Origin of the sequence: Pseudomonas sp. CFBP13508 (assembly GCF_005233515.1) — a bacterium.
Lineage (GTDB): Bacteria > Pseudomonadota > Gammaproteobacteria > Pseudomonadales > Pseudomonadaceae > Aquipseudomonas > Aquipseudomonas mercuritolerans.
On the sequence record NZ_QFZZ01000008.1, the window covers coordinates 56438 to 114108 of the forward strand.

Sequence of the window (57671 nt, forward strand, 5' to 3'; positions counted from 1 at the left end):
GTTGATGTGCGCCATGTGCACGCGGATCTGGTGGGTCCGACCGGTTTCCAGTTTCACCCGAACGTGGGTGTGCGAACGGAAACGCTCGAGCACGCGGTAGTGGCTGACGGCAGGCTTGCCGCCTTCCATCACTGCCATGCGCTGGCGTTGCTGGCCGTGACGACCGATCGGCGCATTGATCTTGCCACCGGCGGTGACCACGCCAATGACGATGCACTCGTAGATACGGCTGACGCTGCGGCTCTGCAATTGTGCGACCAGCTTGGTCTGCGCCTGAATGGTCTTGGCCACCACCATCAGACCGGTGGTGTCCTTGTCCAGACGATGCACGATACCGGCGCGCGGGACATTGATGATGTCCGGCACATGGTGCAACAAAGCGTTGAGCAGGGTGCCATCGGCATGACCGGCAGCCGGGTGCACCACCAGGCCCGCAGGCTTGTTGATGACCAGGATGTCGTCGTCTTCATAGACGATGTCGAGCTCGATGTCCTGGGCGATCCACTCGCCCTGGGCTTCCTGCTCGGCAGTCAGCTCAAGGACGGCACCGCCATGCACAATGTCGCGCGGGCGGATCACCGCCCCGTCCACAGTCAGGCGACCTTCTTTGATCCAGGCGGAAAGGCGCGAGCGTGAGTGCTCAGCGAAGAGTTGGGCGGCGACTTGATCGAGGCGTTGGCCGCCCAATTCGGACGGCACCTCTGCGCGAAGTTCAATTTTATCGGACATGCTCGGACTGGGCGTCGGCACAGCCTTTGGTTTCGGCTGCGCGCTTGTGGTTAAATACGGCGTCTTTTGCCCCGAGGCTTTTCAACGGGGCGCTCATCATAACAGGACGGCCCCGCCCAAGACAGCGGCCGTCATAGGGACGCAAGCCGCCATGCAAGTGAAACACCTGCTGCTGATCGCCATCCTCGCATTGACCGCTGCTTGCTCATCGAAGGAAGTCGTAGACGAAAACCTCAGCGAAGCCGAGCTGTATCAGCAGGCTCAGACTGATCTGGACAACAACAGCTACACCAGCGCCACAGCCAAGCTGAAGGCTCTGGAGTCGCGTTATCCGTTCGGTCGCTACGCCGATCAGGCTCAGCTGGAGTTGATCTACGCCAACTACAAGAACGCCGAGCCGGAAGCTGCAAAGTCTGCCGCCGAGCGTTTCATTCGTTTGCATCCGCAGCATCCGAACGTGGATTACGCGTACTACCTCAAGGGTCTGACCTCGTTCGACCAGGACGTCGGCCTGCTGGCGCGCTTCCTGCCGCTGGACATGACCAAGCGCGACCCGGGCGCCGCCCGTGACTCGTACAACGAGTTCGCGCAGCTGACCAGCCGCTACCCGAACAGCCGCTACGCGCCGGACGCCAAGCAGCGCATGATCTACCTGCGCAACCTGCTGGCGGCCTACGAAATCCACGTCGCTGACTACTACCTGACCCGTCAGGCTTACGTAGCCGCTGCCAACCGTGGCAAGTACGTGGTCGAGAACTTCCAGGAAACCCCATCGGTCGGCGACGGCCTGGCGGTGATGACCGAGGCTTACCAGCGTCTGCATCTCGACGATCTGGCGGCCACCAGCCTGGAAACCCTGAAACTCAACTACCCGGATCATCCGAGCCTGCAAGATGGCCAGTTCGTGCCACGCGTAGCCGAGGCCGACAACCGTTCGTTCCTGAGCAAGGCGACTTTGGGCCTGATCGAATCGCGTCCACCGCTGCCGCCGGGCGAAACCCGCGCCAACCAGGACGTGCAGAAGCAGTTCCAGGACGCGAAAGATGCAATCCCGAACGAGCTCAAGCCTAAGGACGAGAACGGCGACGTTATCGAAGAGCCAGAGCCGGAATCCAGCGACACCGATCGCTCGTGGTTCAGCTACATGACCTTCGGCGTGTTCGACTGATCACACCGGCTGTACGAAAAAGGGAGATCTGCGGATCTCCCTTTTTTATTGCCGCGCTTTAATAGGCTGTGCGCTGATCGGGTCCTTGGCTAAACTGCCGGATCATCAGTCGAAAAGCCGCTCATCATGCTTCGTTTATTGTTCTGGATTGCCCTGATCTTCGCCGCCATCTGGCTCTGGCGCAAATTCAAGGCCCCCGCCTCGTCCACCCGATCGCCGCGCGAACAGGACGCGCCGCCGATGGTGCGCTGCGCCCACTGCGGTGTGCACCTGCCCCGCGACCGCGCGCTGGGCAACCAGCAACTGTGGTATTGCAGCCAGGCTCATCTCGAGCAAGGCCCGGGCGCCAGTGGTCGCTGAGACCGACCAAAAACAGGCTCAGCGTCTGCTGCGCCTTTATCACCTGTACCGGTTAAGTGTCGGCATCACCCTGGTGCTGCTGATCTCCAGCAACATGGACAACAGCCTGCTGACGTCGGCCAACGACGATCTGCTGCGCGGCGGCAGCTGGCTGTACCTGATCATCAACATGCTGCTGGTGGTGTTCCTCGAAAACACCCGGCGCCCGGCGCAGTTGTTCTCCCTGGCGCTTGTCGATGTGCTGCTGTTGTGCGGCCTGTTCTACGCGGCGGGCGGCGTGGCCAGTGCGCTGGGCAATTTGCTGGTGGTCTCGGTGGCGATCAGCAACACCCTGCTGCGCCGACGCATCGGCCTGCTGATTGCCGCCATTGCGGCGATCGGCATTGTCGGCCTGAGCTTTCTGCTGGGGCTCAGCCGCCCTTTGAGCGCCAATGCCTACTTGCAAGCCGGCACCCTCGGCGCGCTGTGCTTTGCCGCCTCGCTGCTGGTACAAGGGTTGATTCGTCGCCTCGAAGTCAGCGAGACCCTGGCCGAACAGCGCGCCAGCGAGGTGGTCAGCCTGGAGGCGCTGAACGCGTTGATCCTGCAACGCATGCGCACGGGGATTCTGGTGCTCGATGAGCAACGCCGGGTGCAACTGGCCAATCACAGCGCGCAGAGTCTGCTCGCCCATAGTCACCTGCAAGGTCATTTGATCGACGAATATTCGCCAGCACTGGTCGAGCGTCTGCAACTGTGGCGCAACAACCCGACCTTGCGCCCGCAGAGCCTGAAAATCCCCGGCAATGGCCTTGAGCTGCAACCCAGCTTCATCGCTCTCGAGCAGAGTCCGAACCAGCAGACGCTGGTGTTTCTCGAAGACCTGGCGCAAATCACCCAACAAGCCCAGCAACTCAAGCTCGCTGCGCTCGGGCGTTTGACCGCCGGCATCTCCCATGAAATTCGCAATCCACTGGGCGCGATCAGTCATGCCGCGCAGCTGTTGGCCGAGTCCGAGGAACTCGATAGCGCAGATCGGCGTCTGACGCAGATTATTCAAGACCACTCCCAGCGCATGAACCGAGTCATCGAAAACGTCCTGCAACTGTCCCGCCGCCAGCAAAGCGCGCCGCAACGGCTGGACCTCAAGCCGTGGCTGGAAGACTTCGTCGGCGAAACCCGCGAGCAGGCCAATGAGCGCCAGCACATTCATCTGCGAATCAATTCCGGCGATTTCACCACGCTGATGGACCCCAACCAGCTGCGGCAGATTCTCGACAATCTGATCCGCAACGCCTGGCGTCACAGTGCCCAACTGCACGAGCAGGCCGACGTCTGGCTGGCACTGTTTGTCGACCCCGAAAGCCAATTGGCAGTGCTCGAAGTGCAGGACAACGGCCCCGGCGTGTCGGCCGATGAACAGGCGCATCTGTTTGAGCCGTTCTTCACTACCAGCAGCCAGGGCACCGGCCTTGGCCTTTATCTGTCCCGTGAGCTGTGCGAAAGCAATCAGGCACGCCTAGACTTCAAATCACGCCAAGGCGGCGGCTGCTTTCGCATCACTTTTGCTCACGGACGGAAACAAAGTTGAATACAAGCCCACGGCAAAAAATTCTAATCGTCGACGACGAACCGGATATCCGCGAGCTCCTGGAAATCACCCTGGGACGGATGAAACTCGAGACCTTCAGCGCACGCAATCTGGGCGAAGCTCAGGCGCTGTTGCAGCGCGAGCACTTTGACCTGTGCCTGACCGACATGCGCCTGCCCGACGGCACCGGGCTGGAGCTTGTGCAACACATCCAGCAACGCGCCCCACACTTGCCGGTGGCGATGATCACTGCGTACGGCAGCCTGGAAACTGCAATCAATGCGCTGAAGGCTGGCGCGTTCGACTTCCTCACCAAACCGGTGGAACTGCCGCGCTTGCGCGAACTGGTCAGCTCGGCGCTGCGAATGCCGACAGCGGGCGGCTTGAGCACGGCAATCGAGCGACGCTTGCTGGGCGACTCGCCGCCGATGGCCAATCTGCGCAAGCAGATCGACAAGCTCGCACGCAGTCAGGCGCCGGTGTACATCAGTGGTGAATCCGGCAGCGGCAAAGAACTGGTCGCGCGTCTGATCCACGAACAAGGTCCGCGCGCCAGCCAACCCTTTGTGCCGGTGAACTGCGGGGCAATTCCATCGGAACTGATGGAAAGCGAATTTTTCGGCCACCGCAAAGGCAGTTTCACTGGAGCCGTCGAAGACAAGCCGGGGCTGTTTCAAGCGGCCCATGGCGGCACCCTGTTTCTCGATGAAGTCGCCGACCTGCCACTGTCGATGCAGGTGAAGCTGCTGCGGGCGATTCAGGAAAAAGCCGTGCGCAGCGTCGGCGGCCAGCAGGAAACGGTGGTGGATGTGCGCATCCTTTGCGCCACCCACAAAGACCTTGAAGCCGAAGTTTCAGCCGAGCGTTTCCGCCAGGATCTGTATTACCGGCTCAACGTCATCGAACTGCGCGTACCGTCCCTGCGCGAACGCCGCGACGACATCGAGGCGCTTGCCATGCACGTGCTCAAGCGCCTGGCCAAAGACACCGGACAACCCGAAGCACGCCTGCACCCGCAGGCGCTGGAGGCGCTGAAGAACTATCGCTTTCCCGGCAATGTGCGCGAACTGGAGAACGTCCTCGAACGCGCGCACACCCTGTGTGAAAACCGCACGATCGAGGCGCAGGATCTGCGTTTGAGCGAAGGTAATTGCTCGGCGGATGGCACACCGGCCGACCTGACGCAGATCGACAATCTCGAGGATTATCTGGAGAGCGTCGAGCGCAAACTCATTCTGCAGGCATTGGAGGAAACCCGCTGGAACCGCACGGCGGCGGCGCAGCGGTTGAGTCTGTCGTTTCGGTCAATGCGCTATCGGCTGAAGAAGTTGGGCCTGGATTAAAGGCCCCTTCGCGAGCAGGCTCGCTCCCACATTTGGAATGAGTATTCCTGTGGGAGCGAGCCTGCTCGCGAAGGCAGTCTACCAGCCTCTGACTAAATACGACCCTCAGGCGCATACGGCGCCGGATCAATGATCGGCGCCCGCCCCAGCATCACGTCGGCAAACAACTGACACGACGCCGGCGCCAGCACCAGCCCGTTGCGGTAATGTCCGCAGTTCAGCCACAACCCCTCGAACCCGGGCACTCGGCCAATAAACGGAATGCCTTCCGGCGACCCCGGCCGCAGCCCCGCCCAGTGCCCGACCACTTCGGCATCCGCCAGTGCCGGCAACAATTCGATCGCCGAGGCCTTGAGGCTTTGCAGCGCTACATCGGTCGGCGTCTTGTCGTAGCCTTCGTGCTCCAGCGTGCTGCCGATCAAAATATGACCGTCACGGCGGGGGATCGCATATCGTCCCTTGGCCAGCACCATGCTCGGTAAAAAATCAGCCGCGCACTTATAAAGAATCATCTGGCCTTTGACCGGCTCGACCGGCAGCGACAGGTTCAGCGTCTTGAGCAGATCACCGCTCCACGCCCCCGCTGTCAGCACAATCTGGTCGCCGTTGATCACGCCCGTCGGAGTCTGCACGCCGACCACGCGCTCGCCCTCGCGGACGAAGCCACTGACTTCGCATTGTTCATGAATCGTCACGTTCGGCAGCGCCAGCAGCGCGGCTTTCAGCGATTTGACCAGCCGTGGATTGCGCACGTTGGCGACATCGGCCATGTAGATCGCCCGGCTGAAACCGCTGCCGAGCACCCGCACCGCGTCATGCGCCGCCGAGATATCCACAGCCCGCAGCGGGCGGTTTTCCCGCTCGGCCCAGGCCAGGGCTTCGGCTTCATCGTCCAGGTCGAGCCAGTACAGACCGGTGGTGTGCACTTCAGGATCAACCTCGGTGTCAGCAAACAAGCGCTGGCCAAGCTGTGGATAAAAATCCTGCGACCAATGCGCCAGTGCGGTGACTGCCGGACTGTAGCGCCACGGGTACAACGGCGAAACGATGCCGCCGCCAGCCCAGGATGATTCCTGGCCGACATTCGAGCGATCCAGCAGCACTACGCTGCGCACTTCGGAGGCAAGATTGTAGGCAGTGAGCAGGCCAATCACCCCGCCACCGACAATCACCACTTGCTGTTGCCTGGTCATGTTTGATCCAACCGTAAAAAAGACAGTGGGCGCAAAAGGCGCCCGAAAAAGAATGCGTCAGCGGCCCCAGCAATCCTTGGCGGTCACTCCGGTGGTCGCGTTGTTCATGCTTCGCACGCCAGTGTTGGTCAGGGTGAAATCCCCGCACTTGTCGGTCGCCATGGCCGAGCCGGTTTTACGCACCGCAGTCAGCACAAAGGTCTGGTCGGTCAGCGTCGGGGTGATGGTGTAGAAATCATTGCCCGTGCTCAGCCCGGTGACGCCGGTGTAGACATTGTTGCGGGTATAGAAGCGTTCGAGGGTCTGCGCCTGCTCCGAGAGCAGCGAGACTACTTCGGCGCGACGGCCCTTCTTCACGTATTCGTTGTAGCTGGGAATGCTGATGGTGAGGATGATCCCGATAATCGCGATGACGATCATGATCTCGATCAGGGTAAAGCCTCGGCTGGATCTGCGCATGCCTCAAATTCTCGCTTACTGGATTTGTCGCCACATGATACGACGGCTGCCGCCGCCACCCTTTTCCACAATGACCGTGACCGCGCCGCTGGTGTCAGTCGTGCCCTTGCGCTCGCCGTTAGCGGAGATGAAGTTCAGGGTCGGAATGCCGCCGGTAAAAATCACGCCGCTGGATATCGTATCGTTGCTGTCGACTAAACGGTCGCCGGTGGTGTCGATCACGGCATAGTTGAGCATCTTACCGTTGAACGCATCCAGTTCGACCAACCTGCCCGTACCAAAGCTCGAACAAGGGTCAGTGGTATCGACGCTGGCAGTGGTGAAAACAACTCGCCCTAAAACAATACTGGCTTGGTTGATCACGCGCTCACCAGTCAGCACGTTGTTATACACCAGCGGCAGATACCAGCCTTTCTCTGCCGGATAGGTCGTTTCATTCTGGCTGGTGGTCAGGAACTGCCCGGAACTGCCGGAGAACGAGCCGGTTATCGCCTGCGCCTGCAAACTGCTGACGGTGATTTGCCCGGCACCACCCTCTGCATCCCAGATCGAATAGAACGCCTGCAGATCCTTGTTGCTCTTGTCGGCAGTCTCGTTGAACTTGCCGGTGCCAAAGAACACTTGCTTGCCGCCCTGCGGATTATCCGCCAGCAGCGGTTGCGCAGTAATCGGCTGCGTTGCCCCACCCGGGGCTGTAAACAAAGGCTTGCCGGCAAACGCCACGCCCCAGCTTTCTGCCCCGGGTGCGCTCAAGTCGAATTTCCACATACGCCCCTTCAGGTCACCAGCGTAGGCAGCCTGCACCACGTTCGAGGAATTGACCCTGAGTTTTACCGAAGACAGACCGTTGCTGGTTTCCGTGCTGTCGATGACGATTTTCCTGATCAGCGAACCATCCATTGCATCCAGTACATACAAAGCCGCAACCCCCGAATTGCTGCCGTAGCCGTTGGCGATGAATGTCGCCCAGCGACCATTGGCCAAGCGTGCCACTTCCGGACGGGCGTAGGCGTAACCCAGATCATTGAAAGCATTCGACGCATTGGCCGTGGCCGGCGCACTGACTTCCCACAGTGCCTTGATCACGTTACCTGCCGAGGCATCGAACAGCTGCAACCCATAGAAGGTTTTGCCACCCGCCCCCGTTCCGCCAATGGCCAGGGTTTTCCAGGTAGTGCCGGCCTGCGCATCGAACACGCCGACCTGACCGTCCACGAGAAACTTGTGGCTGACGCCGTTGACGTAGTTGGTGTCCGCGATCAGACGCAAGGAAGGCAGCACGCTGGAGGGCATGTAGGCATAACGGCGAGTGCCGTTCGCCGAATTGATCACGTTGACGAAACCGTCGTTGGCGTTCACCACCAGGCTGGTATTCATGTTCGCAGCCTTGGTGGTCAGGTAGTTGGTGTAACTGCTGTCACCCGTCAGATCGGATGCGGTCTTGTCCGAAGGCGACGCGAGTACCAGCGGCGAATTGATGATGTCGCCGAGCAGCGCAGTGCGCACTTTGAGCCCGGCCTTGTTGGTCCCCTTGCTCCACTCCACCAGATCATTGCCGTTGATTCCGGTAGGCAATCCCTGATTCAGCGTAGTCTGCTGTGTCGGGGAAAAGTTGAGGAGTGCCAGGGCAATTGGCGTATTGCTCAACGTGTTCCATGACTGAAAAGTCGGCGCGGTGGCAGAGGGCACGATAGTGGTGTCGGTCGACCATTGCGCCGCCGAGGTATTCACCGTGCCTGTCGAGGTAAAGCCGAACGACCTGATCGTGCCGCGCCAATCCTTGGGATCGTAAGTGGTCTGGTAAAAACTGCTGCCACTGGTCAAGGTGCTGCTGCTGGCGACGCCGGCACCACCGGAGCCGGCCTTGGAAGTGATATCGCTCAGTGCTGACGATAACGCCGCATTGAGCCCGGAGCTGTCGGTCGCCTGGTAATACCTGCCCTGCCCGTAACTGGCGGCGTCGGACAACATGTCATTATCCGCAGCGAAGCCAACCGTATAGGTGTTCATGTACTGCCTGGGAAAATCCACTGCGTTCCAGCTTTTGCCGGCGGCGTCGGTGCCGGTCGAGCGCATGTCGATGTCGAAGGCGAATTTGGCAATGTCATCCAGATACAGCGTGTCACCTTCGCCGTCACCGTTGAGGTTGTCGCCATCGTTATTCACGCCATCCCAGTTCGGTAAGCGACTGCCTCCCAGCGGATCGTTGGTCGGGAAGGTACGGTCATAGGTCGGCAAGCCATCGGTAATCACCACGCCGTAGTTTTTCTGGCAGCGATATTGAATCGGGCTGCTATAGGTCGCCGGCGTGCCGTTGTAGTAAGGCGCCAGACCACGCATGTAGCGGGTGACTTCGTAGTAGCTCTCGGCCAACGGCGTATTGGCGACTGCGTTCAAGCCATTGATCGATGAAATCAGCGCGTTGTAGTTCGTGTCCGCCTGGGCTTGGGTCACGCTGCCGGTCACCGGCGACAGGTCGGTGATCGAGCGGGCAATGAAGCCGCCATTGCCCGGGTTGGTGCTGGTGGCCGGATTGAACGTCGACAGGCCCATGCGCAAGGTGCGGTTGCTGCTCACCAGTGCGGTGGAAACGTTGCGCGCGACGTTCATCCGGTAATCGTTGGGAATCGCCCCGGTGGTGAAGTCGCGGGTGCCGTTGCTGATGGCCAGGCTGACTATGTAGGAAATGTAATCGGCGGAATACCGAGTGTTCTCGTTGCCTACGGGGTCGGGGAGCTTGAGGCACAACGGCGCCACGCTGTTGTTGTAGAACGCATAGGCGCCTCCCGAGCAACCGGAAGTCGGCAGGCTCGATAGAAACACCAAGTCGCCGGTAATCTGCGGCGCATTGAGTGCAGAGCACAAGCCGAGGAACGCATTGCACTGCCGGGCGGGAGTGCGGTTGACGTTAGGGTTGAATTCGGCGGCGTAGATGATGCTGTTCATGCTCCCCGAATCATCGATCAGCAGCATCACGTTCGGCGCCACCGCTGCCGCGCTCAGCAATGGCGAATCAGACGGCGTGAAGGCCCAGGCCGGCGCCGCCAGATAGAAACTCAGCAGCATGCCGACCAGCAACGAGGCGCCGTGCTCAATACTTCGCATAGACACTCTCCACCACGCTACGCGAATTGCCGGCGATGCCGACCGCAGTGACTCGATACAAGGTTGCCGAGGTGTTGCTCGGCACGTTCACCGCCGTCAGGGTCGTGCCGATGTTCTGCACGCCATAAAAGCCATTACCGGCAGCGATCCAGGTCACCCCGGAGGTCGAATTGAAACCTGCCGAGCTGACCGATAACGATTCCGCCGGCGGCAGACATTGGCTCGTGCCGCTGCACACCGCCAACGAATAACTGTCCAGTTGCACCGCGCTTTCGCCGATCCGCAATGCTGCTTCGGCCGCCTGAAACGATTGATTGCGCAGGCTGACGCTGCCGGCCATTTTCTCTTGCAGGTTGGCGCTCTGCATCGAGGACAAACCGATCAATGTCAGCAACAGCAGAAACACTAGGCTGACCAACAAGACCATGCCGCGCTGGGCCTGACGTTGCTGCAAGGAAATCCTCATCGCCGCCCCCCTCATGGCAAGCGATTGCGCAATGCCGCAACCACGTTGAAGGTTTGATTGCGCACCCGATTGTTCGGGTCGGTGAGGGTCAGGCTCAGGCGCACACTGCGGATGCGCGCGGGATCGCCAGGGTTGCTGCTGTAGGTCGAGGCTGCGACGTCGGTCGCCGAGCTGGCCAGGCCGAAGGTGACGTTGAAGGCGCTGACATTGTTCACCAGCACTTGCTGCGCCGGATTGCCGCTGCCGGTGCCCATGAGAATCTGGTTGTGACTGAAGCTGTAGATCAGACGCCGGATCGGGAACGCGATCTGCCCCGTGGTCGGGCTGCGCAATCCGCTGTAGGCGACCGCGCTGTTGCGGCAATCGGAAATCACCGTCCAGGTCGGCGTTCCCCCGCCGCTGCCGACATCGGCGGTGACCAGGGTCAGCTTGAGACTGGCGTTGTCCCAGTTGATCGGAGTGAGTTGCGCAGTGTTGAAATCCCCTGCTGAGCTGGAGTCGACGATGGTGCCGAGGCAGCCGAACATGCCGACCATACGGATTTCCTGAATCATTTTGCTGAGGACGAAGCGCGCGTCTTCCTGCATCGCCGCGGCGCTGTTCTGACTGACGTAAGTGTTTTTTGCGGCGATGAAAATCTGCACCACACCGAGTACGAAGATCAACCCTAAAGCCAGAGCAATCAGCAACTCGATCAGGCCGAAACCACGGTTGCAGCGCTTCATGGTGTCGCCACCGGATCGACCGCCGCCCGGCTGGTCAGGACGAAACTGCGCTGGGCACTTGCAGCGTTCGCCGCGCGCGCGTCGCTCCAGGTAATGGTGATTGTGTAGACCCGTTGATTGAGGGTGATGCTGCCTGTCGCGGTCGGGCCGCCGAAGTTGGCGATGTTGGTGGTGAAGTCGTAGAGGTCCTGGTCCCGCGCATTACTGAGATTGCCCGAGGTCGGTGGCGTGACGGTGTAGTTGGCGCCGGAATTGGCGCGGATGCGATCCATCATGTCATAGGCGATGAAGCTGGCCTGACTGGTCATCCGCGAACTGTCGGTGTACTTCAGCGCATTGAGCTGCACCGCCGCTGCACCCAACAGCCCGACGGTCAGAATCAGCAGCGCGACCAGCACTTCGATCAGCGTCATGCCCTCCTGTGCGTTTTTGCTCCCTGCCCTCATCCGCAATTTCCACCCAGTTGAATGCGTCCGTTCAAACACACGTTCAGCGTCCTGCTTTGCGTGCCCAGCGTGTAACCGATGACCACCGCCGTCGACGGTGCCGCCAGACCGCCGAGGTTGTTGAAATCCAGTGCGGTCACTCCTGAGGGTAGTGTCAGAATCGCGCCGCTGCTCATCTCTGGAACAACCCGCAACACATTGGCCGGATTGCCAGTGCTGTCGTAGACCGCCAGCTCACCGGTCCAGACACTGCCGCCAGCGGTCGGACGCAATCGCGTGGTCACGCCGCGATTGATCGCCTCGAGGCGGGCGAAATTGATCGCCCGCTGCAAGTCGCCGACTTCGGTATCTGCCTTGCTGCTCTGGATCGTACGGGTAAAGGCCGGCACCGCCAGCGTGATCAGTATCAGGAACACCGCAATGGCGACCAGCAACTCGACCAGCGTGAAACCTTTTGTACGAAGATCCATCGGTGCCCTCCGTTGCCGTCGGCTATACCTGCTCTTACACGCTAGAACATTCGCTCGGCACCCGCCGACTGATTTGCCCTGCGCGGCGCACGGAATGCGCCGCTCACACCATTCCACGGAGGGATTTTTCATGCCGCAACACGGTTTCAGCCTGATTGAACTGCTTATGGGACTGGCGATTGGCGCAATTGTTCTGCTGCTGGTCAGCCCGGCGTTCGCCACGCTCAGGCAAGCGACTCAACGCGATCACGCCGCGCAGTCGCTGCTCGAAGGCATCCGCCACGCTCGCACACTGGCGATCACACACAATCAGAGCGTGGTGATCCATGGCATCGACGGCGACTGGAGTCAGGGTTGGCGGATCATTCTGGATCGAAGCGGCAAGGGGCCGGAGGACAGCAGCAATCCGCTGCTGGTTGAACGCGCCAGAGAGGCGAAGGTGCCGATTGTCGGCAACTGGTGGGTGAGCCGCTATGTGCGGTTCAGTCATTTGGGGCAGCCGCTGATGCCGGGGCGGCGATTTCAGGCGGGGACGATACACGTCTGCTCGCCGCGCGAACCGGTCAGCCAGCGGCAGATCGTGCTGGCGGCGACCGGTCGCGTGCGCCTGAACAGTCAGGAAACCGAGCAGGCGCTGTGCGACAAAGGCAGAAGCGTCAGATCGAACGGACGCGCAGCTCTTTCGGCATCGAGAACGTGATGTTCTCCTCACGGCCAGCCAGCTCGTCGGCACCAGTCGCGCCCCAGGCCTGCAATTGCTGAATCACGCCCCGGACCAGCACTTCCGGCGCCGAGGCGCCAGCGGTAATGCCGATGCGCTCGACGCCGTCGAACCAGCTCTGTTGCAGGTCCTCGGCACCGTCGATCAGGTACGCCGGGGTCGCCATGCGCTCAGCCAGTTCACGCAGACGGTTGGAGTTGGAGCTGTTCGGGCTGCCCACCACCAGTACCACGTCGCACTCGTCGGCCAGCTGCTTGACGGCGTCCTGGCGGTTTTGTGTGGCGTAGCAGATGTCGTCCTTGCGCGGACCACCAATGGCCGGGAAGCGCGTGCGCAGGGCATCGATAACGCGGCTGGTGTCGTCCATCGACAACGTGGTCTGGGTGACGAAGGCGAGTCTTTCCGGATCGCGCACCTGCAATTCGGCCACGTCCTTCTCGTCTTCGACAAGGTAGATCGCGCCGCCATTGCTCGCATCGTACTGGCCCATGGTGCCTTCGACTTCCGGGTGACCGGCGTGGCCGATCAGGATGCACTCGCGACCGTCGCGGCTGTATTTGGCGACTTCGATGTGCACCTTGGTGACCAGCGGGCAGGTTGCATCGAAGACTTTCAGGCCACGACCGGCGGCTTCGTTGCGCACGGCTTGCGAAACACCGTGGGCGCTGAAGATGACGATCACGTCATCGGGTACCTGATCGAGCTCTTCGACGAAAATCGCGCCACGGCTGCGCAGGTCTTCGACGACGAACTTGTTGTGCACCACTTCGTGACGCACATAGATCGGCGGCCCGAAGACTTCCAGGGCGCGGTTGACGATTTCGATCGCCCGGTCCACACCGGCGCAGAAGCCACGGGGGTTGGCGAGTTTGATTTGCATGCTGTGCCTCGTGTCTTGCGCGCGAAAACAATGGAAAACAGACTGTGGGAGCGAGCCTGCTCGCGAAGGGGCCATCACCTGCAACATTTCTGTTGGTTGACACACCGCTTTCGCGAGCAGGCTCGCTCCCACATTTGACCTTATACAGTCAGTTATAGCGCTTTGACGGAAATGATTTCCACATCAAAGGTCAGCGTCTTGCCGGCCAGCGGGTGGTTGAAGTCGACGGTCACTTGCGTGTCGTCGAACTCTTTCACCACACCTGGCAATTCAGTATTGGCCGCATCGTTGAAGATCACCAGCAGACCCGGCGACAACTCCATGTCGGTGAACTGCGAACGCGGGATGGTCTGCACGTTCTGCGGGTTCGGCTGACCGAAAGCGTTTTCCGGCTCGACGGTCAGAGTGCGCTTGTCGCCGGCCTTGAAGCCGAACAGGGCGGCTTCGAAACCCGGCAGCAGGTTGCCGTCGCCGACCTTGAAGGTTGCCGGCGCCTTGTCGAAGGTACTGTCGACGGTGTCACCGTTTTCCAGGCGCAAGGCAAAGTGCAGCGTAACTTCGGTGTTCTGGCCGATGCGTTGCTCAGTCGATAGCGGTTCAGTCATGAGCAGCCTCTTCGGTTTTCTTCGATTTGAACATGTCCAGTGCCAGCATGATCGCGCCAACGGTGATCGCGCTGTCGGCAATGTTGAACGCGGGGAAATACCAGCGGTTCTGCCAGTGCACCAGGATGAAGTCGATCACATGGCCCAGGGCAACGCGGTCATACAGGTTGCCCAGCGCGCCACCCAGCACCAGTGCCAGGGCGACGGCCAGCCAGGTGTCGTTGCGGCCCAGACGCTTGAGCCAGACCACCAGCACGGCACTGACGACAATGGCGATCAGGGCAAACAGCCAGCGCTGCCAGCCGGAGCTGTCGGCGAGGAAGCTGAAAGCAGCGCCAGTGTTGTAGGCCAGGGTCCAGCTGAACAGATCGGGAATGATCACGATCTGCTGGAACATTTCGAGCTTGCTTTCGAAGTAGAACTTGCTGGCCTGGTCAATGACCAGGACCAGCAGGCTCAACCACAGCCAGCTCAGCCGTCCGAAACGGCCAACGGCATCAGGCATAGTGACGAACCTCGCCAGCGCCGCTGATGTTGTCGACGCAACGCCCGCAGATTTCCGGATGTTCCGGGTTCACGCCGACGTCTTCACGGCAATGCCAGCAACGTGCGCATTTCGGGAACGCCGACTTGACGATCTTCAGTTTCAGACCGCTGACTTCGGTAGCCACTGCATCGGCCGGAGCCTGCACGAATGGTGCGACGCTGGCAGTCGAGGTGATCAGGACAAAGCGCAATTCGTTGCTCAGCTTGGCCAGATCGGCGCTCAGCGCCTCTTCGGCAAACAGCGTCACTTCGGCCTGCAGGTTGCCACCGACGGCTTTCGCCGCGCGCTGGATTTCCATCTCTTTGTTGACCGCAACCTTCACTTCCATGATGCGATCCCAGTAGGCGCGACCCAGCTCGAAGCCTTCCGGCAGCTCGGTCAGGCCTTCGTACCAGGTGTTGAGCATGACCGACTCGTTACGCTCGCCCGGCAGGTATTGCCACAGTTCGTCAGCAGTGAAGGCGAGGATCGGCGCGATCCAGCGCACCAGCGCTTCGGAGATGTGGAACAGCGCGGTCTGGCACGAGCGACGGGCCTTGCTGTCGGCGCCGGTGGTGTACTGGCGGTCCTTGATGATGTCGAGGTAGAAACCACCCAGCTCCTGCACGCAGAAGTTGTGGATCTTCGAGTACACATTCCAGAAACGGTATTCGCCGTAGTGCTCTTGCAACTCGCGTTGCAGCAGCAGCGTGCGATCCACCGCCCAGCGATCCAGCGCCAGCATGTCTTCAGCCGGCAGCAGGTCGGTGGCCGGGTTGAAACCGGTCAGGTTGGAAAGCAGGAAGCGCGCGGTGTTACGGATACGACGGTAGGCATCGGCGCTGCGCTGCAGGATCTGCTCGGACACCGCCATTTCGCCGGAGTAGTCGGTCGAAGCGACCCACAGACGCATGATGTCGGCGCCCAGGGTGTCGTTGACCTTCTGCGGCGCGATCACGTTGCCCAGCGATTTGGACATCTTGCGCCCGGACTCGTCGACGGTGAAGCCGTGAGTCAGCAGTTCGCGGTACGGCGCGTGGTTGTCGATGGCGCAACCGGTCAGCAACGAGGAGTGGAACCAGCCACGGTGCTGGTCGGAACCTTCCAGGTACAGGTCGGCGCGCGGGCCGCTCTCGTGGCCCATCGGGTGCGAACCGCGCAGAACGTGCCAGTGCGTGGTGCCCGAGTCGAACCAGACGTCGAGGGTGTCGCTGATCTTGTCGTACTGCGGCGCTTCATCACCGAGCAGTTCGGCAGCGTCGAGTTTGAACCAGGCTTCGATACCTTCGACTTCAACGCGTTTGGCGACTTCCTCCATCAGCTCGACGGTACGCGGGTGCAGCTCGCCGCTTTCCTTGTTGAGGAAGAACGGGATCGGCACGCCCCAGTTGCGCTGACGCGAGATGCACCAGTCCGGACGATTGGCGATCATCGAGTGCAGACGCGCCTGGCCCCAGGCCGGAACGAACTTGGTGTCCTCGATGGCTTTGAGCGAGCGCACGCGCAGGGTGTCGCCGCTGGTTGGCTCCTTGTCCATGCCGATGAACCACTGCGCGGTGGCGCGGTAGATCAGCGGGGTCTTGTGGCGCCAGCAGTGCATGTAGCTGTGTTCGATGACGGTGGTGTGCATCAGCGCACCGACTTCGGTCAGTTTTTCCACGATGGCCGGGTTGGCCTTCCAGATGAACTGGCCGCCGAAGAATTCCAGCGACGGCACGTACACGCCGTTGCTCTGCACCGGGTTGAGGATGTCGTCATTGACCATGCCGTATTTCTTGCAGGTCACGAAGTCGTCCACACCGTAGGCCGGGGCGGAGTGAACCACGCCGGTGCCAGCGCCCAGTTCGACGTAGTCAGCCAGGTACACCGGCGACAGACGGTCGTAGAACGGGTGACGGAAGTTGATCAGCTCAAGTTCTTTACCGGTGGTGGTGGCGATGACCGAACCTTCCACGCCGTAGCGCGCCAGGCAGGCCTCGACCAGCTCTTCAGCCAGCACCAGCAGCTTGTCGCCGATATCGACCAGGGCGTAGTTGAATTCCGGGTGCACGTTCAGCGCCTGGTTGGCCGGGATGGTCCACGGGGTGGTGGTCCAGATCACGATCGCAGCAGGTTTGCTCAGCGAGGCCAGACCGAACGCGGCAGCCAATTTGGCTTCATCAGCGATCGGGAACGCGACATCGATGGTCGAGGACTTCTTGTTCTCGTACTCGACTTCCGCTTCAGCCAGAGCCGAACCGCAATCGAAGCACCAGTTCACCGGCTTGAGGCCCTTGAAGACAAAGCCACCCTTGACGATTTCGGCGAGGGCGCGGATTTCACCGGCCTCGTTCGTAAAGTTCATGGTCTTGTACGGGTTGGCGAAGTCGCCCAGCACGCCGAGACGGATGAACTCGGACTTCTGCCCTTCGATCTGCTCGGTGGCGTAGGCACGGCACAGCTCGCGGGTCTTATCCGCGCCGAGGTTCTTGCCGTGGGTCACTTCAACCTTGTGCTCGATCGGCAGGCCATGGCAATCCCAGCCCGGGACATACGGCGCGTCGAAACCCGACAGGGTTTTCGAGCGGATGATCATGTCCTTGAGAATCTTGTTCAGTGCGTGACCGATGTGGATCGTGCCGTTGGCGTACGGAGGGCCGTCGTGCAGGACGAACTTCGGACGATCCTTGCCAATCTCGCGCAACTTTCCGTACAGGCCAATACTGTCCCAGCGCTGCAGGATCTGCGGTTCGCGCTGTGGCAGGCCGGCCTTCATTGGGAAGGCGGTGTCCGGAAGGTTTAGCGTGGCTTTATAGTCGGTCATTTAAGGCTCTTCATTAGCGATGGGCGCTAGGTGCGGCTAGTGCACGGGCGGTGGCGACATCCGCATTGATCGCCGTTTTCAATGCCTCCAGAGAGGCGAAGCGCTGCTCTTCACGCAGCTTTTGGTGGAAAACCACCGTCAAACGCCGGTCATACAGATCGCCGGCAAAATCTAACAGATGGACCTCGAGGTGGGCTTTGCCATCTCCTTGCACCGTGGGGCGCACGCCGATATTGGCGACGCCGGGCCAGGTCTTGCCGTCGATGTCGACATTCACCAGATACACCCCGGTAAACGGCACGCGACGACGCTTGAGTTGAATGTTGGCAGTGGGCGTGCCCAGTTGCCGGGCCAGTTTCTGACCATGCAGCACGCGACCGGCGATGCGGTACGGACGGCCGAGCAAGCGTTCGGCCAAGGCAAAATCGGCCGCAGCCAAGGCGTTGCGCACCTGCGTGCTGCTGACGCGAATGCCGTCCAGCTCAACGGTTTGCGCAGCTTCGACAGTGAAACCGTGAACCTGCCCGGCCTGCATCAGAAAATCGAAATCGCCGAGGCGGTCGCAACCGAAACGGAAATCGTCACCGACCTCCAGATGCTGCACGCCAAGGCCATCGACCAGAATGGTATCGACGAACTCACTGGCGCTGAGCTTGCTCAGCCGCTGGTTGAACGCCAGGCACAAGACCCGGTCGACGCCTTCAGCGGCCAGCAATTGCAGCTTGTCGCGCAACCGCGCCAGACGTGCCGGTGCGGTGTCGGGAGCAAAGAACTCCCGTGGCTGCGGCTCGAAAATCACCACGCAGCTGGGTACGCCCAACTCGAGCGCACGCTCACGCAGCCGGGCCAGGATAGCCTGGTGACCACGGTGAACACCGTCAAAGTTGCCAATAGTGGCGACGCAGCCCCGATGCTGGGGGCGCAAGTTGTGGAGGCCTCGAACCAGCTGCATAACGCGCTTCTTGCTCATAAAGTGGTCGATTATAACCACACCCGACGGCCGACGACAGGCAACACCGTAACGCAAAGTGAACGAGCCGACAAAACCGCCGGCTCATGCCTGCTCATGAAGGCTGAAACCTCAGCTCAAGGCCTTGCGATTGAAGTCGCGCAGACGGAAACCCAGCAGCAGCAACATACCGAAATACGCCACCACGCCAGCAACCACCAGCGCGCCCAGCCGCAAGAAGCGCTCAAGCATATGCCCCTCATCCCACGCGGGCATGAAATGCATGCCGGCCAGCAACACCGCCGACATCACGGTCACTGCAACGACCAGCTTGAAACCGAATTTGCCCCAGCCCGGCTGCGGTTGATACATCTTTTGCTTGCGCAGCTGATAGAACAGCAGCCCGGCGTTCAGGCAAGCACCGGCACTGATCGCCAAGGCAAGGCCGGCATGGGCCAGTGGGCCGATCAACGCCAGGTTGAACAACTGCGTGCAGACCAGCGTGAAAATTGCGATTTTCACCGGGGTGCGAATGTTCTGTTGCGCATAAAAGCCCGGCGCCAGCACTTTGATCACGATAATCCCGAGCAGGCCGACCGAATAGGCAATCAGCGCACGCTGGGTCATCTCGGCATCGAAGCCGCTGAACTGGCCATACTGGAACAACGAAACGGTCAGCGGTTCGGCAAGAATCCCCAATGCGAGCGCACACGGCAGCACCAGCACAAAGCACAGGCGCAGGCCCCAGTCGAGGATCCGTGAGTATTCGTGGCGATCCTTGCTGGCGTAGGTCTTGGCCAGTGTCGGCAGCAGAATCGTGCCGAGCGCCACACCCAGCACACCCGACGGCAATTCCATCAAACGGTCGGCGTAATACATCCACGACACCGAACCTGCGACCAGAAACGAGGCGAAAATGGTGTTGATGATCAATGAAATCTGACTCACCGAAACACCGAGAATCGCCGGCAGCATCTGCTTCATCACCCGCCACACGCCGCTGTCGCGCAAGTTCAGGCGTGGCAGCACGAGCATGCCGATCTTTTTCAGGTGCGGCAGCTGATACAGCAACTGCGCCAGCCCCCCGACCAGCACCGCCCAGCCAAGGGCCATGACCGGTGGATCGAAGTACGGCGTGAGGAACAGCGAAAACACGATCATGCTGACGTTGAGCAGAGTCGGCACGAAGGCCGGCACCGAGAAGCGGTTCCAGGTATTCAGAATCGCGCCGGCCAGCGACGACAGCGAGATCAGCAATATATAAGGAAAGGTCACCCGCAACAGATCGGAAGTGAGCTGGAATTTCTCCGGGGTATCGGTAAAACCGGGGGCCGTGGCCCAGATCACCCAAGGCGCAGCGATCATGCCCAGCGCCGTCACAACCGCCAATACCAGTGTCAACAGTCCCGACACATAGGCAATAAAGGTGCGCGTCGCCTCTTCGCCCTGCTGGCTTTTGTATTCGGCCAGGATCGGCACGAACGCCTGGGAAAAAGCCCCTTCGGCAAAGATGCGCCGCAACAGGTTGGGCAGTTTGAACGCAATAAAGAAGGCATCCGTGGCCATCCCGGCGCCGAATGTCCGCGCGATCAGCGTGTCACGAACAAAACCCAGAATCCGGGAAAGCATCGTGATAGAGCTGACGGCGGCCAACGATTTGAGCAGATTCATTGAGAGAGTTTGTGCCTGTCGATAAACAGCAGGCGAACAATGCGCCTACTTGTGCGATACTCCGCGCCGCAACAGCACAGAGCCAAAGCTCGCGAGTTTACAGGTCAAGCGCCGGAAATAAATATCCCGCCTCTTTATACCTACCACTTAGCGGAACGATTCAAGTGCCCTTGACAAGACAAGTCTTCATCGGCATGATTCGCGGCCTATTTTGTTTGCTATTTCCTAAAAAGTCTTTCGAGGAGCTCGACGGTGGCCAACTCACCTTCCGCCAAAAAACGTGCAAAACAGGCTGAGAAGCGTCGCAGCCACAACGCCAGCCTGCGTTCCATGGTTCGTACCTACATCAAGAATGTAGTTAAGGCCATCGACGCAAAAGACGCTGAAAAAGCTCAAGCTGCATACGTTCTGGCTGTGCCAGTTATCGACCGTATGGCCGATAAAGGCATCATCCACAAGAACAAGGCTGCTCGCCATAAGAGCCGTCTGAATGGCCACGTCAAAGCGCTGAAAGAAGCCGCTTAATCGACGTAGTCATTAAAAAACCGACCTCAGGGTCGGTTTTTTATTGCCTGTGATTTAACAAGCAACAGGCAAAAAAATGTGGGAGCGAGCCTGCTCGCGAATGCGATCTGTCAGTTGATATTTCTATCGACCGACATGACCTCTTCGCGAGCAGGCTCGCCCCCACAGTTCGGATTGGTGACGCTTATTGCTGGACCGGCACCCATGGCAGGATCGGGATGGCAGTCACGGCATTCTGCGGGCTACCCTCGATCAAGCGATCGCTGTAGACCAGATACACCAGCGTGTTGCGCTTCTTGTCGAGGAAACGCACCACCTGCATGGTCTTGAACACCAGCGAGGTGCGCTCCTTGAATACCTCATCGCCGTCCTTCAACTCACCCTTGAACTTGATCGGCCCGACCTGACGACAAGCGATCGAGGCTTCGGCACGATCCTCGGCCAGACCGAGACCACCCTTCACTCCACCAGTCTTGGCGCGCGACAGGTAGCAGGTCACGCCTTCGACTTTCGGATCGTCGAACGCCTCGACCACGATCCGGTCATTCGGCCCGACAAACTTGAACACCGTCGACACCTGACCGATTTCCTCGGCCGAGGCCAGCAATGGCATGGCCATCAGCAGGCCCAACAATCCTTTCGCTACACGCATCGAATTTTCCTTAGACCAGAATCAGGTTGTCACGGTGAACCAGTTCCGGCTCCGCCATGTAACCGAGCAAACCGACAATCGCATCCGACGACTGACCGATGATTTTTTGCGCTTCCAGGGCGCTGTAATTGGCCAGACCCCGAGCGATCTCCCGACCATCCGGCGCTACGCAGACGACCATCTCACCGCGACGGAAACTGCCTTGGACCAGTTTCACCCCCACCGGCAGTAGACTTTTATTGCCCTTGGACAACGCCGACACCGCCCCCTCATCCAGCACCAGAGTGCCACGGGTTTGCAGATGACCGGCCAGCCACTGCTTGCGCGCCGCGAGCATGCCGCGCTCCGGCGATAGCAGCGTGCCGATGCGCTCGCCCGCCTTCAGGCGATCGAGCACGCGCTCAAGGCGCCCGCCGACAATGATGGTGTGCGCACCGGAACGCGCTGCCAGGCGCGCCGCGCGCAGCTTGGTCTGCATGCCGCCACGCCCCAGCGCACCGCCGGTACCGCCGGCGACCGCATCAAGCGTCGGATCATCGGCGCGCGCTTCATAAATCAGCTGCGCTTCGGGATTGTTGCGCGGATCGGCGTCGAACATGCCGTCGCGATCGGTAAGGATCACCAGCAGATCGGCCTCGACCAGATTGGCCACCAGCGCCGCCAGCGTGTCGTTGTCGCCGAAACGGATTTCGTCAGTGACCACAGTGTCGTTTTCGTTGATCACCGGAATGACTTTCAGCTCGACCAGCGCACGCAAGGTACTGCGGGCGTTCAGGTAGCGCTTGCGGTCGGAGAGGTCGTCGTGGGTCAGGAGAATCTGCGCAGTGTGCCGGCCATGCTCGGCGAAGCTCGACTCCCACGCCTGCACCAGCCCCATCTGACCGATTGCAGCGGCCGCCTGCAGCTCGTGCATGGCACTGGGTCGCGCAGTCCAGCCCAAGCGGCTCATGCCGGCCGCTACCGCCCCGGAGGACACCAGCACCAGCTCGACGCCCGCTTCATGCAGCGCCACCATCTGCTCGACCCAGACACTCATTGCCGCGCGATCCAGCCCCTTGCCGTCAGCTGTCAGCAAAGCGCTGCCGATCTTCACGACCCAACGCTGCGCACCTGTCACCTTGCTCCGCATCATCTTCAACCTTAGCTTGAGGGCAGCGCGACCTGGCACTGCCCGTGACGTTAATCGTGGCGATTGCTGACCAACGATCGATTTCCGGATACTAAAACGCCGCTCGATTGAGCGGCGTTCAAGTTTATCGCAACGGATCAGTCACGCACGTAAATGATTTCCGGACCGTCTTCGTCATCCACATCTTCTTCATCCCAGTCATCGTCGCCGATGTCATGGACCGACTTCACGCCGCTGCGACGCAGGGCACGCTTGTCGTCCAGCGCCTGCAACTGCGCACGGGCTTCGTCTTCGATACGCTGGTCGAGATCGGCCAGTTCTTCCTTGTACGCAGGATCTGCGGCGAGGCGATCGGCACGGTCTTCCATGTAACGCATGATGTCGTGGCACAGACGCTCAGTACCGATCTTGGCGATGGCCGAGATCACGTACACCGGACCAGTCCATTCCAGGCGATCGACGATTTCCTTGACCCGAGCATCGTGCTCTTCTTCAAGGATCTGGTCGCACTTGTTCAGCACCAGCCAGCGATCACGCTCGGCCAGCGACGGGCTGAATTTGATCAGCTCGTTGACGATCACTTCAGCCGCGTCCGGAGCACTGGAATCATCCAGTGGCGCCATGTCGACGAGGTGCAGCAGCAGACGCGTGCGCGCCAGGTGCTTGAGGAAGCGAATGCCCAGGCCGGCACCGTCGGAAGCGCCTTCGATCAGTCCCGGAATGTCGGCAATGACGAAGCTCTTCCAGCGATCGACGCTGACCACACCCAGGTTCGGCACCAGCGTGGTGAACGGGTAGTCGGCGACTTTCGGCTTGGCGGCCGAGACCGAACGGATAAAGGTACTTTTACCGGCGTTCGGCAAGCCCAGCAGACCGACGTCGGCCAGCACTTTCATTTCCAGCTTGAGGTCGCGCTGCTCGCCCGGCTTGCCTGGCGTGGTCTGACGCGGTGCACGGTTGGTACTGGATTTGAAACGGGTGTTGCCCAGACCGTGCCAGCCGCCCTGCACTACCATCAGTTTCTGACCGGCCTTGGTCAGGTCGCCGATGACTTCCTGAGTGGCAGAGTCGATCACGGTGGTGCCGACCGGCACGCGCAGGATCAGGTCTTCGCCCTTCTTGCCGGTGCAGTCGGTGCTGCCACCGTTGGAGCCACGCTCGGCATCGAAGTGACGGGTGTAACGGTAGTCGACCAGAGTGTTGAGGTTTTCGTCGGCCATCATGTAGATGGAACCGCCGTCACCGCCATCACCGCCGTTCGGGCCGCCGTTTTCAATGAATTTTTCCCGGCGGAAACTCATGGCACCGTTGCCACCGTCACCGGCCTTTACGCGAATCGATACTTCATCAACAAACTTCATAACCAACGCCTCTCGCCGTACGGACGAGCCGAAAAACAATCAAGACATAAGACTCTTGCAAAAATGAGCGCAGCGACCCCAAGACACGACCTGCATCGCACGCCGACAGCCCATACAAACAGCTTTGCAAGAGACTCACCCCACAAACGAAAAAGCCCCGTCGCAAGACAGGGCTTCTCCAGCGATCTCGCGATTAAGCCGCGATTACGCTCACGTAACGACGACCGAAGGCGCCCTTTACTTCGAACTTGATCACGCCTTCGATTTTAGCGAAGAGAGTGTGATCCTTGCCCATGCCAACGCCGTAGCCAGCGTGGAATTGGGTGCCGCGCTGACGCACGATGATGTTGCCGGCCTTGATGACCTGGCCGCCATACATCTTCACGCCAAGGCGTTTGGCTTCTGAGTCGCGACCGTTACGGGTACTACCACCAGCTTTTTTGTGTGCCATGAGTTCAATTCTCCTAGTGAGGAATTAGGCTGTAATTAAGCCTGAATACCGGTGATTTTGATCTCGGTGAACCACTGGCGGTGGCCCATACGCTTCATGTGGTGCTTACGGCGACGGAACTTGATGATGCGGACTTTATCGTGACGACCTTGGGAGATCACTTCAGCCTTGACGGTTGCGCCAGCAACAACTGGTGCGCCGATGTTCACGTCGTCGCCGTTGGCGACCAGCAGAACGCGATCAAAAGTCACGGATTCGCCAGTAGCGATTTCCAGTTTTTCGATCTTCAGGTATTCACCTTCAGCGACCTTGTATTGCTTACCGCCGGTAACGATTACTGCGTACATGGTATTTCTCCGATAATCCTGCTCACCCAGCTCTTTATAAGAAGAGGTATTGGCTGGCATGGCTGCATGGGGCTGGAACGGCCCAAGTGCAATTGCGTAAGGCAGGTGCTGCCCAGGAAGTTCAGGGTGCGCGATTGTACGCAAGCAATCTGCCTCGCGCAAGTGGCCGTCCATCGCGCCTTGACAGGTCTGGACGGGGGTCCTAGCATGCCGCGCAACCCTTCTGGAGCGACTCTCGCTGATGCAACCCCAAGCTTTCTACCGCGCGGTGGCGGACGATTTTAGCGCCGTCGACGGCATCATCAAGAAGCAGCTGACGTCTCGAGTGCCGCTGGTATCGAAAATCGGCGATTACATCACGTCGGCCGGCGGCAAACGCCTGCGTCCTTTATTAGTGTTGCTGTGTGGCAAGGCTCTGGGTCGCGAAGGCGACGACATGCGCCTGCTGGCCGCCACCATCGAATTCCTGCACACCGCGACCTTGCTGCATGACGACGTCGTCGACATGTCCGGCATGCGCCGTGGCCGCTCGACCGCCAACGCCATGTGGGGCAATGCCCCGAGCGTGCTGGTCGGCGACTTCCTGTATTCGCGCTCGTTCGAAATGATGGTCGAACTCGGCTCGATGCCGGTGATGAAGATTCTCTCGCAGGCCACGCGGATCATCGCTGAAGGCGAAGTGTTGCAACTGTCCAAGGTGCGTGACGCCAGCACCAGCGAAGAAACCTACATGGAAGTCATCCGCGGCAAGACCGCGATGCTCTTCGAAGCTTCGACCCACAGCGCCGCCGCACTCGCCGGCGCCACCGCCGAGCAGAGCGAAGCCCTGCGCACGTTTGGCGATCATTTGGGTGTGGCCTTCCAGCTGGTTGATGATCTGCTCGACTACAAAGGCGACGCGGAAACCCTGGGCAAGAACGTCGGTGACGATCTGGCCGAAGGCAAGCCGACCCTGCCGCTGATCTACACCATGCGCGAAGGTACGGCCGAACAGGCGGCACTGGTGCGTCAGGCGATCCAGAAAGGCGGGATCGAAGACCTGGAAAGCATCCGCATCGCCGTCGAAGCGTCCGGCTCGCTGGAGTACACCGCGCAACTGGCCCGCGATTACGTGGCCCGCGCGATCAAGTGCCTCGAGGCGCTGCCGGCCAGCGAATACCGCGATGCCTTGGTTGAATTGAGCGAGTTCGCGGTAGCCCGCACGCACTGATTCATCCCCTGTGGGAGCGAGCCTGCTCGCGAAAGCAATCTGCCAATCGACTCAATGTTGACTGACACAGCGCTTTCGCGAGCAGGCTCGCTCCCACAGTTGTTTCTGCGCTATGCCCTCCTCCGCGTAAAACCCTATACAATGTGCGCCCTTTAGTCCTCCTGATACCCAAGGAACCTTAGTGAGCACGTTGCCACCCTGCCCGAAATGCAATTCCGAATACACCTACGAAGACGGCACCCAACTGGTCTGCCCCGAGTGCGCCCACGAGTGGTCTGCCAGCGGCGAAGCCGAAGTGGCGGCCGATGATGCCGTGAAGAAAGATTCGGTCGGCAACGCCCTGCAGGACGGCGACACCATCACCGTGATCAAGGACCTCAAGGTCAAGGGCACATCGCTGGTGGTCAAGGTCGGCACCAAGGTCAAGAACATTCGCCTGTGCGATGGCGATCACGATATCGACTGCAAGATCGACGGCATCGGCCCGATGAAGCTCAAATCCGAGTTCGTCAGAAAAGTCTGAGCCTTGCGTCATCCATCCCGCGCCAGCCGTGGGATGGAGCTTTGCCCTCCCCGCTTCGGCTCAATGAATCCGCGCATGGCCATCAGCCAGCCATTTTGACCTGACACAACCTTTACCCGAAAAACTCCACGATCCGCCAATAGGCACTTGCTATTTGATGAATAAGAATTATTCTCATTGAAACCTTTCAAGGAGATGAGACCCATGACTTATTTGATCGACGCCTGGCTGGATCGCCCACACCCGTACCTCAGAATCCTCCATCGGGAAACCGGCGAAGTCTGTGCGGTGCTTGAAGAAGAAGCCTTGCATGAGCTGCAGGATCAAGGCGATCTGGACGTCAGCAGCCTCAATTCCAGCGAGCCGCTGGTACTCAAGGAGCTGGTGCGCAATCTGTTCCTGTTCTGCTATGCCCGGGCGTTGCGCCCGACCAATGAGCTGCACAACAAGATCGAAATATGAGCGGTAGTACAAAACCTGTGGGAGCGAGCCTGCTCGTGAAGACGGATTTGCAGTCGACGATTGAGTTGACTGACACACCGCCTTCGCGAACAGACTCGCTCCCACAGGGTTAGCCCGCCATCAAGGCAGGCTCGGTATTACAGAACGTCCAGCAGCTCGACGTCGAACACCAGAACGCTGTGCGGCGGGATGCTGCCGACGCCTTGGGCGCCGTAAGCCAGTTCGCTCGGCACGTACAGGCGCCATTTGCTGCCGGCATTCATCAGTTGCAGCGCTTCGGTCCAGCCAGCGATCACGCCGCCAACCGGGAATTCGGCAGGCTGGCCGCGCTCGTAGGAGCTGTCGAACACAGTGCCGTCGATCAGCGTGCCGTGGTAGTGCGTACGCACCTGGTCTTCACGGGTCGGCTTGGCGCCGTCGCCTTGAGTCAGCACTTCGAATTGCAGGCCGGAGGCCAGAGTAGTGATGCCTTCACGCTTGGCGTTTTCGGCGAGGAAGGCCAGGCCTTCGCCAGCCGCGGCTTCAGCCTTGGCCGCTGCTTCGGCTTGCATGATCTCGCGGATCACCTTGAAGCTGGCGGACATCTCTTCCTGGCCAACACGGCTTGGCTTGCCGGCGAAAGCGTCGGTCAGACCGGCCAGGATCGCGTCCAGGCTGACACCCGGTGGCGGGTTGTCGCGCAGCTGGTCGCCGAGTTGACGGCCGATACCGTAGCTGACGCGGGTTTCGTCGGTGGACAGATTTACTTCGGACATGACACTGCTCCGCTGTGCGGACGGCCACAGGACTTGCCGTGCGTGCACAGCGCGTCCCGGCGCGCCCGGAACCAAAAGGGCGAGCAGACTAGCACAGATACCCCGGACTTGGGGCCGGGGCTACAGGGCCGAGCGCCAGGCGAGCGGCACTTTCAGGCTTTCATCGAGGTCAGCGACCAGCCCGCACATTTCGTCATGGACTGAGGTGTGCACAAGGTTGAATGGCAGAACCGGGAAGGCATGCAGCAGATCCCGCGCGTGCTCCACTGAGCGCAGCGTCAGCATATTGCCCTTGAGATCGCTCAACGGATACGCCGTCCCATGCATCCTCGCTTCCAACAGGTAAATGCCTCCTTCCATCGAGATCAGGTTCAGCTCGTCGACCTTTCTGGCGATGGCAAACGCGTTCAACTCTTGCAGGTTCATGGAAGCACCTCACACCGTGGCGAATCGCACCGTTAAAGGGATAGGCCGGCGCGCTTGAAAGCACAAGCCACAAACGAAACCGCCCGTCTGTTTCGCAACAGACGGGCGGTTTTTTTGCCTTGATCGGCTGATCAGTGCTTGGTGACCTTGTCCAGGTAACCCATGGCAAACGCGGACACCACAAACGTCATGTGGATGATCACGTACCACATCAAGTGCTCAGGATCGACGTTCTTGGCATCCATGAAGATGCGCAGCAAGTGGATCGAGGAGATAGCCACGATCGACGCCGCGACTTTCATTTTCAGCGACGACGAATCCATGGTGCCCAGCCAGCTGAGCTTCTCTTTGCCTTCGTCGATGTCCAGTTGCGAGACGAAGTTCTCATAGCCGGAAATCATCACCATCACCAGCAGACCACCCACCAGCGCCATGTCGATCAGCGACAGCAGCACCAGAATCAGATCCGATTCAGCCATGGCGAAGACGTTGGGCAGGATATGGATGATTTCCTGGAAGAACTTCAATGCCAGCGCCAGCAGACCGAGGGACAGGCCGATGTAGATCGGCGCCAGCAGCCAGCGGGTGGCGTACATTGCATTTTCGATAAAGCGTTCCATTGACTCTCACACAAGGGGCTGGAAATGGCGGCGAGTATAACAGCCCGCTGTGACAGCCAGAAACCGCCGGAAAATCCGCCACCTGCGTGTGTGTGACAAAGTTTTTCTGCTAGTGTCCAAAGCATTGACAGCCCAATGACAGTGGACAGGACGCGTGGAAATGGATGTGCGATCAGCCTTGACGACTGCCGGAATCTGCCTCGCCTTGCTCATCGGCGGTTGCTCGCCCGGCGATGAAAAGCACGTCGCCAACCTCGACGAAAAGACCGCCACCTTCGAACAGTCATTGGACACGATCAGCGATCCCAAGCTCAAGGACGCCATCACCGAACTCGGCGGTTCGCTGCTGTTGCTCGAACGCGCCCGGCTCAAGCTCGACGACATCACCCCGCACACCGAATACGGCGCAGACGCCCTCGCCGTGCTCAAGCACTACCCTACCCCGCAAGCGCTGGTCGATACCTTCATCAACGGCCTGTTCGTGCTGCACAAGGACGCCAGCTCGGATTACCTCACCGATCTGCAGCCGGTATTCCCGTTCAACCTGAACATTCCCGGCGGTTTTCTGTTTCCGCACGGCATCGAGTGGCACTCGGTGACGTTGAGCAACAAACGCGTGATCGCCTGGCAGCCGGAGTGGTCGGAGACCGACCCAGGCATTCAACTCAGCCCGTCCAGCTCCAACGTGACCAATCCCGATGACCTGACGGTGACCTACCCGTTCATCGATGGCCTCAACGTCGACAAGAAAAGCCTGCCACAACCGGTCAGCCTGCAAGGCCAGGTCGAGGTCATCGCGCCGCGTCGCCTGTACAGCTTTGACCTGACGCAGAAAGACGTCGGCCAGACCCGCACAAACGACAACCTCAGCGTCAAACTGCTCAAGCTGGAAAAGAACTATGCCGAGGTCGAAGTCAGCAACAGCCTGCCGCTGGCAGCGGAAGTCGCCGAAACCCGGATCAATCCGCTGATCGTCCAGGCCCGCGACGCCGGCGGCCAATATCTGGTGCGCGCCGGTTCGATCAACGAAAGCCCGGAGCAGGTCGCGTTCTACCAGAAACAACTGACGCAGTTACAGAAGCAGAAGAGCTGGAGCGACACCCTGGAAAAACAGCTCAGCGACGACCAGCAAGCCTTCGAGAAAGACCACCCGCGCCGCTACAACAAGGTGTATTTCCACGGCCCGATCGAGACACTGGAAGTCAGCGTGCTCGACTTCTCCTCGGCGACAGTGACGCGCCAATCCCTGGATCTGCCGGTGCGCACCTTCAATCCGCACACCACGGCCAAAGCCGTGCAGCCGCTGGACCTGCCAGTTGTGGTGTATGACGACCTCGCCGCCAACTGGCTCAAAGGCGCGGACCTGACCGAGGAACAATTGAAGGCCGGCGTGCGCATTCATCAATCGGTGGAAGAGCCGAGCGCGGCGCGTATCGAGTTTTCCCACCGCCGCACCTTCAATGACGAATTGCTTGGCGACGAACTCAACCCCGGCGTCAGTCCCGTGACCTTCTTCACGGAAAAGCGCGGCGGCAAACTCGATGAGCCGATCGAACTGCCGCCCGAGGCATATCAGGTCGATCCGCTATCAGCGACGATTACTTATGATCTGAACCTGTTTCCGGAAACCCCGGCGATTGCCGTCGGTTCAATGCCGTTATTTCTGGCCACGGTGGCCAAGCAATCCTACGACGCGCAGTCATTGCCCAAAGGCCTGGCGATCAAGGACAACACGCTGGTGGTCGACCTGAAAACCTTCCCGGCCAACGAATGGCGTTTCTTCGTCAAGGACGACAGTGGCCACTACCTCAAGCAGATTCTTTCGGTCAGCCACGACGCCAGCACCGAAGGCCCGGCGCTACTCGGCGTGCACTATTTTTACGGTCGCCCAACTCGCGTGGAAACCTATCAGCGCACCGACCTCGCCACCGTGCAATACGGCTTTGAGGTCAAGCTCGACAAGGCGCCGGTGGACCAGGCGCCTTAACCGTTGAGGCTGCGCCCACGACCGCCGTTGATCTGCCGTAGCTGGGCTTGCAAGTGCAAGCTCCAGATCTGCGGATCATTGGCCAGTTCGTAACCATGCAAGGTCAGGCTTTCAACGATGGTGTCAAGAATCGACTCGGCCGCGACCGGGCCGTGGAACGGTCCTTGGGCTTTTATCGCGGAAGGTTGTTCGCCGGCCATGCCGGCGGCGAAGAGCAGCGTCCACATGCCGTTGTCGCCGGCCAGCGGCTTGACGGCGCATTCGATCCGGGTCACCAGACCCAGGCATTGACGGGTGAGACAGAGGTTGCGCGACATGGCGGCGACCCTCGGTAAAGCCGGTATTCAGCCCCCACGGGAGGACTGGCTCGATCCAGTGATACTGTCGATATCCTTGACCTGAGAATAGAAGAAAAGTGTCCCGCGCAAGCCAAATGGAACCAGAAGGCGCCGAATGGTCATTGTGTGAATATTGGCGCCAGAGTAGTGGCACATTCCCCGAAGATCCCCGCAGAGATCAATCTGGAAAGAATTGTGGGAGCGAGCCTGCTTGCGAAGACGATGGATCAGCCAACTCATTCGTCGACTGATACAGCGCTTTCGCGAGCAGGCTCGCTCCCACAGGGTTTATTGCAAGCCTGTCAGGCCGGTTTGGCCTCGGCGAGAGCCTCCTGCGCCAGTTCCTTCTCGGCCTCTTTCAAGTCCTCTTCGCTGATCATCTCGGCGATATCGCGCAGGCGCTCGACCACTCGCGCATTGATGCTGCCTTCGGGGAATTCGCCATCGGCGTTCGGCTCCCCGGCCGGCTCACCCACCAGCAGGCTCAACGCCTCATCGGCCTGACGCACTGCATACACGTGGAACTGCCCGGCGCGCACGGCGGCGAGGACTTTTTCATCGAGCATCAAAGTGGCGACGTTGGCCTGGGGAATGATCGCGCCCTGCTCGCCGGTCAGGCCGCGTGCTTCGCAGAGGCGGAAGAAGCCTTCGATCTTCTCGTTGACCCCGCCGACTGCCTGCACTTCGCCGAACTGGTTGATCGAACCGGTGATGGCAAAACATTGCTTGAGCGGGGTTTTCGACAGCGCCGAAATCAGCGTGCACGCCTCACCCAGCGACGCACTGTCGCCATCGACGTAGCCGTAAGACTGCTCGAGCGCAATGCTCGCCGAGATCGCCAGCGGGAATTCCTGAGCGTAACGGCTGCCCAGATAGCCGGTGAGGATCATCACGCCTTTGGAGTGAATCGGCTGGCCGAGGTTGACCTCGCGTTCGATGTCGACGATACCGCTGCCGCCCGGATAGACCGTGGCGGAAATGCGCGCCGGCACGCCGAACGCCGAATCGCCGACCTCCAGCACTGTCAGCCCGTTGCACTTGCCGACTGCCGCGCCATCGGTGTCGATGAGGATGATCCCGGCGAGCATGTCGTCGAGAATCCGCGCCGAGACGCGCCCGGTGCGGGTGGCCTTGGCTTTCAGAGCGCGTTCGATATGGCCGGCGTCGGTCATTTCATCGCCGGCCAGATGGCGAATGAAATCCGCCTCGCTGACCAGTTGGAACAGATCGCCAATGCGCGCCGACAAGCGCCCCTGATGCTCGGCCAGCCGTGCGCTGTAGGTCGCCAGTCGTGCCACCGCATCGGCGGTCAGCGGCGCCATGCCTTCTTCCGAAGTACGGGTTTTCAGGAGCTGGGCGAACTGCTCGAGGCTTTCGTCGACCATCGGGATGTCTTCGTCGAAGTCGACCAGAACGCGGAACATCTCCTGGAAGTCCGGATCGAGATCCTGCAGCGTGTAATACAGCTGCCGCGCACCAATGATGATGACTTTGACCTGCAACGGAATGTGCTGCGGATTCAGGGTCATGGTGGCGAAGCGACCCATCTCGCCCAGCGGCGATTCCATTTTCAGTTTGCGCGATTGCAGGGCGCGTTTGAGCGCATCCCACACGAACGGCTCGCTGAGCATTTTTTCCGCTTCAAGAATCAGGAAGCCGCCATTGGCGCGGTGCAGCGCACCCGGACGCAACTGCCGGTAAGTGGTGTAGAGCGCGCCCTGATCGGTGGTGTACTCGATGCGGCCGAACAGGTTTTCGTAGGTCGGATGCGGCTCGAACACCACTGGCGCACCGCCGCTGGCCGGATGCCCGACCACCAGGCTCGGTGCGTATTGTTCTTCCAGCAACTTGCGCGCGACGGCGTCGGTCTTGCTGTCGTCGACCAGTTGCTCGACCACGGTTTTCAGCAGGTAGACCTGCATCGCTTGCAGGTAACCGCAGACCCCGGCGTTCTCCGCGTACTTCTCCGACAGCGGCGCCAGCAACGGCTGCAAGGCCAGGGTGATGGTTTCTTCGTTGAGCGAACGCAGTTGATTGTTCGACTCGCGCTTCCACTGCGGCAGGCTGGCGAGTTCTTCGTTCAGGCGTTCTTCGAGGCCGGAAATGTCATCGTGAAAACGCTCGCGCTCGGCTTCCGGCAACTGCGCGAATTCAGCTTCGTCCAGAGCCTTGCCGTCGAGCATCGGGGTGAAGGCGATATTGCTACTGTCGCGGTACAGGGCGACGTCTTTTTCCAGGGCCAGACGCTCGATGATGTCCAGCGCCTTGTCGTAGCGCTGATTGAAGGCGCGGTCGATTGCGCTTTTTTTCTGCTGGTAGGACGGGTGTTCGAAAACTGCCGGAAAAGTCGCCAGCAGGTTGTCGATCAGGCCGTTGATGTCGCCGATGAACGAGGCCGCCGTGCCCGATGGCAGCTCCAGTGCACGCGGTTCACGCGGCTCATCGAAGTTGTTGACGTAGACCCAGTCCGCCGGGGTCTGCAGGCGCTTGCCTTCGGCTTTCAGGTAGCGTTTGACGAACGAGAACCGGCCAGTGCCGGGCTCGCCCATGACGAATACGTTGTAACCGGGGCGTGGCATCGCCACACCGAACTGCAAGGCTTCGACCGCGCGTTCCTGGCCGAGCACACCGCGAAAGGGCTCCAGATCATTGGTGCTGGTGAAGCTGAACTGTTCAGCGGAAAACGGACGAGTCAGCGCTTCGGGCGCAAGACGCAGGCTGGCAGCAACAGGATCAGGCATCGGGCTTCCTTAACAATCAGGCGGGGCAGGTAGCGGCATTCTGGCGCTGCCCGTGCCCCACTGGCAAGGCGCGCCACATGACAAAGCATAGACAAGCGCGCGGCGGGCCGACGCGTCCCGATAAATCAGAGGTTTATTCCAAATATTTTGCAAAAAGTCACGGAACCGCTGGAACGTGCCTAAACTCCAAACTGCGCGGCTGGAACTAATACCGGCCCACTGACACTTTCGGCTTTGTCCTCGGGCAGAGCGCGAAGGGCCAGAACCCTGTCCATTGGTATGCACATAAAGAGAACAAAGCTATGAAACGGATTCTTCTCGGTACTCTCTTCACCGCTGTATCCATCAACGCAATGGCGCAAGCCCCGGGCGGCCCCGATTGCGGTTGGGGCAACATGCTGTTCGAAGGTCAGCGTGGCACTCCGGCGCACTTCCTTGCTTCCACCACCAACGGCACTTCCGGTAACGCTACCTTCGGTATGACTTCCGGCACCAACGGCTGCTCGACCAACGCGTCCCTGACTTATGGCGGCAAATCCTGGTTCGCCATGAATGGCATGATGAACGAGCTGTCCGAAGACATGGCCAAAGGCAACGGCGAAGCGCTGACCACCTATGCCGTGGTACTGGGCGTAGCACCGGAAGATCGCGCGCATTTCGCGCAAGTGACCCACGAGCACTTCCAGCAGATCTTCAGCAAGGCTGACGTGACCGCTGAAGACGTGCATACCAACACCCTGGCAGTACTGAAATCGGACCCACGTCTGGCCAAGTACGCAACTCAGGCTTAAGCTCGACCCCGCCCGCTTCCTTCGGGAAGCGGGTTTTATTTTGATTACGGTCTGTGGCGAGGGGATTTATCCCCGTTCGGCTGCGAAGCAGTCGTAAAACCTGTGCATGCGATGTATCCGATGCATTGGTGACACAGCTTATGGGGCCGCTTCGCAGCCCAGCGGGGATAAATCCCCTCGCCACAGGGTGCAGTGATTACCCCCGATCCGGGATTTTTTTTCTTTCGACTTAAGTTGCCACCTATGCTCAAACGCCTTGCCTGGCTGGCGCTCTGTGTCTGCGCCCCGCTGTCCGCCGCGCCTCACATCGATCCTCAACGTTTGCAGCAACTGGCCAACGACCGCTTCTGGATTTCCCTCGGTCATTACGAAACCGCCAAGCTTGGCGGCTGGCGCAGCTATGTCAGCGACAAGAAGTTCTTTCTCGCCGCCGATGGCAACGAGCATCCGGACCGCGAACTGGCCGCCACCGTGCAGGCGCTGTACGCCCCGGCCAGCCTCGGCGAGCAACACGCACAATGCGTATACCCGGCGCGTACACGCTGGCTGAAAGCGCAGCTCAATCTCGCTGACCTGCCAGCGCCGGAATGCGCCGAATACAGGAAATGGTTCAAGGACGTCTCGCCGCACAGTGCGGTGATGATTTTCCCGGCGGCGTATCTCAACAGCCCATCGTCGATGTTCGGCCACACCCTGCTGCGCATCGATCAGGCGGATGTGCAGGCTGATAAAACCTCGCTGCTCAGCTACGCGATCAACTTCGGTGCCTACATCGAAGGCTCGGACAACAGCATTCTGTATGCCTGGAAAGGCTTGATGGGCGGCTACCCGGGGCTGTTTGCGCTGGTGCCGTATCAGGAAAAACTCTCGGAATACCGCAGCCTGGAAAACCGCGACCTGTGGGAATACCGGCTCAATCTGACTCAAGAAGAAACCGCACGCATGGTCGAACATGTGTGGGAGCTCAAGCAGATCCAGTTCGACTATTTCTTCTTCGACGAAAACTGCTCCTATCGCTTGCTGGAACTGCTGCAAGTGGCGCGGCCGAGCCTGCGCCTGACCGAACAATTCCCGCTGACCGCGATCCCCACCGACACCGTCAAAGCGGTGAAAGAGGCCGGGCTGGTCGAGCACATCGAATATCGCCCGTCCCGCGAACGTGAACTGCTCAGCCGCGCCGAGCCGTTGAGCGATGATGAACAGCAATGGGTGCTGAAAGTCAGCGCCGATCAAAAAGTCCTGCAAGAGCCAGCGTTCAAAGCCCTGCCGCGCGCACGTCAGGCGCTGATCGTCGACGCCGCCTATCGTCTGGAGCGCTACCGCGCCAACGGTCAGGAGCGCGACCCGCAACGAGCGCAGCGCAGCTTCGAACTGCTGCGGGCGATCAACAAGAACCCGGCGCCGGAGCTGGAAATTCCGCAACCCGGTCTGCCCGAAGATGGCCACGAGTCCCGCACCTGGCAGGCCGGACTCGGTACGCGCGGCGATCGCGCGTTCGGCGAATATGGCCTGCGCATGGCTTATCACGACCTCAATGACAACGCCGAAAGCTTCCCCCTCGGCGCGCAGATCGAGATCCTGCAACTGAAGCTGCGTCAATACGAAGGCAATGACTGGCAGTTGCAGCAACTAGACCTGGCGACCATTCGTTCGCTGACACCGCGCAACGAGCTGCTGCAACCATTGTCGTGGCAAGTCACCGGTGGCCTTGAGCGCGTGCCGGGCAAGCATGACGACGAAACGCTGGTCAGCCATGTCAACGGTGGCGGCGGCGGCACATGGCAGTTGGGCGAAGACGTTCTCGGCTTCGCTCTGGGCACGGTGCGGGTGGAACACAACAACGACTTCGCCGAGTTTGTTTCCCCGGCCGGTGGCTTCAACACCGGCGTGCTGTGGAAAAACCCGCTGGGCAATCTGAGCCTGGAAGCCAAGGGCGACTACTTCTTCAACGGCGAAGTGCGCCGCAGCCTGAGCCTGAATCAGCAGTGGGAGCTGTCGCGCAACCTCGGTCTGCGCTTGAGTGCGCAGCGTGAATTCAGCCAGCTCGCCAGCCCGGAAACAGAAGTCATGCTTGAAGTGAAGTGGTATCACTACTGATCCCCGCACACAGCACAAAACCAATGTGGGAGCGAGCCTGCTCGCGAAAGCGGTGGGTCAGTCAATAGTAGTGTTGCCTGACACGACGCCTTCGCGAGCAGGCTCGCTCCCACACGGGCTTTTTGGTGTGCAATGGATTTTTCACAGGCCTTCGACAGCCGCCTCATGAATCGCCTTCTAGACTTCCCGTATCAGCCGAAAACCGGCGCGGGAGAGTGCGATGTGGCGGTGCGTGGGGTTGTTGGGCGTTGTATTGGCGCTGGGCGGTTGCCAGACCACCCATGAAGACTTGATCGCCAAGGGTTATCCACCGGCCTTCGCCGACGGTTTCGATGACGGCTGCATCAGCGGCCGGCAAGCGGCGGGGTCGATCAGCGGCGAATTTCGCAAGAACGTGCCGCGCTATCTCAAGGATAAGCAATACGCCGAAGGCTGGGTCGACGGCTTCCGCCAATGTCAGGCGATGCTCGAAAACAAGGATCGCGAGCAATATCGCAACGAACATTGGGACGAACGCGAACGCGCCTGGCAGCAGCAGAAGGACCAGGACGCCGGGCGGGCTTATCGCTCACAATAGGTCGCTTGCAGACATCCATTGAAACCAAATGCCGGCAACCATGGCCCAAATCCTTTAAGAGGAGGACTTCATGAGTCGCGCATTCGTCAACGAAGACAACGCCGCCGCGCAGGCCGATCAGCCGGTCGAACGTCAGGTCAGCACGCAGCCAAATTATGTCACACCGCAGGGCCTGGCGCAGTTGCAGGCCAAGGTCGCCGAATTGCAAAGCCAGATCAATGATCGAAGCACCAAGGGTGAACTTGCAGACAAGCAGCGCCAGGCCGACCTTGAGCGGGACTGGCGGTATTTCAATCACCGCCTGCAAAGCGCTCAAGTGGTGTCTTTGTCCGCATCGGCCGACAAAGCGCGGATCGGCACATGGGTCACCTTTGCCAATGAGCATGACCAGCAGCAACGAGTGCAATTGGTAGGCGAGGACCAGGCGGATGCGACGCAGGGCCTTATCAATTGGGGCTCGCCGTTGGGGCAGGCGTTACTCGGTACCAGTGTTGGAGATGAAGTGTTGTGGAGTCGACCTGCTGGTGATTGCCTGATCGAGGTGCTGGATCTGCAGAACTCCTTGCCCGTTTGAATACCTTTTCCGAGCGCCCGGCAAGGCGCAAGGCAGGATGCCGGTATCTATGACGTTTCGGACGGCGGATTCTTCCCGGAGATAAACAGCGCCAGGAACACAAGAAAAAATAATCCGCCACTGAAGATCATGGCGGTAAGCGAATTGAACAGCAGAAATATCAAAGGGACAAAAACACAGGCTTGAAGTGTGGCAATATCAGACATGACCGTTAGCCGAAGTATACATACGATGACAAGTGTGTATAAAAAGCACCCTGCAAATCCAAAATTCAGATAAGCATCAATAAAGTACGCTGTATTCGCCGAGCCTGTCGCGGTTTCATTTTGCCCCCACTGAAAACTGAAAACTTCTTTCTCAAGATTTATTTTTTCCTCCCCCAGGATAGCGGCAACTACCGAAATACTACGCCCGAATGTGAACTCACCATTCATGATCTCATGCTGATATCTTAGCCATTCATGCGCTGTTATATAAGGAATGTAAAAAACCCTGTTGAGGATGTATTCAACCTGGCTATTCCCTCTGAACATATTATATTTTTCGGGAACTGTAAGAGCCGCCTGTCTCAGACTTCTGTCTTTACTGGATTGATTCCCCGAACCGATCTGTTCAGCAGCCCCGGCTGTGTACGAATCATCGGCCAAGCCCCCGCGTGCCAGAAAGGAGGTGGTGCCAATTGCTGCTATTGTCAGCAGGAGTACGAGTGCGGCCATTCTGTAATTGCGTTTTTGCGTAAAGAAATAAAAAAGCGGCAGCAGGGCCAAAACACTCAAGCTTTTCTCCAGCGTGAGCATCAATGAGAACAGAGACATCAGAAGCACGGCATGTCTTAACCTGCTATTACCCTGATACAGAATGCACACAGCGAATGGCATCAGGAACGAGCGAAACATGGAATACAAGTAATTCAATACAACTTCGAACCCGACTCTTGCGCGTAAAAAAGTTTCCCTGCCTTCGGCAACGGCCTGTACATCCAAGCCCCTGATTGAGTCAAAAAGGGGTATGGAAGATGCCGTGTATGACACATACACCATTAGCACGAAATAACTGCCGGAAACCCACAATGCCAACTTGCGCATTCCGACGTATTTCTTCTTCCAGGAATAAATAAAATCAAGTACCAGCACATCAATCCTTGATATCCAGAAGAACAGATAAAGGATTGTGCATATCACCGAGAGCAAGAGAACAACGGAGGCTTTAGGATCGTCACCCTTGAGGAACGAAATCAGGGCTGGCACCGTGTAGAAAGCCGTAATACCCAGAGGCAGCACCGAAGGCAGGAACAACCTGGTTGCCAATGACTTATCCACAGGCAGGGAGTTGCCGAGAGCCAGAGGTTTTTCATTGGCGAACATTCGCGAAGCCTCGCGTGACAGGAGATAGGAACGCGAGACTTTGCACGGACGAGAAAGGGAAAGAAGTCAGGCAAATCTGAGAGTGATGTAGGAAGTGTCGCCGCGGGACCCGGCGTCTATCATCGAATCGTCGATCGACCGCAGTTGCTCATTGAGCAGGTGTTGAAATGAGTGACAACCTGTTAAAAAAGCAAGCCAGTTCAGGTTTCATGGGGCCAATTGCTGGCCGGAAGAGGTGTCACCGAAGCCGGCATGTACCCCGGCATCAATCATCGCCCGGGTCGCAACGACCCGGGCGAGACATATTTCAGACCTCGGTTTTCAGTCAACCGGTCAGGCCTGAAGGCACGTTTTCAAGCAAGCCACCCAATATCAGGCCAGTTTCTTGTGGCGTACCCGGTGCGGCTGGGCCGCTGCTTCGCCGAGGCGTTTCTTGCGGTCGGCTTCGTACTCGGTGTAGTTGCCTTCGAAGAACACCGCTTGCGAGTCGTCTTCGTACGCCAGGATGTGCGTGGCGACACGGTCAAGGAACCACCGATCGTGGGAGATCACAATCGCCGCGCCAGGGAAGTCCAGCAGCGCTTCTTCCAGCGAACGCAGGGTTTCCACGTCGAGGTCGTTGGATGGTTCGTCGAGCAGCAGGACGTTGCCGCCCTCCTTCAGGGTCAGCGCCAGGTGCAGACGACCGCGCTCACCGCCGGAGAGGTCCTTGACGAACTTCTGCTGGTCGCCGCCCTTGAAGTTGAAGCGACCGACGTAGGTGCGCGACGGAATCTCGTAGTTGCCGATGCGGATCTGGTCGGAACCGTCGGAAATCTGCTGGAACACGGTCTTGCTGCCGTCGAGGTCTTCGCGGCTCTGGTCGACGCAGGCCAGTTGCACGGTTTCGCCGACTTCGATGGTGCCCGAATCCGGCGTTTCCTTGCCCATCAGCATGCGGAACAGCGTCGATTTACCGGCACCGTTACCGCCGATCACGCCGACGATGGCGCCCTTCGGCATGGAGAACGACAGGTTGTCGATCAGCACGCGATCGCCGTAGCCCTTGGTGACGTTCTTGAATTCGATGACCTTGTCGCCCAGGCGTGGACCGGCCGGGATGTAGATCTCGTTGGTCTCGCTGCGCTTCTGGAATTCCTGCGATTGCATTTCTTCGAAGCGTTGCAGACGTGCCTTGGATTTCGACTGGCGGGCCTTGGCGCCTTTGCGCACCCACTCCAGTTCTTCCTTCATGGCTTTTTCATGAGCCGACTGCTGCTTGGATTCGGCCGCCAGACGATCGGACTTGGCTTCGAGCCAGCCCGAATAGTTGCCCTCGTAAGGGATGCCCGCGCCGCGGTCGAGTTCCAGAATCCAGCCGGCGACGTTGTCGAGGAAGTAACGGTCGTGGGTGATCGCGACCACGGTGCCCGGGAAGTCGTGGAGGAAATGCTCCAGCCACGCCACCGAATCGGCATCCAGGTGGTTGGTCGGTTCGTCGAGCAGCAGCATGTCCGGCGCGGACAGCAGCAGACGGCACAGGGCGACACGACGCTTTTCACCACCGGACAGGTGTTCGACTTTCGCGTCCCAGGCCGGCAGACGCAGCGCATCGGCGGCGACTTCCAGCTGACGCTCGAGGTTGTGGCCGTCGCTGGCCTGCAGGATCGCTTCGAGCTTGGCCTGTTCAGCAGCAAGCTTGTCGAAGTCGGCATCCGGGTCGGCGTAGGCCGCGTAGACTTCGTCCAGGCGCGCTTGCGCATCCTTGATCACGCTGACCGCTTCCTCGACCACTTCACGCACGGTCTTGGTCGGATCAAGTTGCGGCTCTTGCGGCAGGTAACCGATGTTCAGGTCCGGCATCGGACGGGCTTCGCCTTCGAACTCGGTGTCGACGCCGGCCATGATTTTCAGCAGCGTGGATTTGCCCGAACCGTTGAGGCCGAGCACGCCGATCTTGGCGCCGGGGAAGAAGGACAGCGAAATGTTCTTGAGGATTTCCCGCTTCGGCGGAACAACTTTGCCCAGCCGATGCATGGTGAAGACGTATTGAGCCATGGAGAACCTTGGGTCAGTGACAGATGAATGATTGGAGCGCAGGCGATGCCTGGCCAGACCGGTGCGCGTCGTTCACTTGAGGGTCATCAATGCGTGCGCGCGGAAAAAAAGTCTGATTCTAGGAGCTGGAACGCCCCCGCGTAACCGGCAAAGCTACCTTAATGACCGATGGCAGTCCAGCCGAGAGGGGCTGGCACTTCGCCACGAGTCAAGGCATGCTAGCCGCCCTTCGGGCGTCCGGCTTATAGTGCACGTCGCGCCAGTCCAGCCAAATCGCAGGATCACAGCTTGACCAATGTCACTCCGCCAGCCTCTGTGAGCAGCACCCCACCGGCGCCCGGCTCGCCCCTGCGCGGGACATTGAAGGGGGCGCTGGCCACCCTCGTGCTGTTATTGCTCGCGTTGCTGTTCTGGCAACTGCTCGATCAACTGCGTGAAACCCAGAAAAACCAGCGCCAGTACACCATCGATTACACCGCCGACCTCGCCGCTCAGGTCAGCCTGAACATGGCGCTGAATGCGCAAATCGCCCTCAATCTGCTACCGATCGTCGAACAACCGCAAACTGCCGACGAACAGCAGATGCTCCTGCGCAAACTGCAACGCTCGCTGCCCGACCTGCGCAGCATGGCCCTGCTCTCGCCCTCCGGCCGCATCATCAGCGACAGCGCCGCCGACAGCTCCGACGCCGATTACCTGACTGAACTGGTGCGCCGCAGCCGCGCCCAGGCGCATTACTTCAGCAATGCCGATGACGGCTCGGTAGTGCATCTGCTGCTGCATCAGGCCAGCGGCAGCAGTCGCGGTTACTGGGCCTTGCGCCTGACGCCAACCTTCTTCGACGCTCTGACCAAACAGGACGCCACCACCCTGCGCCCGTTGTGGCTGGTGGAAAACCGCCTCAATCACCAGATCATAAGCCGCGACGCTGCGCTGACGTCAGCCAAGGCCGGCGTGCTGACCCCGGACGATGTGGCGAACACCGTGCTGACCGTGCCGCTGAGCAGCAGCGACTGGCAACTGCGCGGGCTGTTCGACCGCCAGCGCGTACTGGAAGAATTGCTGCCGGCGTTCATCGGCAAATGCCTGCTCGGCCTGGCGTTCTCGATGCTGCCGGTGATCGCCCTGCTGAACATGCGTCGGCGTCAGCGCCAGGTGCATGAAGGCCGGCGGCGTTATCAGGATATTTTCGAAGGCACCGGCGTGGCCTTGTGCGTGCTTGACCTGTCTGGGCTCAAGCAGATGTTCGACAAGGTGCAGATCCAGACCAGCGACCAGCTCGAGGCCTGGCTCGACCAACCGCAGCAGCGCCAGCAACTGCTCGGGGAAATGCGCGTCACCGAGGTCAATCAGGTCGCCCTGCAACTGCTCGATGTGCACTCCTGCGACGATGCCTGGCAGTTGCTGATCGACGGCCAGCGCCACCCGCAGTGCGCGATCGGTCAGCAGATCCTCGACGCCGTCCTGCAACAGCAGAAACAGCTGGAACTGGAAATCAAACTGCCCAACAGCAACGGTCGCGATCAGCACCTGTGGATGGTCCTGCGCCTGCCGAGCGAGCAGCACGACTATAAAGCGGTGATTCTCAGCATCAACGACATCACCAGTCGCAAGCTGATCGAGTTGTCGTTGCTGGAGCGCGAAGGTTTCTGGTCGGACGTGGTGCGCACCGTACCGGATCATCTGTATGTGCAGGACGTGATCAGCCAGCGGATGATTTTCAGCAACCACCACCTCGGCCAGACCCTGGGCTACAACCGTACTGAACTGCATCAGATGGGCGAGTACTTCTGGGAAATCCTTCTGCACCCGGAAGACGCCGACTATTACCATCGTTCGCGACAGTTGCAGCGTCACGCCGGTTACAGCCAATTGTTGCAATGCCAATTGCGCTTCCGCCATCGCGATGGCAAGTGGCGGCGCTTCGATATCCGTGAACAGGCGCTGGCGCGGGACAAGCACGATCAAGTCACGCGCATCATCGGCGTGGCCAAGGACATCACCGAACAGATCGAGGCGAGCGAATCGCTGCGTGACAGCGAGCAGCGCTACCGCATGCTCGCCGAGAGCATCAGCGACGTGATTTTCTCCACCGACAGCAAGCTATCGCTGAACTACGTCAGCCCGTCGGTGCAGGCGGTGCTCGGTTACAACGCCGAATGGATTTTCCAGAACGGCTGGCAATCGATCATCGCCAATCCCGGGCAACTGAACGGCATTCATGTGCTGATGGACCGCGTCAGCAAGGCGCTGGACAAGCCCGAGCAACTGGCATTGCTGCGCAGTCAGGTGCAAACGCAGCTGTTCCTCTTCGATTGCCTGCGCGCCGACGGCCGCAAGATTCCGATCGAACTGCGCCTGGTGCTGGTGTGGGACGAACACGGCGCGTTCGAAGGCGTGCTCGGCGTTGGTCGCGATATCAGCCAGCAGCGCCGTGCCGAAAAAGATTTGCGCATGGCCGCCACGGTATTCGAGCACTCGACTTCGGCGATCCTGATCACCGACCCCGCTGGGTACATCGTCCAGGCCAACGAAGCGTTCAGTCGGGTCAGCGGCTACAGCGTCGGCGAAGTCCTCGATCAATTGCCGAACATGCTCACCGTCGACGAGCAGCAGGACGCGCACTTGCGCTACGTGCTCAAGCAGTTGCACGAGCACAGCACCTGGGAAGGCGAAGTGTGGATGAAGCGCCGTAACGGCGAGCATTACCCCGCTTGGGTCGGCATTACTGCCGTGCTCGACGACGAGGGCGATCTGGCCAGTTACGTGTGTTTCTTCAGCGACATCAGCGAGCGCAAGGCCAGCGAGCAGCGCATTCACCGCCTCGCCTATTACGACGCCCTCACCCACCTGCCGAACCGCACGCTGTTCCAGGATCGTCTGCACACCGCGCTGCAAGCGGCCGAACGGCAGAAGTCGTGGGTGGTGCTGATGTTCCTCGACCTCGACCGTTTCAAACCGATCAACGACTCCCTCGGCCACGCCGCCGGCGACCGCATGCTCAAGGACATGGCCACGCGCCTGCTGGCCTGCGTCGATGACGACGACACTGTGGCGCGCATGGGCGGCGACGAATTCACCCTGCTGCTGCAGCATCGCTCCAACCGCGAACTGGCGCTGAACCGGGCGATTCACGTGGCCGAGCAGATTCTCGCCAGCCTGGTGCGGCCGTTCGTGCTCGAGGGCCGCGAGTTTTTCGTCACCGCCAGTATCGGCATCGCCCTGAGTCCGCAGGACGGCAATGAACTCAGCCAGTTGATGAAAAACGCCGACACGGCGATGTACCACGCCAAGGAACGCGGCAAGAACAACTTCCAGTTCTATCAGGCCGACATGAACGCCAGTGCGCTGGAGCGTCTGGAACTGGAAAGCGATCTGCGCCATGCGCTGGAGCAGAACGAATTCGTCCTGTATTACCAGCCGCAGTTCAGCGGCGACGGCAAGCGCCTGACCGGCGCTGAAGCGCTGCTGCGCTGGCGCCATCCGCGTCGTGGGCTGGTGCCGCCGGGGGATTTCATTCCGGTGCTGGAAGAGCTCGGTCTGGTGGTGGACGTTGGCGACTGGGTCATCAGCGAGGCCTGTCGACAGCTGAAAACCTGGCACCAGCAACGGGTGCGGGTGCCGAAGGTGTCGGTGAACATTTCCGCACGGCAGTTCTCCGACGGCCAGTTGGGCACGCGAATCGCGACGATCCTGCGCGAAACCGGCCTGCCGCCGGCGTGTCTGGAGCTGGAACTGACCGAAAGCATCCTGATGCGCGAAGTCAGCGAGGCGATGCAGATTCTTGCCGGGCTGAAAAACCTCGGCCTGAGCATCGCAGTCGATGACTTCGGCACCGGTTATTCATCGCTGAACTACCTCAAGCAATTCCCGATCGACGTGCTGAAGATCGACCGTACTTTCGTCGACGGCCTGCCGTCCGGCGAACAGGACGCGCAGATCGCCCGGGCGATCATCGCCATGGCCCACAGCTTGAACCTGGCGGTGATCGCCGAGGGCGTGGAAACCCATGAGCAACTGGACTTCCTGCGTGAGCATGGCTGCGATGAAGTGCAGGGATATCTGTTCGGCCGGCCGATGCCGGCGGGACGGTTTGAAGCGCAGTTCAGCAATGACGCGCTGTTCATGTTCGACTGAAGATTTGCGGCGCGGCCTTCGCGAGCAGGCTCGCTCCCACAGGGGAATGCATTTCACATGTGGGAGCGAGCCTGCTCGCGAAGGGGCCGGGAAAAGCACCGCACATCTGTCATGAACGCCACTTGTCTGCGACATGACGTCGTTTCATATGTCATCCAAAAGCGGTTGGGTTAGAATGCCCCCCTTTTCTGCCCCCCCGATCCTTGAGGACCGCCATGTTCAGCCGTGATTTGACTATTGCCAAGTACGACGCCGACCTTTTTGCCGCCATGGAGCAAGAAGCTCAGCGTCAGGAAGAACACATTGAGCTGATCGCTTCGGAAAACTACACCAGCCCAGCGGTGATGGAAGCTCAAGGCTCGGTCCTGACCAACAAGTACGCCGAAGGCTATCCGGGCAAGCGTTACTACGGTGGTTGCGAATATGTGGACGTGGTTGAACAACTGGCCATCGACCGCGCCAAGGAACTGTTCGGCGCCGACTACGCCAACGTTCAGCCGCACGCCGGTTCGCAAGCCAACGCCGCTGTTTACCTGGCTCTGCTGCAAGGTGGCGACACCATTCTGGGCATGAGCCTGGCCCATGGTGGTCACCTGACCCACGGCGCCAGCGTTTCCTCCTCGGGCAAGCTGTACAACGCCGTTCAATACGGTATCGATGCCAACGGCCTGATCGACTACGACGAAGTCGAGCGCCTGGCAGTCGAGCACAAGCCGAAGATGATCGTTGCCGGTTTCTCTGCCTACTCGCAGATCCTCGACTTCCCGCGCTTCCGCGAAATCGCTGACAAGGTCGGCGCTTACCTGTTCGTCGACATGGCTCACGTCGCCGGTCTGGTTGCCGCTGGTGTCTATCCGAACCCGGTGCCGTTCGCTGACGTCGTGACCACCACCACCCACAAGACCCTGCGCGGTCCACGTGGCGGTCTGATCCTGGCTCGCGCCAACGCCGAGATCGAGAAGAAGCTCAACTCCGCAGTATTCCCGGGCGCCCAGGGTGGTCCGCTGGAGCACGTGATCGCCGCCAAGGCAATCTGCTTCAAGGAAGCGCTGCAGCCTGAGTTCAAGGCTTACCAGGAACAAGTGGTGAAGAATGCTCAGGCCATGGCCGAAGTGTTCATCGCGCGCGGTTTCGACGTAGTGTCCGGCGGTACCAAGAACCACCTGTTCCTGCTGTCGCTGATCAAGCAGGACATCTCCGGTAAAGACGCCGACGCCGCACTGGGCAAAGCGTTCATCACCGTGAACAAGAACTCGGTGCCTAACGATCCACGCTCGCCGTTCGTCACCTCCGGCCTGCGCTTCGGTACTCCGGCTGTGACCACTCGCGGTTTCAAAGAGGCTGAGTGCAAAGAGCTGGCCGGCTGGATCTGCGACATCCTGGCTGACCTGAACAACGAAGCGGTGATCGACACCGTTCGTGAAAAAGTCAAAGCCATCTGCAAGAAACTGCCGGTGTACGGCGCTTGATGCGACGATAAACCCGCAGCATGAAAAACCGGCCAAGTGATTGGCCGGTTTTTTTTCGTCTGAATGAAAGATCAAAAGATCGCAGCCTTCGGCAGCTCCTACAGGGAGATCGCATTTCAGATGTGAGAGCTGTCGGAGGCTGCGACATTTGCTGCTGGACCACCGGTCAGACCGGTCATGCCAATTTCATGATTCCCACTTGTAATCAGGAAAAACCCAAGCCTAGACTGCGCCTGCACTGGACATACCGGTAAGACCACAATAATTAAGTCCTGAATCCGCTGCGCCACGCGTACGGCAGCCAGGACACCGACCCAGGATTTCCTCCCATGCTCAGATGGTGCTCGCGCTCAATCTTCCTTCAAGTGGTTCTCGGACTGATGCTCGGCATCGTCTGCGGGCTGACCCTTCCTGAATACTCCGCCCAGCTGAAACCGCTCGGCGATGGCTTCATCAAATTGATCAAGATGCTCATTGGCCTGATCGTGTTCTGCGTGGTGGTCAGCGGCATCAGCGGCGCGGGCGATCTGAAGAAGGTCGGGCGCATCGGCCTCAAGTCGGTGATCTATTTCGAAGTGCTGACCACCATCGCTCTGGTGATCGGTCTGGTGTTCGCCTTTAGCACCGGCATTGGCAGCGGCGCGAACATTCATCTGGAGCAGCTCTCCAGCGCCGACATGGGCGACCTCGCCGAGCGCGGCCAGCACATGCACACCACCACGCAATTTCTGATGGACCTGATCCCGACCTCGGTGATCGGCGCCTTCGCTGACAACAATATTCTGCAAGTGCTGCTGTTTTCGGTGCTGTTCGGCAGTGCGCTGAATCTGGTTGGCGAGGCCGCTTCCGGGATTTCGCGGCTGATCAACGAACTCAGCCATGTGATCTTCCGCATCATGGGCATGATCGTGCGTCTGGCGCCGATCGGCGTGTTCGGCGCCATCGCCTTCACCACCAGCAAATATGGCCTGGATTCGCTGCAGCACCTGGGCAGTCTGGTGGGTCTGTTCTACCTGACCTGCGTCGCCTTCGTCGCGCTGATCCTCGGTCTGGTGATGCGCGTCTCCGGTCTGCGCATGTGGCCGCTGCTCAAGTACCTGCGTGAAGAACTGCTGATCGTCATGGGCACTGCCTCTTCCGACGCCGTGCTGCCGCAGATCATGCGCAAGCTCGAACATCTCGGCATCGGCAGCTCCACGGTCGGCCTGGTGATCCCGACCGGGTATTCGTTCAACCTCGACGGTTTCTCGATTTACCTGACCCTGGCCATCGTGTTCATTGCCAACGCCACCGGCACGCCACTGGCGATGACCGACTTGCTGACCATCCTGCTGGTGTCGCTGATTACCTCCAAAGGCGCTCACGGCATTCCCGGTTCGGCGCTGGTGATTCTCGCCGCGACGCTGACGGCGATCCCGGCGATTCCCGTAGTCGGTCTGGTGCTGGTGTTGGCCGTGGACTGGTTCATGGGCATCGGCCGCGCTCTGACCAATCTGATCGGCAACTGCGTCGCCACCGTGGCCATCGCCCGCTGGGAAAAGGACATCGACGTGCAGCGCGCCAACAAAGTGCTCAACGGCGAACAGGGGTATAACTTTCAACCGCGAAAAACCGTCGCTCAGGCGGCGGCCAAAGAATTTTGAATGAGTGCCGTGCCTGCCAATGCGCAGGCACGGCGCCGGGAGCCAATACGTGATTACAACGTCAACCGTCGTCAACTCAGTGGTGGAAAAACTCCGCGCCGCGTTGGCCCGTGGCCAGTGGCGCACAGGCGACATGCTGCCGGGCCAGCGCGAGCTGGCCGAACAACTGGGCATCAGCCGGCCAAGCCTGCGCGAAGCGGTGATCGTCCTCGAAACCCTCGGCCTGGTGCGCTCGATGCCGGGCAAAGGCGTGATCGTCCTCGATGCGCAACTCAGCGACAGCCAGAGCCACGACAGCGCAGTCGCCGGGGCCAGTCTCGAAGACGTGCTGCAACTGCGCTACACCCTTGAGCCGTTCATCGTCGGTCTGGTTGCACAATCGATCAGCAGCAAGGAAGTCGGCCAGTTGCGCCTGACCCTGATGGACATGCGCGAAGCCCTCGAGGCCGGTGACAGCGAAGCCGGGGTCAGCGCCTACATCGCCTTCCACGAAGAACTGTTCACGCTGACCTCGAACCCGATTTTCCAGAGCGTGGTACAGCAGACCAGCAACGCCCTCAAGCAAAGCGCCGAAGTGTTGCGCAATTCCCCGGAACATCTGGCCGAACGCCTCGAAGAAAACGAAGCCGTGGTCCGCGCGATCCGCAGCAAGAACAGCGCCCAGGCCAGCGCCGAAATGCGTCGGCACATCCTGCGCGAAGGCCAGCGCATGGGCGTTGAGCTGAACATCCCGGACGACAACCTGCCCACCTGATTTGCCAGGAGAACGGCCATGAACAGTTTCGCTTCAGCGTCCCACGCGCAATCGACCGCCCTGCCCGTCTCTCGCCTGGGCACGCCGACGGAAGATCTGTATCCGCGACTGCTCGATGCGATCCTCGAGCAGCGTATCGATGAAGACAGCCGGTTCACCGAGGACAGTCTGAAGGCGATGTTCAATTCCAGCCGTGCCGATGTGCGGCGGGTGCTGACGCAGTTGTGTCATGAACAGATCGTGGTATTGCGCGCCAATCATCGGCCGCGAGTGGCGGCGCCGGACCGGGAATTGATTCGGCAGACCTTGCATGCGCGGCGGCTGGCTGAGAACACCTTGGTGCGGTTGGCCTGTCAGCGTCCGCGTGCAGATCAACTGACTGGCCTGCGCACGTTGATCGAACGTGAGAAGCGCGCCATCGAGCAGGATCGGCGCGGAGCGGCGATTCGATTGTCGGGTGAGTTTCATCTGCAGTTGGCGCGGATGGCGGGAAATTTGCCGCTGGCGCATTTTCTGCGCAGTCTGGTGCCGCTGACGTCGTTGGCGATTGCGCGAAGTCAGTGTTCGACGCGCAGTTGTTGCGCATGGCAGGAGCATTTGGCGCTGGTTGAGGTTGTGGAGCGAGGTGATGTTTCCAAGGCCGGCATGTTGATGAATCGGCATCTGGATCATCTTGAGCAGACGCTACTGGGTTCAGACCATGGGCATTGTGCTGTCGGCTAGATCGCCTTCGCGAGCAGGCTCGCTCCCACAAAAGACCGCATTCTGTCAGGAGGAATGCAATCCTCTGTGGGAGCGAGCCTGCTCGCGAAGAGGCCCTCTGAGCTGTTGAAATATCAGGCTTGTTGCGCCGCTACCCGGGCAAAACCCACCCGAATCTTCTCTTCCGGCAAATCATCGGCAATAAACACGATCACACTCTCCCGCGCCTCGCCCTCGGCCCATTCGGTGTCCCAGTCGAAACCGTAGAGTTTCAGCACACCCTGAAACACCAGGCGCCGGCCTTCGCCAGCAATGTTCAGCACGCCCTTGTAACGCAGCAATTGCTTGCCATGCTCTTCCAGCAGTTCGTTCATGAACTCGCTGAGCTGATCGATATCCAGCGCCTGATCGGTGCGCAACACCAGGCTGGAGATGCGATCGATCGACGGTGCCTTGCTCACCGGACGAAGGCTCAGACCACCGCCGAGGTCAGCATTGAGGTTGAAGCCGCGCACATCCAGCAGTTCGGCCAGATCGATGTTGCCATGCTCGACCACGCGGATCGGCGCGCGGCGGTTGATTCGCGTAAGGCGCTCGCTCAGCGCAGTGAACGTCGGTTCATCGACCAGATCGGTCTTGCTCACCAGCAAGCGATCGGCGAAACCGATCTGCGCCTGGGCAATGGTCTGGGTCAGGTGCACGTCGGCGTGAGCGGCGTCGACCAGGGTGATGATGCCGTCGAGCAGATAACGCTCGCGCAGCTCTTCATCGATGAAAAAGGTCTGCGCCACCGGCGCCGGATCCGCGAGACCGGTGCACTCGATCACCAGACGATCGAAGGCGATCTCGCCACTGTCCAGGCGCTCAAGCAGCAAGTACAGCGCCTTGGTCAGGTCGGTGTGAATGGTGCAGCAGACGCAGCCGTTGGCCAGGGTCATGACTTGCACCGGCTCATCACCCAACAGCTGGGTGTCGATGCCGGCGTCGCTGAATTCATTTTCGATCACGGCGATTTTCAGGCCGTGCTCGGCTTTCAATAAATGACGCAGCAAGGTGGTCTTGCCGGCGCCGAGGAAACCGCTGAGAACCGTTACCGGAATGGGAGAAGACAAAACTCGATCTCCTGAAAAGAACACAAAAACAAATGTGGGAGCGAGCCTGCTCGCGAAAGCGGTGTGTCAGTCAAATCATTCATCAACTGACACTCCGTATTCGCGAGCAGGCTCGCTCCCACAGGGGATTACCTCAACCGCAGGCTGTCAGCTCAACAGCACTTCGGCCCACCCTTGCCACCGTAACGGGCTTCCTGACGTTCGCGAAAGAACATCTCGTAGCTCATCACCGGTTTGTCCGGGTGTTTGGTTTGCATATGCTCGACGTAGGTGTCGTAGTCGGGCATGCCGACCATCAGGCGCGCGGCCTGACCGAGGTATTTACCGAGGCGACTCAGGTCATTGAACATGCTGCAATCCTCTGGTTACGCATCCGGCAGGGCCTGGAATGGCGATTCTTTATCCGTACGCTCTTTCTTGCCCCAGGCGGCGATGCCGACCTTGAGCGCATAGAACAGGATGCTGAACACCACGAACAGGAACAGCGCGGTGAGTGTGGCGTTGGTGTAGGCGTTGAAGATCACGTGCTGCATCTGCTCGACGCTTTTTGCCGGTGCCAGCACCTGACCGTTGGCCAGCGCATCGCTGTACTTCTTGGCCAGGGACAGGAAGCCGATCGCCGGGTTGGCGTCGAACAGCTTGATGAAGCCAGCAGTTGTGGTGCAGATCAACAGCCAGGTGGCCGGCAACAGGGTGACCCAGATGTAGCGCTGGCGCTTCATTTTGATCAGGACCACGGTGCCAAGCATCAGCGCGATACCGGCGAGCATCTGGTTGGAGATGCCGAACAATGGCCACAAGGTGTTGATGCCGCCCAGAGGATCGATCACGCCCTGATACAGCAACCAGCCCCACATCGCCACACAACCGGCGGTGGCGATCAAGTTGGCGCCCCACGATTCGGTGCGTTTCAGCGCCGGTACGAAGGAGCCGAGCAGGTCCTGCAGCATGAAGCGGCCGGCACGGGTGCCGGCGTCCACAGCGGTGAGGATGAACAGCGCTTCGAACAGGATCGCGAAGTGGTACCAGAACGCCATGGTGTTTTCACCCGGCAGGACACTGTGCAGGATCTGCGCAATACCGACCGCCAGGGTCGGCGCACCACCGGCGCGAGCCAGAATGGTGGTTTCGCCGATGTCATGGGCAACCGCTTGCAGCGCTTCCGGCGTAATCGCAAAGCCCCAGCTCGTGACAACCTGCGCCACCGAAGCGACGTCACTGCCGACGACTGCGGCCGGGCTGTTCATGGCGAAGTACACGCCCGGCTCGATCACCGAAGCGGCAACCATGGCCATGATCGCCACGAACGATTCCATCAGCATGCCGCCGTACCCGATGTAGCGGGCGTTGGTTTCGTTATCCAGCAGCTTCGGCGTGGTGCCCGACGAGATCAGCGCGTGGAAACCCGATACCGCGCCGCAGGCAATGGTGATGAAAAGGAACGGGAACAGACCGCCCTTCCACACCGGGCCGGTGCCGTCGACGAACTGGGTCAGCGCCGGCATTTTCAGCTCGGGCATGGTGATCAGGATGCCGATCGCCAGGGCGACGATGGTGCCGATCTTGAGGAAGGTCGACAGGTAGTCACGCGGCGCCAGGATCAGCCACACCGGCAGCGACGCGGCGACGAAACCGTAACCGACCAGCATCCAGGTGATCTGCACACCGGTGAAGGTAAAGGCTTTGGCCCATACCGGATCGGCAGCGATCTGCCCGCCCAGCCAGATCGAGCCGAGCAGCAGCAACACACCGACCACGGAGATTTCGCCGATGCGGCCCGGACGGATGTAGCGCATGTAGATACCCATGAACATCGCGATCGGGATGGTCGCCATCACGGTGAAGATGCCCCAAGGGCTCTCGGCGAGGGCCTTGACCACGATCAGCGCCAGCACCGCGAGGATGATGATCATGATCAGGAAGCAGCCGAACAGCGCGATAGTGCCGGGGATCCGGCCCATTTCTTCACGCACCATATCGCCCAGGGAACGGCCGTTGCGTCGGGTCGACATGAACAGGACCATGAAGTCCTGCACCGCGCCCGCCAGCACCACACCGGCTATCAGCCAGAGTGTGCCGGGCAGATACCCCATCTGCGCCGCCAGCACCGGACCGACCAGTGGCCCCGCGCCAGCGATGGCCGCGAAGTGGTGACCGAAAAGAATGTGTTTGTTGGTCGGCACATAGTCCAGACCATCGTTGTTGAGCACGGCGGGGGTGGCCCGACGTGGATCCAGTTGCATCACGTTGTTGGCGATGAACAGACTGTAGTAACGGTACGCAACCAGATAAATGGCCACGGCAGCGACCACAATCCACAAGGCGTTGATCGCCTCGCCGCGGCGCAATGCCACTACGCCCAGGGCGCACGCTCCTACGATTGCCAGCACGAGCCAGGGTAAGTGGCGCAGCAGGCTATTATTATTTTTCATTTTATTATTCCAGCCAGGGTGGACAAGAAAGACAGCCACCCCGAGTTTAGCGCTTACGGCGCCAAAGGCCATACCCCGACATAGGTCTAGACGCTTGAGCGATTGGCTGGCGCCCGCATTCGCGGTCTATAGTCAGCGAACCTTCATGAGGATTGCGCCATGAGCGAGCACCCCGCCAATCGACGTCGTTTCAAACGTATTGCGTTCGATGCCCGAACCGAGCTGAAACAGGGCGAGTACATTTGGCCGGTCAAACTGATCGACCTGTCGCTCAAGGGTCTGTTGATCGAACGACCGGAGCCGTGGCTCGGGGATAAAGAGCAGGACTTCTTAGTCGACATTCATTTGAGCGAAGACGTCGATATCGAGATGGACGTGCATCTGGCCCACGAGGAAAACGGCCACTTGGGGTTCATCTGCCGGCATATCAGCCTGGAGTCGATCCAGCGCCTGCGCCGATTGATCGAGTTCAACCTCGGTGATCCGCAGGAGCTTGAGCGGGAATTGGGTGCGCTGATCGAAATCTGATCAAAACCGGCCCACTGTAGGAGCTGCCGAAGGCTGCGATCTTTTGATCCTGGTCTTTTAAAAGCAAGATCAAAAGATCGCAGCCTTCGGCAGCTCCTACACAGGTGATTGGGGTTATTCGAAGAGTGCGTCAAGGGCTTGTTCAAGGCGCGTCACGGCGATGATCTGCAAGCCGGGAGGCGCTTCCTTCGGTGCGTTGCCCTTGGGCACGATCGCGCGTTTGAAGCCATGCTTGGCCGCTTCCTTCAATCGCTCCTGCCCACTCGGCACCGGGCGCACTTCGCCGGACAGGCCGACTTCGCCGAACACCAACAGATCATGCGGTAACGGCCGGTTGCGCAAACTCGACATCACCGCCGCCATCAACGCCAGGTCCGACGCCGTCTCCAGCACCTTCACGCCACCGACCACGTTGAGGAACACGTCCTGATCGTGGGTCGGGATCCCACCATGACGGTGCAACACCGCGAGCAACATCGCCAATCGGTTCTGATCCAGACCCAACGTCACCCGACGCGGGTTGGCCAGATGGCTGTCATCGACCAGCGCCTGCACTTCCACCAACATCGGCCGGGTGCCTTCCCACGTCGCCATGACCACACTGCCCGGGACTTCTTCCTGAGCACGGGTAAGAAAAATCGCCGATGGGTTGGAGACTTCTTTCAGGCCCTTGTCGGTCATGCCGAACACGCCCAACTCGTTGACCGCGCCGAAACGGTTTTTCACCGCCCGCAGCAGACGCAGACGACCATCGGATTCACCTTCGAAATACAGCACCGTGTCGACCATGTGTTCCAGAACACGCGGACCGGCCAGCGCACCTTCTTTAGTGACGTGGCCGACGAGGAAGATCGCCGTGCCGCTCTGTTTGGCGTAACGCACCAGCAACGCCGCGCTCTCGCGCACCTGGGATACGCCGCCCGGCGCCGATTGCAGTTGTTCGGTGAAGATGGTCTGGATCGAGTCGATCACCATCACCTTGGGCTTTTCCTGGCGGGCGGTGGCGATGATGGTTTCGATGCAGGTTTCGGTCATCACCCGCAGTTGATCCTGCGGCAGGCCGAGACGGCGTGCACGCATGGCCACTTGCTGCTGGGATTCCTCACCAGTGACGTACAGCGCCGGCATGCTTTTGGCCAGATTGCACAGGGTCTGGAGCAGGATTGTCGACTTGCCGATCCCCGGATCACCGCCGATCAGCACCACCGAGCCATCGACCAGCCCGCCGCCGAGCACGCGGTCGAGCTCACCGGACGCGGTGGAAAAACGTGGAATCTCTTCGATGCTGACTTCGGCGAGCGTCTTGATCTGTGCCTGCTGGCCAGCCCAACCGGTGCGCCCGGTGGGGGCCGTGGCGCCGCCGCTTTCGATCATGGTTTCGGTCAGGGTGTTCCAGGCACCGCACTCGCCGCACTGCCCGGCCCACTTGGGAAAGGTTGCGCCGCACTCGGTGCAGCCGTACATGCGCTTGGCCTTGGCCATCAGAACCCCCGGAACAAAAGACGCGATGATAACGCAGCCATCGCCGATCAGCGCGGCGCAGCGGTACGGATTTCGCCGCTGGCCAGACGCGCGGCACTGTTGCCCAGCGGATCCTCGGCGTTGAGGTCGGCGCCCTTGGCCTGCAAGGCGTCGAGCAATTCCAGACGCTTGAACAGCCCGGCGTACATCGCCGCGGTCTGCCCGGCGCCGTTACGTTGGTCGGGGCTGCAATCGGTGGCCATCAGGCGCCGGGCGATCTGCAACTCGCCTTTGAAAATCGCGCCCATCAGCGCCGTGTTGCCGCGCTGGTCCTGTGCACAGGCATCCGCGCCCGCTGCCAACAGTCGCTCAACCGCCGGCGCCTGACCGTGATAAGCCGCCAGAATCAGTGCGGTGTAACCCTTGCTGTCGCGGGTATCGAGGGAATAGCCGGACTCGATAAAGGTCTCGAGCATCGGTACGTCGCCGCGGCGGGCGGCGTCGAAGTAGTAATCCTGCAACTGCGCCTTGATTGCCTCGGGGCTTTGCTCGTCAGGTGCCGCCCAGACGGTGAACGACAGGCACGCGGCCGACCATAAAAGAAAAATACGCATCAGGCTCTCTCCTTGAACACACGCGAGGCCGCACTGGCCCTCGCGTGCGCTGCATCGCTGTCAGTCGGTCAGTTTGGCCGCAAGTGCTTTCACGCGGCTGAGGTCGCCCTTGGCCACTTCGGTCACGCCAGTGCCATATTCAGGATCGGCCTTGTACAGAAAGGACAGGATGATGTGCTTGCTTTCGTCATCGGTTGTCGCCAGCGAACCGCCGAAGCTGTCGATCAGGTCGCGACGTTCCTGCTTGCTGTACGAGCGATACAGGTCACCGGCCTGCTTGAAGTTCTGCTCACGCTGAATCTTCGCCTGTTGGGTGCTGCCCGCCAGCGCCGACTGGCTGTAACGCGCCGCTGGCGTCTCTTCACGCGGTTGCAGGCGGCTTGGCTGGTAGTTGACGCCGGACTGGCTGGCGCCAAAATTCATCGCGCCATCCTGATTGCCATTGTTCACTGCGGTTTTCGGTGCATTGATCGGCAATTGCAGAGCGTTGGCGCCGAGGCGATACATCTGCGTGTCGGCATAAGAGAACACTCGCCCCTGCAACAGACGATCTTCCGAAGGTTCGATACCCGGAACTACGTTGGCTGGTGCCATGGCCACTTGTTCGGTTTCCTGGAATACATTCGCCGGATTGCGGTTCAGGACCATTTGTCCAACTTTGCGTTCGGGAATACCCGGCCAGATCTTGGTTGCATCCAATGGATCGAAATCAAACTTGGACAAATCCTGCGGCTTGAGAACTTGCACGTACAAGTCCCACTTCGGAAAGTTGCCTTTGTTGATATTGCTGACCAGGTCATTGGTCATATGGCTGTAATCCTGACCCTGAACTTTGCCGACCTGTTTTGGCCGCAGATTATTAATCCCCTGCAAGCTCTTCCAGTGAAACTTCACATAGTGAACTTCATTTTTTGCATTGATCAGTTTGTAGGCATGAACGCCATTGCCATCCATCTCCCGATAACTGGCCGGAGTACCGTAGTTGGAATACAACTCGGTCAGTGTGCGGGTGGCTTCCGGTACATGGGAGAAGAAATCGAACCGGCGCGAATCGTCGTCGAGGTTGGTGCGCGGATCGGGTTTGAAGGCGTGGACCATGTCCGGGAATTTGATCGCATCACGGATGAAGAATGTCGGGAAGTTGTTGCCGACCAGATCCCAATTGCCGTCAGCGGTGTAGAACTTGGTGGCGAAGCCGCGCGGGTCGCGCAGGGTTTCCGGGGAATGGTTGCCATGCACCACCGCCGAGAAGCGCACGAACACCGGCGTGCTCTGGCCCGCGGCGAATACCTTGGCCTTGCTCAGGTCGCTGAGGTCATCGGTCACGGTGAAGGTGCCATGAGCGCCGGTACCGCGTGCATGTACCACGCGCTCGGGGATGCGCTCACGGTCGAAGCGCTGCAGCTTCTGGATCAGTTGCACATCCTGCAGCAGGACCGGGCCAGTGGCGCCGGCGGTTTGCGAGTTCTGATTGTCACCAACAGCAGCGCCGTTATCGCGGGTCAGCGGGGCGGCGTTGACCGAGAAGGTCAGCAGGCTGGCGGTGAGAACGCCGAGAGTGCGGCGATGGGGAAAAGCCCCCAGTCCAAGAGCGGAAGTCATATCAGGTTCCTCTGGTTTTATTGGGCGCATCCAGGTGCGCCACAACAAGGCTAGAGGCCCG

52 protein-coding genes (1 of these 52 cut by a window edge) are annotated in these 57671 nt (G+C 60.0%); 20 read left to right on the forward strand and 32 right to left on the reverse strand.

Going from position 1 to position 57671, the window contains the following annotated elements; translation table 11 throughout:
- A protein-coding gene (rluD, locus tag PspCFBP13508_RS21125) for a 23S rRNA pseudouridine(1911/1915/1917) synthase RluD (protein WP_016773140.1) crosses the window boundary here: on the reverse strand, positions 1–729 show its 5' portion. Its footprint begins 234 nt before the window's first position; only the first 729 of its 963 coding nucleotides appear in the window; the start codon lies at positions 727–729; its stop codon lies off the left edge, out of view.
- Between the two features lie 151 nt (positions 730–880).
- On the opposite strand from rluD, the gene PspCFBP13508_RS21130 reads away from it, so the two are divergent.
- The 4 genes from PspCFBP13508_RS21130 (at position 881) to PspCFBP13508_RS21145 (ending at position 5170) form a co-directional block, all read left to right on the forward strand.
- Positions 881–1897 carry an outer membrane protein assembly factor BamD gene (locus tag PspCFBP13508_RS21130; protein WP_016773139.1) on the forward strand — a complete coding sequence of 339 codons (1017 nt, stop codon included), beginning with the start codon at positions 881–883 and terminating at the stop codon, positions 1895–1897.
- A gap of 126 nt (positions 1898–2023) precedes the next feature.
- Entirely contained in the window at positions 2024–2257 is a 234-nt protein-coding gene (locus PspCFBP13508_RS21135; RefSeq protein WP_016773138.1) for a PP0621 family protein, read from the forward strand.
- Entirely contained in the window at positions 2247–3827 is a 1581-nt protein-coding gene (locus tag PspCFBP13508_RS21140) for an ATP-binding protein (protein ID WP_137215607.1), read from the forward strand. Before PspCFBP13508_RS21135 ends, PspCFBP13508_RS21140 begins: the two co-directional genes overlap by 11 nt.
- Entirely contained in the window at positions 3824–5170 is a 1347-nt protein-coding gene (locus tag PspCFBP13508_RS21145; protein WP_137215608.1) for a sigma-54 dependent transcriptional regulator, read from the forward strand. Before PspCFBP13508_RS21140 ends, PspCFBP13508_RS21145 begins: the two co-directional genes overlap by 4 nt.
- A 92-nt stretch (positions 5171–5262) precedes the next feature.
- Here PspCFBP13508_RS21145 and thiO read toward each other — a convergent pair whose 3' ends face one another.
- From thiO to PspCFBP13508_RS21180, 7 genes are read right to left on the reverse strand one after another with little or no spacing between them, the layout of a single operon-like run.
- The gene (gene thiO, locus PspCFBP13508_RS21150; protein WP_137215609.1) at positions 5263–6363 is read right to left on the reverse strand and encodes a glycine oxidase ThiO; all 1101 of its coding nucleotides are present in this window, start codon (positions 6361–6363) and stop codon (positions 5263–5265) included.
- A 57-nt stretch (positions 6364–6420) separates the two neighbouring features.
- Positions 6421–6822 (reverse strand): type IV pilin protein, encoded by a 402-nt coding sequence (locus tag PspCFBP13508_RS21155; protein WP_122706060.1) that lies wholly within the window; start codon positions 6820–6822, stop codon positions 6421–6423.
- Positions 6823–6837: 15 nt separating this feature from the next.
- Positions 6838–9927, reverse strand: coding sequence for a PilC/PilY family type IV pilus protein (locus PspCFBP13508_RS21160; RefSeq protein ID WP_137215610.1), 3090 nt, complete (start codon positions 9925–9927; stop codon positions 6838–6840).
- Positions 9914–10393, reverse strand: coding sequence for a PilX N-terminal domain-containing pilus assembly protein (locus PspCFBP13508_RS21165; RefSeq protein ID WP_137215611.1), 480 nt, complete (start codon positions 10391–10393; stop codon positions 9914–9916). Before PspCFBP13508_RS21165 ends, PspCFBP13508_RS21160 begins: the two co-directional genes overlap by 14 nt.
- 11 nt (positions 10394–10404) lie before the next feature.
- Positions 10405–11118 (reverse strand): prepilin-type N-terminal cleavage/methylation domain-containing protein, encoded by a 714-nt coding sequence (locus tag PspCFBP13508_RS21170; protein ID WP_137215612.1) that lies wholly within the window; start codon positions 11116–11118, stop codon positions 10405–10407.
- Positions 11115–11564, reverse strand: a complete 450-nt coding sequence (gene pilV, locus PspCFBP13508_RS21175; RefSeq protein ID WP_016773132.1) for a type IV pilus modification protein PilV — start codon at positions 11562–11564, stop codon at positions 11115–11117. The genes PspCFBP13508_RS21170 and pilV overlap by 4 nt, the downstream gene beginning before the upstream one ends.
- Positions 11561–12034, reverse strand: a complete 474-nt coding sequence (locus PspCFBP13508_RS21180) for a GspH/FimT family pseudopilin (protein ID WP_137215613.1) — start codon at positions 12032–12034, stop codon at positions 11561–11563. Before PspCFBP13508_RS21180 ends, pilV begins: the two co-directional genes overlap by 4 nt.
- Positions 12035–12164: 130 nt before the next feature.
- Between PspCFBP13508_RS21180 and PspCFBP13508_RS21185 the strand changes: the two genes are divergently transcribed.
- Positions 12165–12734 (forward strand): GspH/FimT family protein, encoded by a 570-nt coding sequence (locus tag PspCFBP13508_RS21185; RefSeq protein ID WP_137215614.1) that lies wholly within the window; start codon positions 12165–12167, stop codon positions 12732–12734.
- Here the strand turns inward: PspCFBP13508_RS21185 and ispH are convergent.
- From ispH to murJ, 6 genes are all read right to left on the reverse strand, one after another.
- On the reverse strand, positions 12691–13635 hold the full coding sequence (gene ispH / locus PspCFBP13508_RS21190; RefSeq protein ID WP_137215615.1) for a 4-hydroxy-3-methylbut-2-enyl diphosphate reductase: 945 nt from the start codon (positions 13633–13635) through the stop codon (positions 12691–12693). The genes PspCFBP13508_RS21185 and ispH overlap by 44 nt on opposite strands.
- A 152-nt stretch (positions 13636–13787) precedes the next feature.
- Positions 13788–14240, reverse strand: a complete 453-nt coding sequence (fkpB, locus tag PspCFBP13508_RS21195; RefSeq protein ID WP_064364108.1) for an FKBP-type peptidyl-prolyl cis-trans isomerase — start codon at positions 14238–14240, stop codon at positions 13788–13790.
- Positions 14233–14745, reverse strand: coding sequence for a signal peptidase II (lspA, locus tag PspCFBP13508_RS21200; RefSeq protein ID WP_137215616.1), 513 nt, complete (start codon positions 14743–14745; stop codon positions 14233–14235). The genes fkpB and lspA overlap by 8 nt, the downstream gene beginning before the upstream one ends.
- Complete coding sequence (gene ileS, locus PspCFBP13508_RS21205) at positions 14738–17569, reverse strand: isoleucine--tRNA ligase (RefSeq protein WP_130910969.1); 2832 nt, start codon at positions 17567–17569, stop codon at positions 14738–14740. Before ileS ends, lspA begins: the two co-directional genes overlap by 8 nt.
- Before the next feature lie 13 nt (positions 17570–17582).
- Positions 17583–18521, reverse strand: coding sequence for a bifunctional riboflavin kinase/FAD synthetase (gene ribF / locus PspCFBP13508_RS21210; protein WP_016773125.1), 939 nt, complete (start codon positions 18519–18521; stop codon positions 17583–17585).
- Positions 18522–18650: 129 nt separating this feature from the next.
- Positions 18651–20189 (reverse strand): murein biosynthesis integral membrane protein MurJ, encoded by a 1539-nt coding sequence (gene murJ / locus PspCFBP13508_RS21215; RefSeq protein ID WP_016773124.1) that lies wholly within the window; start codon positions 20187–20189, stop codon positions 18651–18653.
- A 252-nt stretch (positions 20190–20441) separates the two neighbouring features.
- Between murJ and rpsT the strand changes: the two genes are divergently transcribed.
- A complete protein-coding gene (rpsT, locus tag PspCFBP13508_RS21225; RefSeq protein ID WP_003228351.1) occupies positions 20442–20714 on the forward strand; it encodes a 30S ribosomal protein S20 in 273 nt (90 codons plus the stop codon).
- A 184-nt stretch (positions 20715–20898) separates the two neighbouring features.
- On the opposite strand, the gene PspCFBP13508_RS21230 is transcribed toward rpsT, so the two are convergent.
- From PspCFBP13508_RS21230 to rplU, 5 genes are all read right to left on the reverse strand, one after another.
- The gene (locus tag PspCFBP13508_RS21230; protein ID WP_039761698.1) at positions 20899–21366 is read right to left on the reverse strand and encodes a CreA family protein; all 468 of its coding nucleotides are present in this window, start codon (positions 21364–21366) and stop codon (positions 20899–20901) included.
- A gap of 10 nt (positions 21367–21376) precedes the next feature.
- On the reverse strand, positions 21377–22495 hold the full coding sequence (gene proB, locus PspCFBP13508_RS21235) for a glutamate 5-kinase (RefSeq protein ID WP_137215617.1): 1119 nt from the start codon (positions 22493–22495) through the stop codon (positions 21377–21379).
- 137 nt (positions 22496–22632) lie between these two features.
- Positions 22633–23856 (reverse strand): Obg family GTPase CgtA, encoded by a 1224-nt coding sequence (gene cgtA, locus PspCFBP13508_RS21240; RefSeq protein WP_016773122.1) that lies wholly within the window; start codon positions 23854–23856, stop codon positions 22633–22635.
- Positions 23857–24049: 193 nt separating this feature from the next.
- The gene (rpmA, locus tag PspCFBP13508_RS21245) at positions 24050–24307 is read right to left on the reverse strand and encodes a 50S ribosomal protein L27 (protein ID WP_016773121.1); all 258 of its coding nucleotides are present in this window, start codon (positions 24305–24307) and stop codon (positions 24050–24052) included.
- Positions 24308–24342: 35 nt separating this feature from the next.
- Positions 24343–24654: a 50S ribosomal protein L21 gene (gene rplU, locus PspCFBP13508_RS21250; RefSeq protein ID WP_007924746.1), complete on the reverse strand. Its 312-nt coding sequence runs from the start codon at positions 24652–24654 to the stop codon at positions 24343–24345.
- Positions 24655–24895: 241 nt separating this feature from the next.
- Here rplU and PspCFBP13508_RS21255 point away from each other — a divergent pair, with 241 nt between their 5' ends.
- The 3 genes from PspCFBP13508_RS21255 to PspCFBP13508_RS21265 all read left to right on the forward strand — a co-directional run bounded on the left by PspCFBP13508_RS21255 (position 24896) and on the right by PspCFBP13508_RS21265 (position 26849).
- Positions 24896–25864: a polyprenyl synthetase family protein gene (locus PspCFBP13508_RS21255; protein WP_016773120.1), complete on the forward strand. Its 969-nt coding sequence runs from the start codon at positions 24896–24898 to the stop codon at positions 25862–25864.
- 181 nt (positions 25865–26045) lie between these two features.
- A complete protein-coding gene (locus PspCFBP13508_RS21260; protein ID WP_137215618.1) occupies positions 26046–26387 on the forward strand; it encodes a zinc ribbon domain-containing protein YjdM in 342 nt (113 codons plus the stop codon).
- 204 nt (positions 26388–26591) lie between these two features.
- The gene (locus tag PspCFBP13508_RS21265) at positions 26592–26849 is read left to right on the forward strand and encodes a hypothetical protein (RefSeq protein WP_016773118.1); all 258 of its coding nucleotides are present in this window, start codon (positions 26592–26594) and stop codon (positions 26847–26849) included.
- A 137-nt stretch (positions 26850–26986) separates the two neighbouring features.
- Here PspCFBP13508_RS21265 and PspCFBP13508_RS21275 read toward each other — a convergent pair whose 3' ends face one another.
- From PspCFBP13508_RS21275 to PspCFBP13508_RS21285, 3 genes are all read right to left on the reverse strand, one after another.
- Positions 26987–27604, reverse strand: coding sequence for an FKBP-type peptidyl-prolyl cis-trans isomerase (locus tag PspCFBP13508_RS21275; protein ID WP_137215619.1), 618 nt, complete (start codon positions 27602–27604; stop codon positions 26987–26989).
- A gap of 120 nt (positions 27605–27724) precedes the next feature.
- Complete coding sequence (locus tag PspCFBP13508_RS21280; protein WP_122506670.1) at positions 27725–28030, reverse strand: DUF6482 family protein; 306 nt, start codon at positions 28028–28030, stop codon at positions 27725–27727.
- Positions 28031–28161: 131 nt separating this feature from the next.
- Complete coding sequence (locus PspCFBP13508_RS21285) at positions 28162–28650, reverse strand: TIGR00645 family protein (protein WP_016773116.1); 489 nt, start codon at positions 28648–28650, stop codon at positions 28162–28164.
- A gap of 160 nt (positions 28651–28810) precedes the next feature.
- Between PspCFBP13508_RS21285 and PspCFBP13508_RS21290 the strand changes: the two genes are divergently transcribed.
- Positions 28811–30637 (forward strand): hypothetical protein, encoded by a 1827-nt coding sequence (locus tag PspCFBP13508_RS21290; RefSeq protein WP_137215620.1) that lies wholly within the window; start codon positions 28811–28813, stop codon positions 30635–30637.
- Here PspCFBP13508_RS21290 and PspCFBP13508_RS21295 read toward each other — a convergent pair.
- The gene (locus PspCFBP13508_RS21295; protein WP_137215621.1) at positions 30634–30954 is read right to left on the reverse strand and encodes a hypothetical protein; all 321 of its coding nucleotides are present in this window, start codon (positions 30952–30954) and stop codon (positions 30634–30636) included. The genes PspCFBP13508_RS21290 and PspCFBP13508_RS21295 overlap by 4 nt on opposite strands.
- A 323-nt stretch (positions 30955–31277) precedes the next feature.
- A complete protein-coding gene (locus tag PspCFBP13508_RS21300; RefSeq protein ID WP_024014367.1) occupies positions 31278–33716 on the reverse strand; it encodes an ATP-binding protein in 2439 nt (812 codons plus the stop codon).
- Positions 33717–34018: 302 nt separating this feature from the next.
- Here PspCFBP13508_RS21300 and PspCFBP13508_RS21305 point away from each other — a divergent pair, with 302 nt between their 5' ends.
- From PspCFBP13508_RS21305 to PspCFBP13508_RS21320, 4 genes are all read left to right on the forward strand, one after another.
- Positions 34019–34507 carry a DUF3015 domain-containing protein gene (locus PspCFBP13508_RS21305; protein ID WP_016773112.1) on the forward strand — a complete coding sequence of 163 codons (489 nt, stop codon included), beginning with the start codon at positions 34019–34021 and terminating at the stop codon, positions 34505–34507.
- Between the two features lie 243 nt (positions 34508–34750).
- Positions 34751–36604 (forward strand): DUF4105 domain-containing protein, encoded by a 1854-nt coding sequence (locus tag PspCFBP13508_RS21310; RefSeq protein WP_137215622.1) that lies wholly within the window; start codon positions 34751–34753, stop codon positions 36602–36604.
- A 220-nt stretch (positions 36605–36824) separates the two neighbouring features.
- Positions 36825–37181, forward strand: coding sequence for a hypothetical protein (locus PspCFBP13508_RS21315; protein WP_137215623.1), 357 nt, complete (start codon positions 36825–36827; stop codon positions 37179–37181).
- 70 nt (positions 37182–37251) lie between these two features.
- Positions 37252–37755, forward strand: a complete 504-nt coding sequence (locus PspCFBP13508_RS21320; protein WP_137215624.1) for a GreA/GreB family elongation factor — start codon at positions 37252–37254, stop codon at positions 37753–37755.
- Between the two features lie 47 nt (positions 37756–37802).
- On the opposite strand, the gene PspCFBP13508_RS21325 is transcribed toward PspCFBP13508_RS21320, so the two are convergent.
- Both PspCFBP13508_RS21325 and ettA read right to left on the reverse strand, forming a co-directional pair.
- A complete protein-coding gene (locus PspCFBP13508_RS21325; RefSeq protein WP_137215625.1) occupies positions 37803–39119 on the reverse strand; it encodes a hypothetical protein in 1317 nt (438 codons plus the stop codon).
- Between the two features lie 372 nt (positions 39120–39491).
- Positions 39492–41156 carry an energy-dependent translational throttle protein EttA gene (gene ettA, locus PspCFBP13508_RS21330; RefSeq protein WP_003228391.1) on the reverse strand — a complete coding sequence of 555 codons (1665 nt, stop codon included), beginning with the start codon at positions 41154–41156 and terminating at the stop codon, positions 39492–39494.
- A 288-nt stretch (positions 41157–41444) separates the two neighbouring features.
- On the opposite strand from ettA, the gene morA reads away from it, so the two are divergent.
- The 5 genes from morA (at position 41445) to PspCFBP13508_RS21360 (ending at position 49882) form a co-directional block, all read left to right on the forward strand.
- Positions 41445–45293: a cyclic di-GMP receptor MorA gene (gene morA, locus PspCFBP13508_RS21335; RefSeq protein ID WP_137215626.1), complete on the forward strand. Its 3849-nt coding sequence runs from the start codon at positions 41445–41447 to the stop codon at positions 45291–45293.
- Between the two features lie 215 nt (positions 45294–45508).
- On the forward strand, positions 45509–46762 hold the full coding sequence (glyA, locus tag PspCFBP13508_RS21340) for a serine hydroxymethyltransferase (RefSeq protein ID WP_130912498.1): 1254 nt from the start codon (positions 45509–45511) through the stop codon (positions 46760–46762).
- 329 nt (positions 46763–47091) lie between these two features.
- Positions 47092–48405 carry a C4-dicarboxylate transporter DctA gene (locus PspCFBP13508_RS21350; protein ID WP_110603140.1) on the forward strand — a complete coding sequence of 438 codons (1314 nt, stop codon included), beginning with the start codon at positions 47092–47094 and terminating at the stop codon, positions 48403–48405.
- Positions 48406–48454: 49 nt separating this feature from the next.
- Positions 48455–49159 carry a FadR/GntR family transcriptional regulator gene (locus tag PspCFBP13508_RS21355; RefSeq protein WP_130912630.1) on the forward strand — a complete coding sequence of 235 codons (705 nt, stop codon included), beginning with the start codon at positions 48455–48457 and terminating at the stop codon, positions 49157–49159.
- 18 nt (positions 49160–49177) lie between these two features.
- On the forward strand, positions 49178–49882 hold the full coding sequence (locus PspCFBP13508_RS21360) for a GntR family transcriptional regulator (RefSeq protein WP_137215627.1): 705 nt from the start codon (positions 49178–49180) through the stop codon (positions 49880–49882).
- Between the two features lie 113 nt (positions 49883–49995).
- On the opposite strand, the gene yjiA is transcribed toward PspCFBP13508_RS21360, so the two are convergent.
- From yjiA to PspCFBP13508_RS21375, 3 genes are all read right to left on the reverse strand, one after another.
- A complete protein-coding gene (gene yjiA, locus PspCFBP13508_RS21365; protein ID WP_137215628.1) occupies positions 49996–50973 on the reverse strand; it encodes a GTPase in 978 nt (325 codons plus the stop codon).
- A gap of 152 nt (positions 50974–51125) precedes the next feature.
- Entirely contained in the window at positions 51126–51323 is a 198-nt protein-coding gene (locus PspCFBP13508_RS21370) for a YbdD/YjiX family protein (RefSeq protein ID WP_003228401.1), read from the reverse strand.
- 15 nt (positions 51324–51338) lie between these two features.
- Positions 51339–53405, reverse strand: a complete 2067-nt coding sequence (locus PspCFBP13508_RS21375; protein WP_016773099.1) for a carbon starvation CstA family protein — start codon at positions 53403–53405, stop codon at positions 51339–51341.
- A gap of 159 nt (positions 53406–53564) precedes the next feature.
- Here PspCFBP13508_RS21375 and PspCFBP13508_RS21380 point away from each other — a divergent pair, with 159 nt between their 5' ends.
- Entirely contained in the window at positions 53565–53933 is a 369-nt protein-coding gene (locus PspCFBP13508_RS21380) for a PilZ domain-containing protein (protein WP_130912633.1), read from the forward strand.
- A 114-nt stretch (positions 53934–54047) separates the two neighbouring features.
- Here the strand turns inward: PspCFBP13508_RS21380 and radA are convergent, their stop codons facing one another.
- From radA to katB, 3 genes are read right to left on the reverse strand one after another with little or no spacing between them, the layout of a single operon-like run.
- The gene (radA, locus tag PspCFBP13508_RS21385; protein WP_007963764.1) at positions 54048–55415 is read right to left on the reverse strand and encodes a DNA repair protein RadA; all 1368 of its coding nucleotides are present in this window, start codon (positions 55413–55415) and stop codon (positions 54048–54050) included.
- A 47-nt stretch (positions 55416–55462) separates the two neighbouring features.
- Positions 55463–56008 carry an ankyrin repeat domain-containing protein gene (locus tag PspCFBP13508_RS21390; protein ID WP_137215629.1) on the reverse strand — a complete coding sequence of 182 codons (546 nt, stop codon included), beginning with the start codon at positions 56006–56008 and terminating at the stop codon, positions 55463–55465.
- Positions 56009–56068: 60 nt separating this feature from the next.
- Positions 56069–57610 carry a catalase KatB gene (gene katB / locus PspCFBP13508_RS21395; RefSeq protein ID WP_137215630.1) on the reverse strand — a complete coding sequence of 514 codons (1542 nt, stop codon included), beginning with the start codon at positions 57608–57610 and terminating at the stop codon, positions 56069–56071.
- Positions 57611–57671: the final 61 nt, after the last annotated feature.

Coding starts and splice junctions, on each gene's coding strand:
- PspCFBP13508_RS21375 (WP_016773099.1), bottom strand. CDS start 53,405: ATGAAAAATAATAATAGCCTGCTGCGCCACTTACCCTGGCTCGTGCTG.
- PspCFBP13508_RS21160 (WP_137215610.1), bottom strand. CDS start 9,927: ATGCGAAGTATTGAGCACGGCGCCTCGTTGCTGGTCGGCATGCTGCTG.
- cgtA (WP_016773122.1), bottom strand. CDS start 23,856: ATGAAGTTTGTTGATGAAGTATCGATTCGCGTAAAGGCCGGTGACGGT.
- PspCFBP13508_RS21155 (WP_122706060.1), bottom strand. CDS start 6,822: ATGCGCAGATCCAGCCGAGGCTTTACCCTGATCGAGATCATGATCGTC.
- PspCFBP13508_RS21185 (WP_137215614.1), top strand. CDS start 12,165: ATGCCGCAACACGGTTTCAGCCTGATTGAACTGCTTATGGGACTGGCG.
- PspCFBP13508_RS21360 (WP_137215627.1), top strand. CDS start 49,178: ATGAACAGTTTCGCTTCAGCGTCCCACGCGCAATCGACCGCCCTGCCC.
- proB (WP_137215617.1), bottom strand. CDS start 22,495: ATGCGGAGCAAGGTGACAGGTGCGCAGCGTTGGGTCGTGAAGATCGGC.
- PspCFBP13508_RS21180 (WP_137215613.1), bottom strand. CDS start 12,034: ATGGATCTTCGTACAAAAGGTTTCACGCTGGTCGAGTTGCTGGTCGCC.
- PspCFBP13508_RS21380 (WP_130912633.1), top strand. CDS start 53,565: ATGAGCGAGCACCCCGCCAATCGACGTCGTTTCAAACGTATTGCGTTC.
- PspCFBP13508_RS21325 (WP_137215625.1), bottom strand. CDS start 39,119: ATGTTCGCCAATGAAAAACCTCTGGCTCTCGGCAACTCCCTGCCTGTG.
- pilV (WP_016773132.1), bottom strand. CDS start 11,564: ATGAGGGCAGGGAGCAAAAACGCACAGGAGGGCATGACGCTGATCGAA.
- PspCFBP13508_RS21310 (WP_137215622.1), top strand. CDS start 34,751: ATGCTCAAACGCCTTGCCTGGCTGGCGCTCTGTGTCTGCGCCCCGCTG.
- PspCFBP13508_RS21320 (WP_137215624.1), top strand. CDS start 37,252: ATGAGTCGCGCATTCGTCAACGAAGACAACGCCGCCGCGCAGGCCGAT.
- PspCFBP13508_RS21275 (WP_137215619.1), bottom strand. CDS start 27,604: ATGTCCGAAGTAAATCTGTCCACCGACGAAACCCGCGTCAGCTACGGT.
- PspCFBP13508_RS21295 (WP_137215621.1), bottom strand. CDS start 30,954: ATGTCGCGCAACCTCTGTCTCACCCGTCAATGCCTGGGTCTGGTGACC.
- ileS (WP_130910969.1), bottom strand. CDS start 17,569: ATGACCGACTATAAAGCCACGCTAAACCTTCCGGACACCGCCTTCCCA.
- radA (WP_007963764.1), bottom strand. CDS start 55,415: ATGGCCAAGGCCAAGCGCATGTACGGCTGCACCGAGTGCGGCGCAACC.
- PspCFBP13508_RS21230 (WP_039761698.1), bottom strand. CDS start 21,366: ATGCGTGTAGCGAAAGGATTGTTGGGCCTGCTGATGGCCATGCCATTG.
- PspCFBP13508_RS21305 (WP_016773112.1), top strand. CDS start 34,019: ATGAAACGGATTCTTCTCGGTACTCTCTTCACCGCTGTATCCATCAAC.
- PspCFBP13508_RS21255 (WP_016773120.1), top strand. CDS start 24,896: ATGCAACCCCAAGCTTTCTACCGCGCGGTGGCGGACGATTTTAGCGCC.
- ettA (WP_003228391.1), bottom strand. CDS start 41,156: ATGGCTCAATACGTCTTCACCATGCATCGGCTGGGCAAAGTTGTTCCG.
- glyA (WP_130912498.1), top strand. CDS start 45,509: ATGTTCAGCCGTGATTTGACTATTGCCAAGTACGACGCCGACCTTTTT.
- katB (WP_137215630.1), bottom strand. CDS start 57,610: ATGACTTCCGCTCTTGGACTGGGGGCTTTTCCCCATCGCCGCACTCTC.
- PspCFBP13508_RS21130 (WP_016773139.1), top strand. CDS start 881: ATGCAAGTGAAACACCTGCTGCTGATCGCCATCCTCGCATTGACCGCT.
- rplU (WP_007924746.1), bottom strand. CDS start 24,654: ATGTACGCAGTAATCGTTACCGGCGGTAAGCAATACAAGGTCGCTGAA.
- PspCFBP13508_RS21280 (WP_122506670.1), bottom strand. CDS start 28,030: ATGAACCTGCAAGAGTTGAACGCGTTTGCCATCGCCAGAAAGGTCGAC.
- PspCFBP13508_RS21300 (WP_024014367.1), bottom strand. CDS start 33,716: ATGCCTGATCCTGTTGCTGCCAGCCTGCGTCTTGCGCCCGAAGCGCTG.
- PspCFBP13508_RS21390 (WP_137215629.1), bottom strand. CDS start 56,008: ATGCGTATTTTTCTTTTATGGTCGGCCGCGTGCCTGTCGTTCACCGTC.
- fkpB (WP_064364108.1), bottom strand. CDS start 14,240: ATGACTGAACCGCTATCGACTGAGCAACGCATCGGCCAGAACACCGAA.
- PspCFBP13508_RS21350 (WP_110603140.1), top strand. CDS start 47,092: ATGCTCAGATGGTGCTCGCGCTCAATCTTCCTTCAAGTGGTTCTCGGA.
- PspCFBP13508_RS21170 (WP_137215612.1), bottom strand. CDS start 11,118: ATGAAGCGCTGCAACCGTGGTTTCGGCCTGATCGAGTTGCTGATTGCT.
- PspCFBP13508_RS21165 (WP_137215611.1), bottom strand. CDS start 10,393: ATGAGGATTTCCTTGCAGCAACGTCAGGCCCAGCGCGGCATGGTCTTG.
- PspCFBP13508_RS21265 (WP_016773118.1), top strand. CDS start 26,592: ATGACTTATTTGATCGACGCCTGGCTGGATCGCCCACACCCGTACCTC.
- ispH (WP_137215615.1), bottom strand. CDS start 13,635: ATGCAAATCAAACTCGCCAACCCCCGTGGCTTCTGCGCCGGTGTGGAC.
- ribF (WP_016773125.1), bottom strand. CDS start 18,521: ATGCAGCTGGTTCGAGGCCTCCACAACTTGCGCCCCCAGCATCGGGGC.
- PspCFBP13508_RS21315 (WP_137215623.1), top strand. CDS start 36,825: ATGTGGCGGTGCGTGGGGTTGTTGGGCGTTGTATTGGCGCTGGGCGGT.
- PspCFBP13508_RS21370 (WP_003228401.1), bottom strand. CDS start 51,323: ATGTTCAATGACCTGAGTCGCCTCGGTAAATACCTCGGTCAGGCCGCG.
- lspA (WP_137215616.1), bottom strand. CDS start 14,745: ATGCCTGATGCCGTTGGCCGTTTCGGACGGCTGAGCTGGCTGTGGTTG.
- thiO (WP_137215609.1), bottom strand. CDS start 6,363: ATGACCAGGCAACAGCAAGTGGTGATTGTCGGTGGCGGGGTGATTGGC.
- PspCFBP13508_RS21135 (WP_016773138.1), top strand. CDS start 2,024: ATGCTTCGTTTATTGTTCTGGATTGCCCTGATCTTCGCCGCCATCTGG.
- PspCFBP13508_RS21285 (WP_016773116.1), bottom strand. CDS start 28,650: ATGGAACGCTTTATCGAAAATGCAATGTACGCCACCCGCTGGCTGCTG.
- rpmA (WP_016773121.1), bottom strand. CDS start 24,307: ATGGCACACAAAAAAGCTGGTGGTAGTACCCGTAACGGTCGCGACTCA.
- murJ (WP_016773124.1), bottom strand. CDS start 20,189: ATGAATCTGCTCAAATCGTTGGCCGCCGTCAGCTCTATCACGATGCTT.
- PspCFBP13508_RS21290 (WP_137215620.1), top strand. CDS start 28,811: ATGGATGTGCGATCAGCCTTGACGACTGCCGGAATCTGCCTCGCCTTG.